48 protein-coding genes and 3 pseudogenes (1 of these 51 only partly in view) are annotated in these 56,103 nt (G+C 65.0%); 29 read left to right on the top strand and 22 right to left on the bottom strand.

Features of this window, described 5'->3' with window-relative positions; all coding sequences use genetic code 11:
- The 9 genes and pseudogenes from RTI28_RS17905 to RTI28_RS17865 form a co-directional block, all read left to right on the top strand.
- Window positions 1-26: the final stretch of a MetQ/NlpA family ABC transporter substrate-binding protein gene (locus RTI28_RS17905; protein WP_316921704.1), read on the top strand. Its footprint begins 760 nt before the window's first position; the window shows 26 of its 786 coding nt (coding positions 761-786); its start codon lies beyond the left edge, outside the window; its stop codon occupies window positions 24-26.
- 94 nt (window positions 27-120) lie between these two features.
- The gene (locus RTI28_RS17900) at window positions 121-1,197 is read left to right on the top strand and encodes an RHS repeat-associated core domain-containing protein (RefSeq protein ID WP_316921703.1); all 1,077 of its coding nucleotides are present in this window, start codon (window positions 121-123) and stop codon (window positions 1,195-1,197) included.
- 147 nt (window positions 1,198-1,344) lie between these two features.
- The gene (locus tag RTI28_RS17895) at window positions 1,345-2,010 is read left to right on the top strand and encodes an amino acid ABC transporter permease (RefSeq protein WP_316921702.1); all 666 of its coding nucleotides are present in this window, start codon (window positions 1,345-1,347) and stop codon (window positions 2,008-2,010) included.
- Window positions 1,991-2,650: an amino acid ABC transporter permease gene (locus RTI28_RS17890; RefSeq protein WP_316921701.1), complete on the top strand. Its 660-nt coding sequence runs from the start codon at window positions 1,991-1,993 to the stop codon at window positions 2,648-2,650. The genes RTI28_RS17895 and RTI28_RS17890 overlap by 20 nt, the downstream gene beginning before the upstream one ends.
- Window positions 2,647-3,420, top strand: coding sequence for an amino acid ABC transporter ATP-binding protein (locus RTI28_RS17885; RefSeq protein ID WP_316921700.1), 774 nt, complete (start codon window positions 2,647-2,649; stop codon window positions 3,418-3,420). Before RTI28_RS17890 ends, RTI28_RS17885 begins: the two co-directional genes overlap by 4 nt.
- Window positions 3,417-4,298 (top strand): transporter substrate-binding domain-containing protein, encoded by an 882-nt coding sequence (locus RTI28_RS17880; RefSeq protein ID WP_316921699.1) that lies wholly within the window; start codon window positions 3,417-3,419, stop codon window positions 4,296-4,298. Before RTI28_RS17885 ends, RTI28_RS17880 begins: the two co-directional genes overlap by 4 nt.
- A gap of 87 nt (window positions 4,299-4,385) precedes the next feature.
- Window positions 4,386-5,384 (top strand): RHS repeat-associated core domain-containing protein, encoded by a 999-nt coding sequence (locus tag RTI28_RS17875; RefSeq protein WP_316921698.1) that lies wholly within the window; start codon window positions 4,386-4,388, stop codon window positions 5,382-5,384.
- 260 nt (window positions 5,385-5,644) lie between these two features.
- Window positions 5,645-5,977, top strand: a pseudogene (locus tag RTI28_RS17870) (RHS repeat-associated core domain-containing protein); the annotation flags it as partial.
- A 528-nt stretch (window positions 5,978-6,505) separates the two neighbouring features.
- Window positions 6,506-6,802, top strand: a pseudogene (locus tag RTI28_RS17865) (RHS repeat-associated core domain-containing protein); the annotation flags it as partial.
- Window positions 6,803-7,297: 495 nt separating this feature from the next.
- Here RTI28_RS17865 and RTI28_RS17860 read toward each other — a convergent pair.
- On the bottom strand, window positions 7,298-8,461 hold the full coding sequence (locus RTI28_RS17860; protein ID WP_316921697.1) for an AAA family ATPase: 1,164 nt from the start codon (window positions 8,459-8,461) through the stop codon (window positions 7,298-7,300).
- Between the two features lie 128 nt (window positions 8,462-8,589).
- On the opposite strand from RTI28_RS17860, the gene RTI28_RS17855 reads away from it, so the two are divergent.
- The 5 genes from RTI28_RS17855 (at window position 8,590) to RTI28_RS17835 (ending at window position 15,512) form a co-directional block, all read left to right on the top strand.
- Entirely contained in the window at window positions 8,590-9,435 is an 846-nt protein-coding gene (locus RTI28_RS17855) for an RHS repeat-associated core domain-containing protein (RefSeq protein ID WP_316921696.1), read from the top strand.
- A 185-nt stretch (window positions 9,436-9,620) separates the two neighbouring features.
- Entirely contained in the window at window positions 9,621-10,706 is a 1,086-nt protein-coding gene (locus tag RTI28_RS17850; RefSeq protein WP_316921695.1) for an efflux RND transporter periplasmic adaptor subunit, read from the top strand.
- A complete protein-coding gene (locus RTI28_RS17845; RefSeq protein ID WP_316921694.1) occupies window positions 10,703-11,770 on the top strand; it encodes an efflux RND transporter periplasmic adaptor subunit in 1,068 nt (355 codons plus the stop codon). Before RTI28_RS17850 ends, RTI28_RS17845 begins: the two co-directional genes overlap by 4 nt.
- Window positions 11,767-14,820, top strand: a complete 3,054-nt coding sequence (locus RTI28_RS17840; RefSeq protein WP_316921693.1) for an efflux RND transporter permease subunit — start codon at window positions 11,767-11,769, stop codon at window positions 14,818-14,820. The genes RTI28_RS17845 and RTI28_RS17840 overlap by 4 nt, the downstream gene beginning before the upstream one ends.
- A 236-nt stretch (window positions 14,821-15,056) precedes the next feature.
- Window positions 15,057-15,512: an REP-associated tyrosine transposase gene (locus tag RTI28_RS17835; protein ID WP_316921692.1), complete on the top strand. Its 456-nt coding sequence runs from the start codon at window positions 15,057-15,059 to the stop codon at window positions 15,510-15,512.
- A gap of 79 nt (window positions 15,513-15,591) precedes the next feature.
- Here the strand turns inward: RTI28_RS17835 and RTI28_RS17830 are convergent, their stop codons facing one another.
- The 6 genes from RTI28_RS17830 to RTI28_RS17805 are packed head-to-tail and all read right to left on the bottom strand — an operon-like array spanning window position 15,592 to window position 22,017.
- Window positions 15,592-16,236, bottom strand: coding sequence for a methionine ABC transporter permease (locus tag RTI28_RS17830; protein ID WP_316921691.1), 645 nt, complete (start codon window positions 16,234-16,236; stop codon window positions 15,592-15,594).
- Window positions 16,226-17,353: a methionine ABC transporter ATP-binding protein gene (locus tag RTI28_RS17825; protein ID WP_316921690.1), complete on the bottom strand. Its 1,128-nt coding sequence runs from the start codon at window positions 17,351-17,353 to the stop codon at window positions 16,226-16,228. The genes RTI28_RS17830 and RTI28_RS17825 overlap by 11 nt, the downstream gene beginning before the upstream one ends.
- A 1-nt stretch (window position 17,354) precedes the next feature.
- The gene (locus tag RTI28_RS17820) at window positions 17,355-18,158 is read right to left on the bottom strand and encodes a MetQ/NlpA family ABC transporter substrate-binding protein (protein WP_316921689.1); all 804 of its coding nucleotides are present in this window, start codon (window positions 18,156-18,158) and stop codon (window positions 17,355-17,357) included.
- Window positions 18,151-19,548 (bottom strand): LLM class flavin-dependent oxidoreductase, encoded by a 1,398-nt coding sequence (locus RTI28_RS17815; protein WP_316921688.1) that lies wholly within the window; start codon window positions 19,546-19,548, stop codon window positions 18,151-18,153. Before RTI28_RS17815 ends, RTI28_RS17820 begins: the two co-directional genes overlap by 8 nt.
- On the bottom strand, window positions 19,548-20,753 hold the full coding sequence (locus tag RTI28_RS17810; protein WP_316921687.1) for an SfnB family sulfur acquisition oxidoreductase: 1,206 nt from the start codon (window positions 20,751-20,753) through the stop codon (window positions 19,548-19,550). The genes RTI28_RS17815 and RTI28_RS17810 overlap by 1 nt, the downstream gene beginning before the upstream one ends.
- A gap of 22 nt (window positions 20,754-20,775) precedes the next feature.
- Window positions 20,776-22,017: an SfnB family sulfur acquisition oxidoreductase gene (locus RTI28_RS17805; protein WP_316921686.1), complete on the bottom strand. Its 1,242-nt coding sequence runs from the start codon at window positions 22,015-22,017 to the stop codon at window positions 20,776-20,778.
- Window positions 22,018-22,429: 412 nt separating this feature from the next.
- Here RTI28_RS17805 and tauA point away from each other — a divergent pair, with 412 nt between their 5' ends.
- Genes tauA through tauD form a run of 4 tightly spaced genes read left to right on the top strand, consistent with a single transcriptional unit; the run spans window position 22,430 to window position 25,902 of the window.
- Complete coding sequence (tauA, locus tag RTI28_RS17800) at window positions 22,430-23,407, top strand: taurine ABC transporter substrate-binding protein (RefSeq protein WP_316921685.1); 978 nt, start codon at window positions 22,430-22,432, stop codon at window positions 23,405-23,407.
- 14 nt (window positions 23,408-23,421) lie between these two features.
- Window positions 23,422-24,216, top strand: coding sequence for a taurine ABC transporter ATP-binding subunit (gene tauB / locus RTI28_RS17795; protein WP_316921684.1), 795 nt, complete (start codon window positions 23,422-23,424; stop codon window positions 24,214-24,216).
- Window positions 24,213-25,043, top strand: a complete 831-nt coding sequence (gene tauC / locus RTI28_RS17790) for a taurine ABC transporter permease TauC (protein WP_316921683.1) — start codon at window positions 24,213-24,215, stop codon at window positions 25,041-25,043. Before tauB ends, tauC begins: the two co-directional genes overlap by 4 nt.
- Before the next feature lie 25 nt (window positions 25,044-25,068).
- The gene (tauD, locus tag RTI28_RS17785; protein WP_316921682.1) at window positions 25,069-25,902 is read left to right on the top strand and encodes a taurine dioxygenase; all 834 of its coding nucleotides are present in this window, start codon (window positions 25,069-25,071) and stop codon (window positions 25,900-25,902) included.
- 138 nt (window positions 25,903-26,040) lie between these two features.
- On the opposite strand, the gene RTI28_RS17780 is transcribed toward tauD, so the two are convergent.
- The 3 genes from RTI28_RS17780 to RTI28_RS17770 form a co-directional block, all read right to left on the bottom strand.
- Window positions 26,041-28,377: an FdhF/YdeP family oxidoreductase gene (locus tag RTI28_RS17780; protein WP_316921681.1), complete on the bottom strand. Its 2,337-nt coding sequence runs from the start codon at window positions 28,375-28,377 to the stop codon at window positions 26,041-26,043.
- Window positions 28,374-29,210, bottom strand: a complete 837-nt coding sequence (fdhD, locus tag RTI28_RS17775) for a formate dehydrogenase accessory sulfurtransferase FdhD (protein ID WP_316921680.1) — start codon at window positions 29,208-29,210, stop codon at window positions 28,374-28,376. The genes RTI28_RS17780 and fdhD overlap by 4 nt, the downstream gene beginning before the upstream one ends.
- Before the next feature lie 95 nt (window positions 29,211-29,305).
- Window positions 29,306-30,193 carry a LysR family transcriptional regulator gene (locus tag RTI28_RS17770; protein WP_316921679.1) on the bottom strand — a complete coding sequence of 296 codons (888 nt, stop codon included), beginning with the start codon at window positions 30,191-30,193 and terminating at the stop codon, window positions 29,306-29,308.
- Between the two features lie 82 nt (window positions 30,194-30,275).
- On the opposite strand from RTI28_RS17770, the gene lysM reads away from it, so the two are divergent.
- On the top strand, window positions 30,276-30,713 hold the full coding sequence (gene lysM, locus RTI28_RS17765) for a peptidoglycan-binding protein LysM (protein WP_316921678.1): 438 nt from the start codon (window positions 30,276-30,278) through the stop codon (window positions 30,711-30,713).
- Window positions 30,714-30,807: 94 nt separating this feature from the next.
- On the opposite strand, the gene yrfG is transcribed toward lysM, so the two are convergent.
- The gene (gene yrfG / locus RTI28_RS17760; RefSeq protein ID WP_316921677.1) at window positions 30,808-31,485 is read right to left on the bottom strand and encodes a GMP/IMP nucleotidase; all 678 of its coding nucleotides are present in this window, start codon (window positions 31,483-31,485) and stop codon (window positions 30,808-30,810) included.
- Window positions 31,486-31,558: 73 nt separating this feature from the next.
- Between yrfG and nudE the strand changes: the two genes are divergently transcribed.
- Together nudE and cysQ are read left to right on the top strand one after the other, a co-directional pair.
- A complete protein-coding gene (gene nudE, locus RTI28_RS17755; protein WP_316921676.1) occupies window positions 31,559-32,125 on the top strand; it encodes an ADP compounds hydrolase NudE in 567 nt (188 codons plus the stop codon).
- On the top strand, window positions 32,122-32,949 hold the full coding sequence (gene cysQ, locus RTI28_RS17750; protein ID WP_316921675.1) for a 3'(2'),5'-bisphosphate nucleotidase CysQ: 828 nt from the start codon (window positions 32,122-32,124) through the stop codon (window positions 32,947-32,949). Before nudE ends, cysQ begins: the two co-directional genes overlap by 4 nt.
- Here cysQ and RTI28_RS17745 read toward each other — a convergent pair.
- From RTI28_RS17745 to rfbB, 7 genes are read right to left on the bottom strand one after another with little or no spacing between them, the layout of a single operon-like run.
- Window positions 32,938-33,393: a YiiD C-terminal domain-containing protein gene (locus tag RTI28_RS17745; protein ID WP_316921674.1), complete on the bottom strand. Its 456-nt coding sequence runs from the start codon at window positions 33,391-33,393 to the stop codon at window positions 32,938-32,940. The genes cysQ and RTI28_RS17745 overlap by 12 nt on opposite strands.
- Complete coding sequence (locus RTI28_RS17740) at window positions 33,393-34,805, bottom strand: sigma-54 dependent transcriptional regulator (RefSeq protein ID WP_316921673.1); 1,413 nt, start codon at window positions 34,803-34,805, stop codon at window positions 33,393-33,395. The genes RTI28_RS17745 and RTI28_RS17740 overlap by 1 nt, the downstream gene beginning before the upstream one ends.
- Window positions 34,802-36,616 (bottom strand): ATP-binding protein, encoded by a 1,815-nt coding sequence (locus RTI28_RS17735; RefSeq protein ID WP_042120673.1) that lies wholly within the window; start codon window positions 36,614-36,616, stop codon window positions 34,802-34,804. The genes RTI28_RS17740 and RTI28_RS17735 overlap by 4 nt, the downstream gene beginning before the upstream one ends.
- A 39-nt stretch (window positions 36,617-36,655) precedes the next feature.
- Window positions 36,656-37,516, bottom strand: a complete 861-nt coding sequence (gene rfbD / locus RTI28_RS17730) for a dTDP-4-dehydrorhamnose reductase (RefSeq protein ID WP_316921672.1) — start codon at window positions 37,514-37,516, stop codon at window positions 36,656-36,658.
- Window positions 37,513-38,058 (bottom strand): dTDP-4-dehydrorhamnose 3,5-epimerase, encoded by a 546-nt coding sequence (rfbC, locus tag RTI28_RS17725; protein ID WP_316921671.1) that lies wholly within the window; start codon window positions 38,056-38,058, stop codon window positions 37,513-37,515. The genes rfbD and rfbC overlap by 4 nt, the downstream gene beginning before the upstream one ends.
- The gene (gene rfbA, locus RTI28_RS17720; RefSeq protein ID WP_316921670.1) at window positions 38,055-38,924 is read right to left on the bottom strand and encodes a glucose-1-phosphate thymidylyltransferase RfbA; all 870 of its coding nucleotides are present in this window, start codon (window positions 38,922-38,924) and stop codon (window positions 38,055-38,057) included. The genes rfbC and rfbA overlap by 4 nt, the downstream gene beginning before the upstream one ends.
- A complete protein-coding gene (gene rfbB / locus RTI28_RS17715) occupies window positions 38,921-40,003 on the bottom strand; it encodes a dTDP-glucose 4,6-dehydratase (protein WP_316921669.1) in 1,083 nt (360 codons plus the stop codon). Before rfbB ends, rfbA begins: the two co-directional genes overlap by 4 nt.
- 213 nt (window positions 40,004-40,216) lie before the next feature.
- Here rfbB and RTI28_RS17710 point away from each other — a divergent pair, with 213 nt between their 5' ends.
- From RTI28_RS17710 to RTI28_RS17700, 3 genes are all read left to right on the top strand, one after another.
- On the top strand, window positions 40,217-43,117 hold the full coding sequence (locus RTI28_RS17710) for an aminotransferase (protein ID WP_316921668.1): 2,901 nt from the start codon (window positions 40,217-40,219) through the stop codon (window positions 43,115-43,117).
- 172 nt (window positions 43,118-43,289) lie between these two features.
- Entirely contained in the window at window positions 43,290-44,399 is a 1,110-nt protein-coding gene (gene aguA, locus RTI28_RS17705) for an agmatine deiminase (RefSeq protein WP_316921667.1), read from the top strand.
- A 193-nt stretch (window positions 44,400-44,592) separates the two neighbouring features.
- Complete coding sequence (locus RTI28_RS17700) at window positions 44,593-44,793, top strand: hypothetical protein (RefSeq protein WP_316921666.1); 201 nt, start codon at window positions 44,593-44,595, stop codon at window positions 44,791-44,793.
- A gap of 211 nt (window positions 44,794-45,004) precedes the next feature.
- Here the strand turns inward: RTI28_RS17700 and RTI28_RS17695 are convergent, their stop codons facing one another.
- Window positions 45,005-47,095 carry a TonB-dependent siderophore receptor gene (locus RTI28_RS17695; protein ID WP_316921665.1) on the bottom strand — a complete coding sequence of 697 codons (2,091 nt, stop codon included), beginning with the start codon at window positions 47,093-47,095 and terminating at the stop codon, window positions 45,005-45,007.
- A gap of 492 nt (window positions 47,096-47,587) precedes the next feature.
- On the opposite strand from RTI28_RS17695, the gene RTI28_RS17690 reads away from it, so the two are divergent.
- The 3 genes from RTI28_RS17690 to RTI28_RS17680 all read left to right on the top strand — a co-directional run bounded on the left by RTI28_RS17690 (window position 47,588) and on the right by RTI28_RS17680 (window position 50,479).
- Window positions 47,588-48,868 carry an OprD family porin gene (locus RTI28_RS17690; RefSeq protein WP_316921664.1) on the top strand — a complete coding sequence of 427 codons (1,281 nt, stop codon included), beginning with the start codon at window positions 47,588-47,590 and terminating at the stop codon, window positions 48,866-48,868.
- A gap of 160 nt (window positions 48,869-49,028) precedes the next feature.
- Window positions 49,029-49,280, top strand: coding sequence for a helix-turn-helix transcriptional regulator (locus RTI28_RS17685; RefSeq protein ID WP_316921663.1), 252 nt, complete (start codon window positions 49,029-49,031; stop codon window positions 49,278-49,280).
- 11 nt (window positions 49,281-49,291) lie between these two features.
- A complete protein-coding gene (locus tag RTI28_RS17680) occupies window positions 49,292-50,479 on the top strand; it encodes a type II toxin-antitoxin system HipA family toxin (RefSeq protein WP_316921662.1) in 1,188 nt (395 codons plus the stop codon).
- A gap of 112 nt (window positions 50,480-50,591) precedes the next feature.
- On the opposite strand, the gene RTI28_RS17675 is transcribed toward RTI28_RS17680, so the two are convergent.
- Window positions 50,592-51,719 carry a Fic family protein gene (locus RTI28_RS17675; protein WP_316921661.1) on the bottom strand — a complete coding sequence of 376 codons (1,128 nt, stop codon included), beginning with the start codon at window positions 51,717-51,719 and terminating at the stop codon, window positions 50,592-50,594.
- Between the two features lie 112 nt (window positions 51,720-51,831).
- Window positions 51,832-53,676, bottom strand: coding sequence for a Fic family protein (locus RTI28_RS17670; protein ID WP_316921660.1), 1,845 nt, complete (start codon window positions 53,674-53,676; stop codon window positions 51,832-51,834).
- A gap of 354 nt (window positions 53,677-54,030) precedes the next feature.
- Here RTI28_RS17670 and RTI28_RS17665 point away from each other — a divergent pair, with 354 nt between their 5' ends.
- Complete coding sequence (locus tag RTI28_RS17665; RefSeq protein ID WP_316921659.1) at window positions 54,031-54,345, top strand: DUF3077 domain-containing protein; 315 nt, start codon at window positions 54,031-54,033, stop codon at window positions 54,343-54,345.
- A gap of 43 nt (window positions 54,346-54,388) precedes the next feature.
- Here the strand turns inward: RTI28_RS17665 and RTI28_RS17660 are convergent, their stop codons facing one another.
- The gene (locus tag RTI28_RS17660) at window positions 54,389-55,414 is read right to left on the bottom strand and encodes a DNA topoisomerase IB (RefSeq protein WP_316921658.1); all 1,026 of its coding nucleotides are present in this window, start codon (window positions 55,412-55,414) and stop codon (window positions 54,389-54,391) included.
- Window positions 55,415-55,598: 184 nt separating this feature from the next.
- On the opposite strand from RTI28_RS17660, the pseudogene RTI28_RS17655 reads away from it, so the two are divergent.
- A pseudogene (locus RTI28_RS17655) lies at window positions 55,599-55,751 on the top strand (type II toxin-antitoxin system RelB/DinJ family antitoxin); the annotation flags it as partial.
- Between the last annotated feature and the right edge of the window lie 352 nt (window positions 55,752-56,103).

Here is a 56,103-nt window from a genome sequence, read left to right as displayed (position 1 = left end):
GCGGCGCGGTACTGCCGGCGTTCTGATTCGTCTCTGAATGCGCTGTTTGGGGCTGCTTTGCAGCCCTTCGCGAGCAAGCTCGCTCCTACAGGATTCGTGCAACACACTGTAGGAGCGAGCTTGCTCGCGAAGGGCCGCAAAGCGGCCCCAATTACGTTGGCAGACCTGACATTTCTGCCAGTTATGACGCACAAGGTGCAGCGCTACACTCCGAGCATCCTCTACTCGGTGTGCACCATGGCGATTCCAGAAGCTGGACCCCACGCAGTCCTGTTCGCCTGCGACTCACAGCAAAGCATACTGGCGGCGCGATCCGCCGAAGCACACGACGCTACCGCCTATTCGCCCTACGGCCAACGCCACGCGCGGCCGCATGTCGCGCGACCCGGGTTCAACGGCGAACTGCCCGAGCCCGCCACAGGCCATTACCTCCTGGGCAACGGCTACCGCGCCTACAACCCGGTGCTGATGCGCTTCCACCAGCCGGATAGCTGGAGCCCGTTTGGAGCGGGTGGTCTCAATCCTTATGTCTACTGCATCGGCGACCCGGTCAATCGGCGGGATCCCACCGGTCATATGGCCTGGATGGGGACCCTGGGACTGGAGATATTGGGCATGGCGAGTACGCGGAGACAGGTGGACCAGGGGGCAGGAGAGTCCTCGTTGCTGCCATGGTTTGCCATTGGCATTGGTGTAGCCATGGTAGGGGCGGCAGCTGGCATGTTGGCTCGGTGGAAACAGAGGACGGCGGCCGAGTATCCGCAAACCGCGCCACCGCAAACAGAGCCCTTGGACTTGAGCATGTCGCGGCGGGACTCCGTGATCCAGTTCGCACCTCCACGCCAGTCGCCGTCTCCACCGCAGTCGCCGATTCATACTGTCTCGATAGATCAGGATTTGGCTGCTAGGCAGGTCCACTATCGTAGATATGAACGTCCTACGGCGCTCGATTTAGACCAGCTCAAGGCAGCGATAAAGGCCAGGGACGGCGCAAGCTTTTCCAGGACAGCCAATATCCCTGGCAGGAAAGCAGCGGCTCGGCGCTTGCTGAACACCCATCTACCAGGCAGTGAGCGCAGGAGAGGTAATCCAAAAGAGCAGTTCAGGGGCCTGGATGCGCGCGACTTGATGACAAGGGGAATTGATCCACAACTGCAAAAGTTTCTTGAAGACATTTATCCCACTCTCAGGAGATAGGCGTCCAGGAACTATCAATATTCAATAATGTTATTTAAATATTTATTTTTATACCGCTAGAGTCTTTCCCCAGTGAGGCTTACCCGCCTCGAAACCTGTGGACACCACCCGTCTACCCCCGGGTCGGTTCGGAAAAGACTCCATCCCATGAGCTTCGACTTCACCTTCATCCTCGGCACGCTGCCCGCCTTCCTCAAGGCCGTCGGCGTGACCCTGCAGGTCGGCCTGATCACCATCGCCACCTCGCTGCTGGTGGCGCTGATCAACGCGCCGATCCTGCTTTACCGCACTCCCGTCCTGCATCGCCTGGTCGCCCTGTACGTCGAACTGGCGCGCAACACCCCGCTGCTGATCCAGCTGTTCTTCGTCTATTTCGCCTTGCCGGCGCTGGGGGTGAAGCTCTCCGGCTTCGCCGCGGCAATCATCACCATGACCTTCCTCGGCGGCGCCTACCTCACCGAAGTGCTGCGCGCCGGGGTCGAGGCGGTGCCCGCCGCGCAGCTGGAGTCCGGGCGCTCCATCGGTCTTTCCGAAGGCCAGCTGCTGCGCCATGTGATCCTGCCCCAGGCCGGCCTGCTCAGCCTGCCGGCGTTGTTCGCCAACTTCATCTTCCTGCTCAAGGAAACCACGGTGGTCTCCGCCGTGGCGGTGCCGGAAATCCTCTACACCACCAAGAGCTACATCGCCCTGTACTACAAGACCTACGAAATGCTCGCGGTGATGACGCTGATCTGCGTGCTGCTGTTCCTGCCGCTGTCGCTGCTGCTGAGCCGCCTGGAAAGGAGGCTGCAACATGGCCAGTTCGGGTCTTGAGCTGCTGCTGGTGTCGTTGCCGCAACTGGGCAAGGGCGCCGCGCAAACCCTGGCGATCTCCGGTCTGGGCATTGTTTTCGCGACCCTCGGCGGCGTGCTCTACGGCGTGCTGGCGAGGCTCGGCAAGGGCAGCGTGAATGCCGTGCTGCGCATCTACCTGGAGCTGTTTCGCGCCATCCCGGTGCTGGTCTGGCTGTACCTGCTGTTCTTCGGCCTGCCGATCTTTTTCAAGATCAGCCTGCCGAGCTTCTGGTGCGCCGTGCTGGTTTTGGCCCTGTGGGGCGCCAGCGAGGTCGGCGAGGTGGTGCGCGGGGCGTTGCAGTCGTTGCCGCGCGGCCAGCGTGAAGCCGGCCTGTCCATCGGCCTGTCCGCCTGGCAGCTGTACGGCTACGTGCTGTTGCCCCAGGCGCTGAAGCGCATGACCCCGCCGACCATCAACGTCTACACGCGGATCATCAAGACCAGCTCCCTGGCCGTGCTGATCGGCGTGGTCGATGTGATCAAGGTCGGCCAGCAGATCATCGAGCGCACCTACGAGTCGGTGCTGATCTACGGGGCGCTGTTCCTGTTCTTCTTCTTCATCTGCTACCCGCTCTCGGCCGCCTCCAAGGCCCTGGAGCGGCGCTGGACGCACGCATGAGCGCATTGATCGAATTCAAGGGTTTCAACAAGTACTTCGGCGAGCAGCAGGTGCTCGCCGACCTCGACCTGACCGTGCAGGCCGGCGAGGTGGTGGTGATCCTCGGCCCCAGCGGCTGCGGCAAGAGCACCCTGCTGCGTTGCCTCAACGGCCTGGAGGCCGCCCACAGCGGCAGCCTGCGCCTGGAGGGCCGCGAACTGCTGGACGCGAAGACCGACTGGCGCGAGATCCGCCAGCAGGTCGGCATGGTGTTCCAGAGCTATCACCTGTTCGGCCACATGAGCGTGCTCGACAACCTGCTGCTCGGCCCGCTCAAGGTGCAGAAGCGCGAACGCCACGAGGCCCAGGCCCAGGCCGAGGCGCTGCTGGCCCGGGTCGGCCTGCTGGACAAGCGCGACGCCTACCCGCGCCAGCTCTCCGGCGGCCAGCAGCAACGCATCGCCATCGTCCGTTCGCTGTGCATGAACCCGCGGGTGATGCTGTTCGACGAAGTCACCGCAGCCCTCGACCCGGAAATGGTCAAGGAAGTCCTGCAGGTGATCCAGGGCCTGGCCCGCGACGGCATGACCCTGCTCATCGTTACCCACGAAATGGCCTTCGCCCGCGCGGTGGCCGATCGCATCGTGTTCATGGAGTCCGGCAGGATCCTTGAACAGAGCCCCCCCGAGCGCTTCTTCACGAACCCGCGGACCGCACGCGCGCAGCAGTTCCTGGAGAAATTCTCCTACGTCGAAAACCTGCCGGAGCGACCTCAAAAGGAACTGATATGAAAACTGCCAAGACCTCGAAACTGCTGTTGTCCCTGCTCGGCCTGGCCTTGCTCGCCGGCTGCAACAAGGCCGAAGAACCGCCGAAAAGCTCTGCCGCGACGCCCGCGCCGGCCACCTCCAGCTACCTGGAAACCATCAAGGCCCGCGACAAGCTGATCGTCGGCGTGTTCACCGACAAACCGCCGTTCGGCTTCGTCGACGAGACGGGCCGCTACGTCGGCTTCGATACCGATATCGGTCGCGCCTTCGCCAAGTCGCTGCTGGGCGACGAGAACAAGGTCGAGTTCGTCGCCGTCGAGCCGGCCAGTCGCATTCCGTTCCTGCAGAGCGACAAGGTCGACCTGATCCTGGCCAACATGACCGTCACCCCCGAGCGCAAGGAAGTGGTGGAGTTCACCAACCCCAACCTGCGCGTCGCCGTGCAGGCCCTGGTGGCGGACGGCAGCAGCGTGCAGAAGCTCGACGACCTGGCCGACAAGACCACCATCGTCACCACCGGCACCACCGCGGATATCTGGCTGACCAAGAACCATCCGGACTGGAAGCTGCTCAAGTTCGAGAAGAACAGCGAGTCGCTGCAGGCCCTGGCCAACGGCCGTGGCGATGCCTACGCGCAGGACAACCTGATCCTGTTCAGCTGGTCCAAGCAGAACCCGGGCTACCGCGTGCTGCCGCAACTGCTGGGCGAGGAAGCACCGATCGCGCCGGCGGTGAAGAAGGGCAACATCGAGCTGCGCGACTGGGTCAACGCCGAGCTGGCGCGCCTGGGCGAGCAGAAGTACCTGCTCAAACTGTACGACCAGTACGTGCGCAAGGAACTGAGCGACGACACCAAGCCGGAGAGCGTGATCGTCGAAGGCGGCAAGTGGCAGGGCTGAGCACCTGACAGTTCTGCCAGCTAGGCGCTACGGGCAGGAGGGGTAACCTGTGGTCAATTGCGTTTCAGTTGATCCGGGTACCCGTCCATGTCGAACGATCGCCTCGTCCTGCTGGCCTGTACACCTCATCAGAGCCCGTTACGGGCTGTGGCGGGTGGACAGCCGCAGGACATCGTCCATGGCCCCTACGGCCATCGTCGCGAAACCCCCGGCCTGCCCGGTAGCGGCTTCAACGGCCAGTGGCGCGAGCCGGAGACTGGCTGGTACCTGCTGGGCAATGGGTATCGGGCCTACAACCCGGTGCTGATGCGCTTCCACCAGCCGGACAGCTGGAGCCCGTTCGGTGGTGGTGGCCTCAATCCCTACGTGTATTGCCTTGGCGACCCGATCAATCATCGCGACCCCACGGGACACATGGCCTGGTTCGGAGCGTTGGGGCTGGAGGCATTGGGGGGGATGGCGACAAGAGCGCCGGCGGGGGCGGCAGAGGGCGGTTCGGCGGAGGCTTCGCCGTGGCTATGGATTTCCATCATCCTTGGCGTGGCCGCGGTAGGTGCCATCGCCGGCATCGGGGCCGGGCTGAAGGACAAATTCAAGGGACTCCCCTCCAGGCGTCCGTATTCACCGCCCTTGGACCGGTCTACGCCGAGGCATAGCCCTGCGCCGCGTGAATCCGTGATCAGGTTCGCTCCGAGGCCCCCGTCGCCGAGTGTTTCCTCGATGTCCGCTCAGGCACCTGCTCCCGTGACGCCTGTCGCATTGAACTCCATGCCCTCGACGTCCTCTCGGGGAGCTCCGATGTCGGCGTCTGAGTACATGAAACAGAGGCAGGCACGTCATGCCGAGAAGATGAAAAGTGCGATCCATGACCTGGATGGCTCGCGATTCCTGAAGTTCTATAGAAAAAAGGGCAACAAGGTACAGGGCAGGATATTGCTGCGAGATGAGATGTCGTCTTCCCTGCTACGCCCCGCAAAAAGGGCACGCGGTATGACCGTGCCGGATCTCGAGAAGATAGCGATAAGGGGAACCCCGAGTGAAGCTGCTTTCGCCGAGACCGTCCTGACCGAGTATCAGCGCTGGTAGCGCCTTGCCAAGCGCCGCCGGCGTGAGCCGGCAGGTCGGTCAGATCGTCATCGTCGCAGCGTTTGCCGGTCGTGCCGATCAGTGTCCCGATCCTGCTTTGCCGTGCCTCCGTCCGGCCTCTCCCAGGGGCATCAGGCCCGACCGCGCCATCGTCAAGGGCGGCACCTGACAGTTCTGCCAGCTAGGCGCTACGGGCAGGAGGGGTAACCTGTGATCAATCGCGTTTCAGTTGATCCGGGTACCCGTCCATGTCGAACGACCGCCTCGTCCTGCTGGCCTGCACACCTCATCAGAGCCCGTTGCGGGCTGTGGCGGGTGGACAGCCGCAGGACATCGTCCACGGCCTCTACGGCCATCGTCGCGAAACCCCCGGCCTGCCCGGTAGCGGCTTCAACGGCCAGTGGCGCGAGCCGGAGACTGGCTGGTACCTGCTGGGCAATGGGTATCGGGCCTACAACCCGGTGCTGATGCGCTTCAACAGTCCGGACAGCCTGAGTCCGTTCGGGCGGGGTGGGTTGAATGCGTATGGGTATTGCCTGGGGGATCCGGTCAATCGGACCGACCCCGATGGGCATGTGCCCTTGCTGCGGCTGTTTACGCAACTCAGGAAGTTCCTCGGTCGTTCCGCCCGCCGTATTGCCGGGAGCAAGGGCAGGCCGGCTCGGCAGAAAATGCTCCTGAGTGAGCGAGGCTCCACTTCGTCTAGTCTGGCACTCACACCGTCGGCGCCCCCTGAAGATCTGTTGGTGGATTCCGCGGTGTCCGCAGCCAAGACTTCAAAGCCAGACACCCGCTTGACCCCTGAACCGGTAAAAGCGCCTGTGAGAGCCAATCGCCTGTCGAATCAGGCGAAATCTTCGAAGGGGGCAACGCCCAGGGAAGTGAGGGTCTTTAAACCGTCACAGGTCACCGTGCTGCAGCCGATAACGCCAATGGGAGGGAGTGGACGTGATCCGTATTCTTATCTGCCCGCGAAAGCCAGGGAGCTGATTCGGCAAAGAAACGAAGCCGACGCGCTCGATTCCAACCCGTCCGGCACCCTCTGACCTGCTACCCGGCTGTACAGACCGATGGCGGAACGATCTTCCACTGGAGAGGTGCCCGATATGACCTGGACCCTGCTGCTGGCATGTGATCACCCGCAATCGGTGCTGCGGGCGGGAAGAGATGCTGTCGTCTATACCCCGCATGGGTATCACACCAGCCCCTTTCGCGCCGAACTGCCTGCCTTCAACGGCGAACTACCGGAGTGGCGGACCGGCCATTACCTGCTGGGCAACGGCTATCGCGCCTACAACCCGGTGCTGATGCGCTTCAACAGCCCGGATAGCGAAAGTCCCTTTCGGCGAGGTGGCCTGAACGCCTACGGGTATTGCCTGGGTGATCCGGTCAACCTGACGGATCCGGACGGGCATGCGCCTTTCTTCCGCCTGCTGGCGCGGGTGGGGACGCTCCTGCGCCGGGCCCGGAAACGACCGGCACAGCGCCGGCCCCTCGATGGCAATTACCAAGCGTTGCACGGCTCGTCGTCGAGCCTGGAGTCCCAGGTTTCCGCGCGGTTGAGCCGCAAGCCGAGCGAGCCTCTCCTTACGAGCGACGCACTGCAGGAAAGAACGCGGCCCGCAGGTGCTGGAGCCTCGTCCGGCAGGGACAATACTGCGGTGCCCGAGGTGCCGCCTGCATTGATGGACGCGCCTGTCGGGGCCGGCAAGTGGGTGTCGTTGAAGACCGGATCATCGCGGGCTACCGCAATCGCCTCAAGTCCCGATATGAAGAGGAGCCCAAGTCCTACGCATCAAGAGTTGGGCGCGGAAACCGTCAGCGCGGTAGAAGGATTTCTGTCCGACGAACGCAAGAGGATCCGCAGATAGCCTTGAAACAGAGCTTGCCTGTCTGTTCCGATGACCTCCCTGTCATTCCGGCCAGTTCCACGCCGGCTCGTCGAGCATCCCCTGACCCACCACCCGGGTCTGTCCCAGATGCTTCTCCAGCACGATGGAGTTGCACGTCGCATCGCCCTCCAGCGCCTCCATCAACGCCCGGGAGTGGGACACCACCCACATCTGGCAATGCTGCGACGCCTTGGTGATCAAGCGCGCCAGGGCCGGGATCAGGTCCGGGTGCAGGCTGGTTTCCGGTTCGTTGAGGACCATCATGGTCGGTGGGCGCGGGGTCAGCAGTGCGGCCACCAGCAGCAGGTAACGCAGGGTGCCGTCCGACAGCTCCGCCGCCGACAGCGGACGCAGCAGGCCTTCCTGGTGCAGTTGCACGCTGAACAACCCGCCGGGCACCGCGTCGATGTCCAGGCGCGAGCCGGGGAAGGCATCGGCGATGGTGTCATGCAGCGCCTGTGCATCGCCCACTTCGAGGATGGTCTGCAACGCCGCCGCCAGGTCGCGGCCATCGTGGTGCAGCACCGGCGTGCGCGTGCCCAGGCGCGGGGAGCGCACCGGCGCCTGGGCATCGGTGCGCAGGTGGTCGTAGAAACGCCAGCCACGGATCTGCTCGCGCAGTACCAGCACCTCGGGCGACGAGCGCAGGTTGCCGACCTGGTCGAACAGGCTGTCGGCACAGGACGCATGCTGCGCCAGCACCTCCCATTGGCGCCCTTCGCGGGCCTTGATCAGCGCAGCGCGACGGTCCACCAGCAGGCTGGCGGGGCGACACAGCGGCCCGGCCCAAAGGCTCTCGCGCTTGATCTCCGGGTCGAGGGCGAAGCGCGTCACCGATGAAGGCGTGGGCAGGCCGAGGCCGATGGCATAGCCGAAATCCTCGCCGGCGAAGCCCAGCCACAGGCGTTTCACCTTCTGCCGCGGGCCGCCCTCGATTTCCACCTCGCCCTGGCTCATGCGCCGGGTGATACGCTCCGGCCCGGCCCAGAAGGTCGACTCCAGCCCGCCCTCGGCGGCCAGGGCATTGACCACCCCGCCATGGGCGGTTTCCGCCAGCAGGCGCAGGGCCTTGTACAGGTTGGACTTGCCACTGCCGTTGGGCCCGGTGATCAGGTTCAGGCGCCCCAGCGGCAGTACCAGGCGGTTGATCGAGCGGTAGTTGGCGACGGCCAGGGTGGTAAGCATTACGGACTTCCGCGGGAGGAAAAGGGGCTCAGTATCGCTGATCGGTACTGTCAGTTCTGTCAGTTATCGCCTCGCTCGACGACTTGTATGCTGACAAGCATCCGTCCTGGCATGGACAGGGAGCGAAGATGAACACCACCCGACTGCTGGCCTGCGATCATCCGCAATCGGTGCTGCGGGCCGGGCACCAGGCCATTGCCTACAGCGCCTACGGATATCGCTCGCCGGTCTTGCCAGCGGTAGTACCGGGTTTCAACGGCGAGCTTGCGGATACCCTGACCGGACACTATCTGCTCGGCAACGGCTACCGCGCCTACAACCCGGTGCTGATGCGCTTCAACAGCCCGGACAGCTGGAGCCCGTTCGGGCGGGGCGGGCCGAATGCCTATGGCTACTGCCTGGGTGATCCGGTGAACCGGCGCGATCCGGGCGGGCACGCATCAGCACGCAGAGAGGCGGCGGTGGCGACCCAGGGGGATGACCTGCAGACCTTGCTGGTCGTGCTGGGTGTCGTCGTCGGGTTTCTGGCCATGGGCGCAGGCGTGCTGGGCTGGCTACGAGTCAAGGCCGAGCACCATGGCCATGTGATGCGTGTTTCGCTGACCCGCGGCTCGTCCACTGCGCCGCCTTCGCCCGCGCGGGCCCATCTGCGCGAAGGGTTGGAGCAACTCCAGACGCCAGCGCCGTTTACCAGGGCCGTGCGCGGCGTCAACGACAACATGATCAGCCATGGTCACGGCAATCTGCCGATCAGGCAGGCCGATGCCTATATCGAGCGGGTAAACAGAGTCGAGACAGGACAGATATCCAACACCACGGCGCATCTGCAATCGGCCAGCGGATGGGCGCGGGTCGAGGGGGCGGAAGGCCGCGTGGGTATGCTGATGAATACCGCGGCCGGCTTTCTCTCGGGGGGGAGTACCGATGGGCCGGAAAGACAAACCGGACGGGCAATCCGTCGCGCCTCGAGGTGACGGCCGCGGCGTCGGTTTGCGGAAAAACCGAAGTGAACCAATCACCTGCATCGCGGATCGATTTCTATCGCGGCTCTTGTAAGAGAGTTCTCATAACAGCGTGGGCAGTATCCAAACCCTGATCTACGCTAACACACGCATAAAGCACATTCCCCTGTGAAACCGGCGCATGCAAAGGAGCCCGCATGAAGCTGTCGCGTTCTTGTTCATTCGTGTGCCTGGGCCTGGCGCTGCTGCTTGCGGGCTGTCGCGACGAGCCAGCGCAGGAGCCGCAACGGCCGCGGGTGGCGGTGCAGAAGGTCGAGGCGGTGGACTTCGCCGCGCGGGTGACCCTCACGGGCGATGTGCAGGCCCGGGTACACAGCGACCTGTCGTTCCGCGTCGGCGGCAAGATCGTGTCGCGCAGCGTGGACGTGGGCGATCACGTCAAGGCCAACCAGGTGCTGGCGCGCCTCGATCCCAAGGACCTGCAGACCAACGTCGACTCGGCCAACGCCGAGGTGCTGGCGGCGCGCGCGCGGGTGACGCAGAGCGCGGCGGCCTTCGTTCGCCAGCAGAAACTGCTGCCCAAGGGCTACACCAGCCAGAGCGAATACGACTCGGCCCAGGCCGCGCTGCGCAGCAGCCAGAGCGCGCTGAAGGCGGCCGAGGCGCAGTTGGCCAATGCCCGCGAACAACTCAGTTACACCGAGCTGGTGGCCGATGCCGCCGGGGTCATCACCGAGCGCCAGGCCGAGGTCGGCCAGGTGGTCCAGGCCACGGTGCCGATCTTCGGCCTGGCCCGCGATGGCGATCGCGATGCGGTGTTCAACGTCTATGAAGCGCTGTTGCTGGCGCCGGACAGCGCCAGGGCGATCACCGTCAGCCTGCTCGACGATCCGACGGTCCAGGCGGTCGGTCATGTCCGGGAAATCACCCCGACGGTGTCGGCGCAGAGCGGCACGGTGCAGATCAAGATCGCCCTCGACAAGGTCCCGGATGGCATGCAGCTGGGCTCGGCGGTCAGCGCCAGCGGCGCGCCGCAGGGCAAGCCGGGGGTCGAGCTGCCCTGGTCGGCGCTGACCAAGGCGCTGCGCGAGCCGGCGGTGTGGGTGGTGGGCGAGGGCAACGAAGTCAACCTGCAGCCGGTCACGGTCACGCGCTACCTGACCGGCAAGGTGGTGGTCAGCGAAGGGCTGCACAGCGGCCAGGCGGTGGTGGTGCTCGGCGGCCAGCTGTTGCACCCCGGCATGCAGGTGGAAATCGTCGATAACGCGGGAGCGAAGCCATGAAGGGGGCCGGGGTGTTGGCGGGGTGCCTGTTGCTGGTCGCCTGCGGCGGGGAAAAACCGGCGCCGGAGGTGATCCGCCCGGTGCTCTCGATGCAGGTGCAGACCCGTGACGCTCTCGATCTCGGGCGCTTCGCCGGGACCATCCAGGCCCGCTACGAAAGCACCCTGGGCTTTCGCGTCGGTGGACGTATCGCCCGGCGCTGGGTGGATGTGGGCGCGACGGTGAAGCCGGGGGATACCCTCGCCAGCCTCGATCCCACCGACCAGCGCAACCAGTTGCGCGCCGCCGAGGGCGACCTGGCGCGGGTCGAGGCGCAGTGGATCAACGCCCAGGCCAATGCCCGCCGCCAGCAACAGCTGTACGACCGCGGCGTCGGCGCCCAGGCGCAGCTGGATATCGCCCAGACCGACCTGAAGACCACCGGCGCCACCCTCGAACAGGCCAAGGCCGCGGTGCAGCAGGCCCGTGACCAGCTCGGCTATGCCGAACTGCGCACCGACCATGGTGCGGTGGTCACCGACTGGAAGGCCGAGGCCGGGCAAACCGTGACGGCCGGCCAGGCGGTGGTGACCCTGGCGCGGCCGGACGTCAAGGAAGCGGTGATCGACCTGCCGACCTACCTCGCCGATGCCCTGACCCAGGGCGTGGAATTCACCGTGATGGCGCAACTGGACAACAGCATCAGGACCCGCGCCGTGGTCCGCGAGGTCGAGCCCCAGGCCGATGCCAGCACGCGCACCCGGCGCACCCGCCTGACCCTGATGGACACCCCGGCGGGCTTTCGCCTCGGCACCTCGATCAGCGTCGCCCTGAGCTCCGCGGTGACGCCGCGCAGCGAGATTCCTCCCAGCGCCTTGCAGGAGGTGGAGGGCAAGACCCGGGTGTGGATCGTCGATACCCAGCAGAAAGTGGTCAACCCGAGGGATGTGCAGGTGCTGCAACGAGGGCCGGATGTGGTGGTGCTGGCGTCGGGGGTGCAACCCGGTGAACGGGTGGTCACCGCTGGCGTGAACAGCCTCAAGCCGGGGCAGAAGGTCATGGTCGATGAGGGCGAAACTCGATGAAAGGAAGCTTCAACCTCTCCGAATGGGCCCTGCGCCACCAGTCGTTCGTCTGGTACCTGATGTTCGTCGCCCTGCTCATGGGGGTGTTTTCCTACCTCAACCTCGGGCGTGAGGAAGACCCGTCCTTCACCATCAAGACCATGGTGATCCAGACCCGCTGGCCGGGCGCGACCCAGGAAGAAACCCTGCTGCAGGTCACCGACCGCATCGAGAAGAAACTGGAGGAGCTGGACTCCCTCGACTACGTGAAGAGCTACACCCGGCCTGGCGAGTCCACGGTCTATGTCAACCTGCGCGACACCACCAAGGCCGCGTACATCCCGCAGATCTGGTACCAGGTGCGCAAGAAGATCGAGGACATTCGCGGCGAGTTTCCCAAGGGCATCCAGGGGCCCGGTTTCAACGACGAGTTCGGCGATGTGTTCGGCTCGATCTACGCCTTCACCGCCGACGGCCTGAGCATGCGCGAGCTGCGCGACTACGTGGAGCAGGTGCGCGCGGAAATCCGCGAGGTGCCGAACCTGGGCAAGGTCGAGATCATCGGCACCCAGGACGAGGTGCTGTACCTGAACTTCTCCACGCGCAAGCTGGCCTCGCTGGGCATCGACCAGCGCCAGGTGGTGCAGGCCCTGCAGGCGCAGAACGCGGTGACCCCGGCGGGGGTGATCGAGGCCGGGCCGGAGCGGATTTCGGTGCGTACCAGCGGCCAGTTCGCCTCGGAAAAGGACCTGGCCGAAGTCAACCTGCGCCTGGAGGATCGCTTCTATCGCCTGGCCGATATCGCCGAGATCCGCCGCGGCTATGCCGACCCGCCCACGGTGCAGTTCCGCTACAACGGCCAGAACGCCATCGGCCTGGCGATCGGCATGAAGTCCGGCGGCAACATGCAGGTGTTCGGGCAACTGCTGCGCGAGCGGATGGACCAGATCATCAGCGAACTGCCGGTGGGTATCGGCGTGTACACGGTGTCCGACCAGGCGGTGGTGGTGAAGCAGGCCGTTGGCGGCTTCACCAGTGCGCTGTTCGAGGCGGTGGTGATCGTGCTGGTGGTGAGCTTCGTCAGCCTCGGCCTGCGCGCCGGGCTGGTGGTGGCCTGCTCGATCCCGCTGGTGCTGGCGATGGTCTTCGTGTTCATGGAGTACAGCGGCATCACCATGCAGCGGATTTCCCTCGGCGCGCTGATCATCGCCCTGGGCCTGCTGGTGGACGACGCGATGATCACCGTGGAGGTGATGGTCACCCGTCTGGAGATGGGCGAGACCAAGGAGCAGGCGGCGACCTTCGCCTACACCTCGACGGCCTTCCCGATGCTCACCGGGACCCTGGTGACCGTGGCCGGCTTCGTACCCATCGGCCTCAATGCCAGCTCGGCGGGGGAGTACACCTTCACCCTGTTCGCGGTGATCGCCGTGGCCTTGCTGGTGTCGTGGATCGTCGCGGTGCTGTTCGCCCCGGTGCTGGGCGTGCACCTGCTCAGCAGCCAGATCAAGAAGCACGAGGCCGAACCCGGGCGGATCGGCAAGGCGTTTCATGGCGGCCTGCTGTGGTGCATGCGCCGTCGCTGGCTGACCATCGTCGGCACCGTGCTGCTGTTTGCCCTGGCGATCTTCTGCATGCGTTTCGTGCAGAACCAGTTCTTCCCGGCATCTGACCGCCCCGAGCTGCTGGTGGACCTCAACCTGCCGCAGAACGCCTCGATCGAAGAGACGCGCAAGGTGGTCGATCGTTTCGAGGCGACCTTCAAGGACGACCCGGACATCGTCCACTGGAGCACCTACATCGGCCAGGGCGCGGTGCGTTTCTACCTGCCGCTGGACCAGCAGTTGCAGAACCCCTACTACGCCCAGCTGGTGGTGGTGAGCAAGGACTTCGAATCGCGGGAAGTGCTCAAGGCGCGGCTGGAGAAACGTCTGCGGGATGACTTCGTCGGCATCGGCAGCAACGTGCAGTCGCTGGAGATGGGCCCGCCGGTCGGGCGGCCGATCCAGTACCGGGTCAGTGGCAAGGACATCGACCTGGTGCGCAAGCACGCCATCGACCTGGCCACCCTGCTCGACAGCAACCCGCATATCGGCGAGATGATTTACGACTGGAACGAGCCGGGCAAGGTCCTGCGGATCGAGATCGCCCAGGACAAGGCGCGCCAGCTCGGGTTGTCGTCGGAGGACGTGGCCAACGTGATGCAGGCCATCGTCAGCGGCGCGCCGGTGACCGAGGTGCACGACAACATCTACCTGATCGACGTGGTGGCGCGGGCCGAGGACAGCGAGCGCGGATCGCCGCAGACCTTGCAGAACCTGCAGATCGTCACCCCTGGCGGGACCTCGATCCCGCTGCTGGCCTTCGCCACGGTGCGTTATGAGCTGGAGCAGCCGCTGGTGTGGCGGCGCGACCGCAAGCCGACCATCACCATCAAGGCCTCGGTGCGTGACGAGATCCAGCCCACCAACCTGGTCAAGCAGCTGCAGCCGCAGATCGACGAGTTCGCCAGCAAGCTGCCGATCGGCTACGAAGTGGCGACTGGCGGCACGGTGGAGGAGAGCGCCAAGGCCCAGGGGCCGATCGCCAAGGTGATTCCGTTGATGCTGTTCCTCATGGCGACCTTCCTGATGATCCAGCTGCACAGCGTGCAGAAGCTGTTCCTGGTGGCCAGCGTGGCGCCGCTGGGGTTGATCGGCGTGGTCATTGCGCTGGTGCCGACGGGCACGCCGATGGGCTTCGTGGCGATCCTCGGGATTCTCGCGCTGATCGGCATCATCATCCGCAACTCGGTGATCCTGGTGACCCAGATCGACGAGTACGAAGCGCAGGGTTATGCGCCGTGGGATGCGGTGGTGGAGGCGACCAACCACCGGCGCCGGCCGATCCTGCTGACGGCGGCGGCGGCGAGCCTGGGCATGATCCCGATTGCCCGCGAGGTGTTCTGGGGGCCGATGGCCTACGCGATGATCGGCGGGATCGTGGTCGCGACCTTGCTGACGTTGCTGTTCCTGCCGGCGTTGTATGTGGCGTGGTATCGGATCAAGGAGCCGGAAACATCCCAAGACTGACTTGGTCCGTGTGGGAGCGGATTCGCCGGACCGTCGCGATCGGGCGCGCAGCGCACGTAAAACCAGAATGCATATGGTGTCAGGCGGGGCTTGGACTCAGGTTTTACGACGGCTGCGCCGCCGATCGCGGATGAATCCGCTCCCACGCCATACGTGGACATACCTGGAACTAGGTGGGGGCGTCGTGCACACGTTCACCGAACTACCTTGAGAATTCACTTTTCAAGGATGTCCCCATGCCCTATCCAGCCTCCGAACGCCTGCGCATAGGCCGCTATTCCGAACGTGGGCGCTTGTATCTTCTGACTTGTGTGGTCAGGGACCGCGAACCGCTTTTCGGTGATTTAAAACTGGCCCGTCTGGTTGTCCAACAGCTCCGCGCGGCACAAACCGAAGGTGCAGTTGAATCGCTCGCCTGGGTAGTGATGCCCGACCATGTTCACTGGCTGGTGCAATTGAACGAGATCACACTCGATGTCCTGATGCGGCGTTTCAAGGCTCGCAGCGCCTTGCACATCAATAGAGCCCGCCATTCTCGCGGGCGTTTATGGCAATCCGGATTTCACGACCGTGCGCTACGCCGGGAAGAGGATCTGCGCGCTGTGGCACGCTACATCATTGCCAACCCCTTGAGAGCCGGACTGGTCAGTAAGGTCGGTGACTACCCCCACTGGGATGCGATCTGGCTGTAAACGCGGTCGGCGTGGGAGCGGATTCATCCGCGATTGGCCGCAACGCGGCCATAAAACCTGAATCCGGAATCTCGCTGACTCAGCGCTTGTTCAACCGCCGAGCCAACCGGTCCCCGCTCACCTGGATCAACGCCACCAGCACCACCAGCATGACGATCACCGTCAGCATGATCTGGCTGTCGAAGCGCTGATACCCATACCGATAGGCAATATCCCCCAGCCCACCCGCACCAATCGCCCCGGCCATGGCCGACGAGTTGATCATGGTCACCAATGTAATGGTGAACCCGCCGACGATCCCCGGCAGCGCCTCGGGCAGCAACACGTGCCAGACGATATGCCAACGCCGGCAGCCCATCGCCTGCGCCGCCTCGATCAAGCCATGATCCACCTCGCGCAGGCTCACCTCGGCAATCCGTGCGAAGAACGGCGTCGCCGCGATGGTCAGTGGCACCACCGCCGCCCACACACCATAGGTAGTACCGACGATCAGGCGGGTGAACGGAATCAACGCCACCATCAGGATCAGGAACGGAATCGAACGGAACAGATTGACGAACGCCCCCAGCACCCGGTTCACGCCAGGCGCCTCGAAGATCCCGCCCTTGCCGCTGGTGACCAGGATCACCGCCAGCGGAATCCCCACCAGCAAGGCGATCAGCGACGACACGCCGACCATCAGCAGGGTGTCGATCACCCCCTGCAACAAACGATCAAACCACATAGCCAAGCACCTCCACCTGCGCCGCCCAGTGCCGGGCGCGCTGGACGATTTCGTCATGCCCATGGGGCGAGCCGGCCACGGAAATCACCAGTTGCCCCAGCGCCCGGTCCTGGATCGGCTCGATGCCGCCCTGCAACAGGCTGACCCGCCCACCCAGCGCGGCGAACAGCGCCGCCAGGTCCGGCGCCTCGCGATCCTCCCCGCTGATACGCAAACGCAGCACCAATGCCGCCCCTGTTTCCGGCGCGCTCGGCAGCAGGCGCGCCAGCAGCGAAGCCGGCAATGCCGGCTGCAATGGCGCCAGCAGGGTCTTGCTCACCTCATGCCGAGGATTGCCGAACACCTGCCAGACCTCGCCCTGCTCGACGATGCGCCCACGCTCCAGCACCACCACGCGGTGGCAGATATCGCGGATCACCGCCATTTCGTGAGTGATCAGGATGATGGTCAGCCCCAGGCGCCGGTTGATGTCGCGCAGCAGCTCGAGAATCGACTCGGTGGTTTCCGGGTCGAGCGCCGAGGTGGCTTCGTCGCAGAGCAGGATCGCCGGGTCATGCACCAGCGCGCGGGCGATGCCGACACGCTGCTTCTGCCCGCCGGACAACTGCGCCGGATAGACGTGGTGCTTCTCCTGCAGCCCGACCAGTTCCAGCAGTTCCTCGACCTTGCGTCGCCGCTCGGCCTTCGCCACTCCGGCCACCTTGAGCGGCAGCTCGACGTTCTGCCACACGGTCTTGGCCGACATCAGGTTGAAGTGCTGGAAGATCATGCCGATGCGCCGGCGCAGGCCGACCAGCTTGTCTTCGTCGTACTCGGCGATATCCACCTGGTCGATCAGCACCCGTCCACCGCTGGGTTGTTCCAGGCGGTTGATGGTGCGGATCAGCGACGACTTGCCGGCACCGCTGCGGCCGATGATGCCGAAGATCTCGCCGTGCTGGATGTTCAGGTCGATATCGGCCAGGGCCGGGGCGTCCTGCCCCGGGTAGGTCTTGTGCAGGCCGACGAAGCGCACGTGGGCGCTGTTCAGCTCGGGATGCAAGGCCCGCTGCCGGGCCGGTCGGACCTCGGCAACAGGTGGCGCATCCAGCGCCACGCGGGCGTTGGCGGTACTCATCTCAGCTCTCCCAGCCCGGCTGGTAGAGCGTGCCGTAGGTCTTGTCGAGGGCCGCGCGGACTACCGGCGAGTGCTGGTAGATATCGATGAATTTCGCCAGGCGCGGATCGTCCTTGCTCTTCGGCTTGATGACGAACTGGATCACGTATTCCTTGTGGTCGATGCCGTCGAACAGCAGCGCCGACTCGGCCTCGAAGGTCTTGGCCAGGCGGATGTAGTGTGGATAACCCTGCACCAGGTCGGCGTCATCGTAGGCACGCACCAGTTGCACGGCCTCGACCTGGAGGATCTTGATCCCCTTCGGATTGGCGACGATATCTTCCTCGGTGGCCTTGTAGCCGACCCCCGGCTTGAGCGTGATCAGCCCGGCCTTGGCCAGCAGCTGCAGGCCGCGACCACTGTTGATCGGGTCGTTGGCGATGGCCACGGTGGCGCCTTTGGGCAGTTCGTCGAGGGATTTGTACTTCTTCGAATACAGCCCGACGTTGTTGATGATCCCCGGGGCATAGGGCACCAGGTCGAAGCCGCCGGCGGCCTTGGCGTTTTCCAGGAAGGGGATGTGCTGGAAGAAGTTCACGTCGATGTCGCCGGCATTCAGGCTGACGTTGGGCGCGATCCAGTCGGTGAACTCGATCAGTTCGACCTGCAGGCCCTGTTTCTTCGCTTCGGAAACGGCGGCTTCCAGTGGCGCGGCGAAGGCGGCGGTAGTGCCGACCTTCAGGGCATCGGCGGCCTGGCTGGCGCCCGCCAGGCCGAGGGTCAGGGCAAGGGCCGCCACGGGGCGGGCAAAGAGGGTCTTAAGCATGCTGGAGCGCTCCGGTCGGTTGGGTGTCTTGGGTTGCGTGGCGATAGCTGGCGCCGGGATGGTCGGCGGGCAGGTGGTCGGTGCCGGCGCTGAACAGCTTCTGGCGCAGGCTGCCGTGGTCGTAGGCGGTCTTGTACGAGCCGCGTTTCTGCAGCTCGGGGATGACCAGGTCGATGAAGTCTTCGTAGCTTTCCGGGGTCACGGTGCGGGCCAGGTTGAAGCCGTCCAGGCCGGTCTCGGCGATCCAGCTTTCCAGCTCGTCGGCGATCTGCTGCGGCGCACCGATCAGGGTGATGTAGCGCCCGCCCAGGGCGTGCTGCTCGAGCAGGCGGCGGCGGGTCCAGTCGTTGTTCTGCAAATGCTTGGTTGCCGACTGGATGGCATTGCTCTTCACGTACTGGATCGGCTCGTCCAGCGCGTAGGCGGAAAAATCGATGCCGGTGGAACTGGAGAAGTGCGCCACCCCGGCTTCGGCGCTGGCGTGGCGCAGGTATTCGGCATGCCGGGCGCGGGCTTCCTCCTCGCTGGCGGCGACGATCACCGTGATGCCCATGAACACCTTGATCGCCTCTGGATCACGGCCGGCCGCCACGGCGGCGGCGCGCACCTTGTCGACCTGGGCGCGGGTCGCGGCCTTGGTCTGGCCGCTGATGAACACGCATTCGGCATGCTGCCCGGCGAAGCCCAGGCCGCGTTCCGAAGCGCCGGCCTGGAACAGCACCGGCGTGCGCTGCGGCGACGGCTCGCAGAGGTGGTAGCCCTCGACCTTGTAGAACTCGCCGTGGTGACGAACCTTGTGCACCTTGTCCGGCCGCGCGTAGATGCGCTGCTGGCGGTCCTCGATCACCGCGTCGTTTTCCCAGCTGCCTTCCCACAGCTTGTAGAGCACTTCCAGGTATTCGTCGGCCTGGTCGTAGCGGCGGTCGTGCTCGGGTTGTTCATCGAGGCCCATGGCCTTGGCGGCGCTGTCCAGGTAGCCGGTGACGATGTTCCAGCCGACCCGGCCACGGCTCAGGTGGTCGAGGGTGGAAAGGCGCCGGGCGAACAGGTACGGCGGCTCGTAGGTGAGGTTGGCGGTAAGGCCGAAGCCCAGGTGTTGCGTTACCGCGGCCATCGCCGAGACGAGCAGCAGCGGGTCGTTCACCGGCAGCTGGATCGACTCCTTCAGCGGCACGTCCACCGACTGCTGGTAGACGTCGTAGACGCCGACGATATCGGCCAGGAACAACCCGTCGAACAGCCCACGCTCCAGCAGTTTCGCCAGGTCGGTCCAGTACTCCAGGGTCTTGTACTGGCTCGAGGTATCCCGCGGGTGGGTCCACAGGCCATGGTTGATATGGCCGACGCAATTCATGTTGAAGGCGTTGAGGAGGATCTTCTTCTTCGCCATCAGATGGTCCCCCGCAACGGCGGGTTCTGCTCGTTCAGGTAGTAGTTGCCGATGGCGTGGTACTTCCAGCGCACCGGGTCGTGCAGGGTGTGGGTGCGGGCGTTGCGCCAGTGGCGGTCGAGGCCGTGCTCGGCCAGGGTGGCCTGGCTGCCGGCCAGTTCGAACAGGGTGCTGCCGGCGGCCAGGGAAATCTCGGTGCTGATGGCGCGGGCCTCGGCCACGGCGATGGAGGCGGCGGCCACGCTGTCGGCGTTGGCGTCGGCCTGGGCACGGTCGAGGAACTCGCCGGCTCGCTCCAGCAAGGCTTCGCTGGCGTGCAGGCGGATCGCCAGGTGGCCGAAGGACTTCAGGGTCAGCGGGTCTTCGCTGGCCTTGTCGTTGCCGGCGTCGATCCAGGGTCGGGTGCGGGTGCGCACGAAGTGCAGGGCATCCTCGTAGGCGGCGCGGGCGATGCCGGTGTCGATGGCGGCGTGGAGGATCTGGGCCAGCGGACCGACCGGGGTCGGGCGCTCGAAGGCGCTCTGGAACGGCACCACGTCGTCGCTCGCGACCCGCACGTTGTCGAACAGCACCGAGCCGCTGCCGGTGGTGCGCTGGCCGAAGCCGCTCCAGTCGTCGATGACCTTCAGGCCGCTGCTGTCGGCGGGCACGAAGGCCAGTTGCTGCACGCCGTGCTCATCCACCACCGAGGTAGGGATGCGCTGGGCGTAGAGGGCGCCGGTGGCGTAGAACTTGCGGCCGTTGATGCGCAAATCGTCGCCGTCGCGGGTCAGGGCGGTGGTGCGTTCGTTGGCGGTCTTGGTGCCCAGTTCGGCAAGGGCATTGCCGAAGCGCACACCGGCCAGGACCTCGGCATACAGGCGCTGTTTCTGCGCCTCGGTGCCGTTCACCCGCAGCACTTCGAGGGCGTAGAAATGGTTCTGCGGGATCTGCCCCAGCGAGCTGTCGGCCTGGGCGATGCGGGCGATCACCCTGGCCAGGGTGACCGTGGACACGCCAGCGCCGCCATAGGCCTTGGGCACGCTGATGCCCCACAGCCCGGAGCGCGAGAACAGCTCCAGTTCGGCATGCGGCAGGCGCCGTTCGCGGTCGCGCAGGATGCTGTCCTGCTGCAGTTGTCCGGCGATCCGTTCGGCGACGGCCAGGGCCTGGGCGTCGTCGGCGATCACCGGCACGTTGTAGTGCGGAAGGGAAACATGGCTCATGAGACGGGCTCCAGTGGTCTGGTCAAATCCAGGAATGCCGGGCGGGCAGGGTGCCGTTGAGGTGGTACGCGCCCACCGCGTGGTACTTCCAGCGCACCGGGTCGTGCAGGGTGTGCACCCGGGCGTTGCGCCAGTGGCGGTCGAGGTTGAATTCGGCGAGGGTCGCGCGGCTGCCGGACAGCTCCAGCAGCTTCTCGCTGGCCAGCAGGGAAATTTCCGTAGTCAGCACCTTGGCTTCGGCCACGGCGATCGAGGCGCGGGCGGCGGAAGCGGCATCCACCGGCGCGGCGTTGACTTCGTCGAGCACCTTGCCGGCCTTGACCAGCAGGGCCTGGGCGGCGTGCAGTTCGAGTTGCAGGCGGCCGATATCGGCGATCACGTAGGGATCGTCACCGGCTTTTTCGACGCCGGCATCGACCCAGGGGCGGGCGCGTTCGCGGATGAAGGCGATGGCGTCGGCGATGGCGTTCTCGGCGATCCCGGCATCGATGGCGGCCTGGATCAGTTGCGACACCGAGCCCTGGATATTCGGGGTTTCGCCGAGGCGCCAGTTCTCCACCACCAGTTCGGCGTCCACCGGTACTTCATTGAGCAGCACGGTGCCGCTGGCGGTGGTGCGCTGGCCGAAGCCGGACCAGTCGTCGACGATGCGCAGCCCCGGGCTGGCGCGGCGGATGAAGGCGATGACCTGACGGCCTTCCTCGTTCAGCGCCTTGGCTGCGACCCAATGGGCGAACAGGGCGCCGGTGGAATAGAACTTCTGGCCGCTGATCACGTGGGTGTCGCCCTCGCGGACGATGCGTGCCTTGAGTTCCAGGGTGTTCTTGGTGCCGCGCTCGGGCCCGGCATTGCCGATGCGCCAGCCGTCCAGTACCGACTTGAACAGCACCTGTTTCTGCCGTTCGCTGGCGGCGCCGCGGAGCATCTGCAGGAGGCCGAACTGGTTCTGGGGAATCTGGCCCAGCGCCGGGTCGGCGGCGCTGACGATGCGAAAGACCTCGGCGAGGGTGACGAAGGACACCTCGGGACCGCCGTATTCGCGGGGAATGCTGATGCTGCCCAGGCCGCTGCGGGTGAACTGCTCGACTTCGGCCCACGGCAGTTTGCGTTGCTGGTCGCGCTTGCCGGCCTGCAGGCGGGCGCTGGCGGCCAGTTCATGGGCGGCGGTGATGGCTTCGGCATCGCTGCGCAGGACCTTGGCGGGAAGCAGCAGTGGTGCCGTGTCCAGATCGCTGTGGACGGTGGTGGTGGCGAGATTGGACATACCTGACCTCATTGTGGGATGGCGGTGGTGCAATGGGGTCCGGTGGTCCGGTTCATATACCGTAATCGTGTATAAAAATTATTTGAACTAACGATTGGGAATATGAATAGAAATCGGGTTGTTGGTTGGGCAACACAGGATCAACAGTGGGTTCGGGAGCCCGAGAACTCGTAGGAGCGTGGCTTGCCCGCGAAGGACCGCGTAGCGGTCCCAGATATCAGTGAGGTCCGGGACCGCTGCGCGGTCCTTCGCGGGCAAGCCACGCTCCTACAGCGGTTGACGCGGCATCGCTAAAGCGGCCCCAAAATTTGTGGACCTAACCTAATTCGAAAAAGTTATTTATTTCTATTTTCTTAGATCAATTAATCTTTCAACCACTCACCACACGAACCCGCCCGCCAGGAGTCCACCCATGACCTTCTTCGCCCCGTTGCGCCTGTTTTCCGCCCTGGCCCTGGCCGGTGCCGCCATGTTCGTGCAGGCCGCTGACCTCACCGTGGCCTACCAGACCACCGTCGACCCGGCCAAGGTGGCCCAGGTCGATGGCCGCTACGAGCAGGCCAGCAAGGCCAGCATCGACTGGCGCAAATTCGACAACGGCGCCGACGTGATCACCGCCGTCGCCTCCGGCGACGTGCAGATCGGCTACCTCGGTTCCAGCCCGCTGGCCGCCGCCGCGAGCCGCAAGCTGCCGGTGGAAACCTTCCTCATCGCCACCCAGATCGGCGCCGCCGAAGCCCTGGTCGCCCGTGACGGCGCCGGCATCGCCTCGCCGCAGGACCTGGTCGGCAAGAAAGTCGCCGTGCCCTTCGTCTCCACCGGCCACTACAGCCTGCTGGCCGCGCTGAAGCAGTGGAACATCGACCCGGCCAAGGTACAGATCCTCAACCTCGCGCCACCGGCGATCACCGCCGCCTGGAAGCGCGGCGACATCGACGCCACCTACGTCTGGGACCCGGCCCTGGGCGTGGCCAAGGAAAACGGCAAGGTGCTGATCACCTCCGGCGAGCTGGCGCAGAAAGGCGCGCCGACCTTCGACGCCTGGATCGTGCGCAAGGACTTCGCCGCCAAGCACCCGGAGGTGGTCAAGGCCTTCGCCAAGGTGACCCTCGACGCCTACGCCGACTATCGCAAGGACCCGCAAGCCTGGCTGGCGGACAAGGCCAACGTCGACAAGCTGGCCAAGCTGTCCGGCGCCAAGACCAGCGACATCCCCGGCCTGCTGCAGGGCAACGTGTTCCCGCTGGCCGCCGACCAGGTCGCCGCCCTCGGCGCGCCGACCACCCAGGCGATCACCGAGACCGCGAAGTTCCTCAAGGAGCAGGGCAAGGTCGAGGCGGTGCTGCCGGACTACTCGCCGTACGTCAGCGCGAAATTCATCACCAACTGAGTCCCGGAGTCGTCATGGCCCTGCTACAGCTGGAGCGCATCAGCGCACAGTACCCCGGCGCCGCCACCCCGGTGCTCGCCGACATCTCCCTGAGCCTGGGCCCGCAGCAATTGCTGGTGGCCCTCGGCCCTTCCGGCAGCGGCAAGACGTCGCTGCTCAACCTGATCGCCGGCTTCGTCAGCCCCAGCGCCGGGCGTATCACCCTCGACGGGGTGCCGGTGCAAGGGCCGGGCGCCGAGCGCGGCGTGGTGTTCCAGGACGATGCCCTGCTGCCCTGGCAGGACGTGCTGGCCAACGTCGCCTTCGGCCTCGAACTGGCCGGCGTGCCGCGGGCCCAGCGCGAGCGCAAGGCGCGGGAAATGCTGGTCCTGGTGGACCTCGCCGATTTCGCCGAACGGCGTATCTGGCAACTCTCCGGCGGACAGAAACAGCGCGTCGGCCTGGCCCGGGCGCTGGCCGCCGATCCGCGGGTGCTGCTGATGGACGAGCCGTTCGGCGCCCTCGATGCCTTCACCCGCGAGCAGATGCAGGAGTTGCTGTTGCAGGTCTGGCAGCGCACCGCCAAACCGGTGTTCCTGATCACCCACGACATCGAGGAAGCAGTCTTTCTCGCTACCGACCTGGTCCTTCTCGCGCCCAATCCGGGGCGGGTGGTGGAGCGCCTGCAGCTGGACTTCGGCCAGCGCTACGCGGCCGGCGAGTCGGCGCGTTCGATCAAGTCCGATCCCCGTTTCATCGAAACCCGCGAGCACGTGCTGGCGCGGGTCTTTTCGCAACGCAGCGCCGCCGGGCGGCAGGAGTTCGCATGAGCAGCCTCGACCTGCCGGTAACGGCAAAACCCGGCGTCGGCGTACCGCGTGTGCGCCGTAGCCTGAGCACCCGCTGGATCAGCGGCCTGACCCTCGGCGGCCTGCTCGCCCTGTGGTGGCTGGTGACCGCGGCGGAGTGGATCGAGCCGCTGTTCCTGCCCTCGCCGGAAGCGGTGCTGGGCAAGGCCTGGGTGCTGCTGACCCAGGGCTACATGGAATCGACCCTGTGGCAGCACCTCGGTGCCAGCCTCGGCCGCATCGGCCTGGCCCTGGGCGCGGCGATCCTCACCGCGATCCCGATCGGCATCGCCATCGGCCACAACCGCATCGCCCGCGGCATCCTCGACCCGCTGATCGAGTTCTACCGGCCGATCCCGCCGCTGGCCTACCTGCCGCTGATCGTGATCTGGTGCGGCATCGGCGAGCTGTCCAAGGTGCTGCTGATCTACCTGGCGATCTTCGCCCCGATCGCCATCGCCACCGCCACCGGCGTGCGCACCGTCGACCCGGCCAAGCTGCGCGCCGCGCAGTCGCTGGGGGCGAGCAGGGTGCAGCTGATCCGCCATGTGATCCTGCCCAGTGCCTTGCCGGACATCCTCACCGGTGTGCGCATCGGCCTTGGCGTGGGCTGGTCGACCCTGGTCGCCGCCGAGCTGATCGCCGCCACCAGCGGCCTCGGCTTCATGGTCCAGTCGGCGGCGCAGTTCCTGGTCACCGATGTGGTGGTGCTGGGCATCCTGGTCATCGCCCTGATCGCCTTCGCCCTGGAAATGGGCCTGCGTGCCCTGCAGCGCAAGCTGGTGCCGTGGCACGGCCAGAGCCACTGAAACGCATTCATTTAGTGAGACAGACATGAGCCTGATCATTACCCCGCTGAGCCCCGCGCTCGGTGCCCAAATCAGTGGCGTGGACCTGAGCCGCGCGCTCGACGCCGACACCCGCGATGCCATCGAGCAGGCCCTGCTCGCGCACCAGGTGCTGTTCTTTCGTGAGCAGGCGATCACCCCGCGGCAGCAGGCCGATTTCGCCGCGCGCTTCGGCGACCTGCATATCCATCCGATCTATCCCAACGTGCCGGAAACCCCGCAGGTGCTGGTGCTGGATACCGCCGTCACCGACGTGCGCGACAACGCCATCTGGCACACCGATGTGACCTTCCTGCCGACCCCGGCGCTGGGTGCGGTGCTGGCGGCCAAGCAGCTTCCCGCGTATGGCGGCGACACCCTGTGGGCCAGCGGCATCGCGGCCTACGAGGCGTTGTCGGCGCCGTTGCAGCAGTTGCTGGAGGGGCTCACCGCGACCCACGACTTCACCAAGTCCTTCCCCTTGGCGCGCTTCGGCAGTACCCCGGAAGACCTGGCGCGCTGGGAAGCGGCGCGCAAGGCCAACCCGCCGATTTCCCATCCGGTGATTCGCACGCACCCGGTGAGCGGGCGCAAGTCGTTGTTCGTCAGTGATGGTTTCACCACCCGGATCAACGAGCTGAGCGAGCAGGAGAGCGAGGCGATCCTGAAGCTGCTGTTCGCCCATGCGACCCGGCCGGAATTCACCATTCGCTGGCGCTGGCAGGAGAATGATGTGGCGTTCTGGGACAACCGGGTGACGCAGCATTACGCGGTGGATGATTACCGGCCGCAGCGGCGGGTGATGCACCGGGCGACGATCCTGGGGGATGTGCCCTTCTAATGGTGCACCTTCGATCGGCGGCGCAGCCGTCGTAGAACCTGAGTCCCGAGTTTGTCTGACACAATCGGGACTCAGGTTTTATGGCCGCTTCGCAGCCAATCGCGGATGAATCCGCTCCCACACCGCTCTCTGTGACCTTTAGATGATTCGGGCTTCAGCGGTAGCCGGCTTCAACTGGATCGCCACGAACTTCGACGTCGGCGTATGGCTGCCATCGCCGACACTCTCCAGAGGCACCAGCGGGTTCACCTCCGGATAGTAGGCCGCCGCCTGCCCCGCCGGGATATCGAAGGCCAGCAGGGTGAAACCCTTCACCCGGCGCTCCAGGCCATCCCCCCACAGCGAGACGATGTCGGCCTTGTCCCCCGGGTTGAAGCCCAGGCGGATGATGTCCGCCTCGTTGGCGAACAGCACGTTGCGCTGCCCCTTCACCCCGCGGTAACGGTCATCCAGCCCGTAGATGGTGGTGTTGTACTGATCGTGCGAGCGCATCGACTGCATGATCAGGTCCGGCAACTGGCCGCTGGCGCGCACGCCTTCGTGGAGCAGGTCGTCGGGCAGGCGGTTGGCCTTGAAGTTGGCCTTGCCGCTGGCGGTCTTCCAGATGCGCTGGCCGGCGCTGTTGCCCAGGTAGAAGCCCCCCGGATGCTGCAGCCGTTCATTGAACTGCTCGAAGCCCGGGATGGTGTGCATGATCAGGTCGCGGATACGCCCGTAGTCGGCGATCAGCCAGTTCCAGTCCACCGGATGCTTGCCCAGGGTCGCCGCGGCGATCCCGGCGATCACCGCCGGCTCCGAACGCATGTGCCGCGACAGCGGTTTCAGCTGGCCGTTGGAGGCGTGGACCATGCTGAACGAGTCTTCCACGGTCACTGCCTGCGGGCCTTCGCCCTGCTGGTCGATATCGGTACGGCCCAGGCACGGCAGGATCAGCGCCTGCTTGCCATGGACCAGGTGGCTGCGGTTGAGCTTGGTGCTGATGTGCACGGTCAGCTCGCAGTTGCGCAGGGCCTGCGCGGTACGCTCGGTGTCCGGGGTGGCCTGGGCGAAGTTGCCGCCCAGACCGATGAACACCTTGGCCCGGCCTTCGAGCATGGCGTGGATCGCCTCGACGGTGTTGTGGCCGTTGTGGCGCGGCACCGGGAAGCCGAAATGCCGCTCCAGCGAGTCGAGCAGCGCCACCGGCGGACGCTCGTTGATGCCCATGGTGCGGTCGCCCTGCACGTTGCTGTGGCCTCGCACCGGGCACAGGCCGGCGCCCGGCTGGCCGAGGTTGCCGCGCAGCAGCATGAGGTTGGCGATTTCCTGGATGGTCGGCACCGAATGGCGGTGCTGGGTGATGCCCATGGCCCAGCACATGATGACTTTCTTCGCTTTCACGTACATCTGCGCGGCCAGTTCGATCTCGCCGCGGGGCAGGCCGGATTGCGCTTCGATCTGCGCCCACGGGGTGGCATCGACCACCGCCAGGTACTCGTCGACGGTGGCGGTGTGCTCGGCGATGAAGGCGTGGTCGAACACCGGCTCGCTACCGTTGGCCTGGGCTTCGCGCTCCCACTGCAGGAGGAACTTGGCCATGCCGCGCATCATCGCCATGTCGCCACCGAGGGCCGGGCGGAAGAACGCGGTGTTGGTCGGGCGGTCGCCGTTGGTCAGCATCTCGATCGGGTGCTGCGGGTGCTGGAAGCGTTCCAGGCCACGTTCCTTCAGCGGGTTGATGCACACCACCTGGGCGCCGCGCTTCACCGCTTCGCGCAGCGGTTCGAGCATGCGCGGGTGGTTGGTGCCGGGGTTCTGGCCCCAGACGAACAGGGCGTCGGCGTGCTCGAAGTCATCGAAGGTCACCGTGCCCTTGCCGACCCCGACGCTCTGCCCGAGGGCCACGCCGCTGGCCTCGTGGCACATGTTCGAGCAGTCCGGGAAGTTGTTGGTGCCGTAGGCGCGGACGAACAGCTGGTACAGGTAGGCCGCCTCGTTGCTGGCCCGGCCCGAGGTGTAGAACTCGGCCTGATCAGGGCTGGAGAGGCCCTTGAGGTGCCCGGCGATGACGGCGAAGGCCTCGTCCCAGCTGATCGGCTTGTAGCGGTCGCTGGCCGGGTCGTAGACCATCGGTTCGGTCAGGCGGCCCTGGTATTCGAGCCAGTAGTCGCTCTGGCCAAGCAGCGAGGTGACGCTGTGCCGGGCGAAGAAGGCCGGGTCGACGCGGCGCTTGGTCGCTTCCCAGTTCACCGCCTTGGCGCCGTTCTCGCAGAACTTGACCATGCCGTGTTCCGGCGAGTCGCCCCAGGCGCAGCCGGGGCAGTCGAAGCCGCCGTTCTGGTTGGTCTTGAGCAGGGCGCGGATGTTCTTCAGGGCGTTGTCGCTGCCGATCCACGCCTGCGCCACGCTGCGCAGTGCGCCCCAGCCGCCGGCGGCGCCGTGGTAGGGCTGGTAGCGCGGAACGGGTTTCTGGTCGGCTTGATGATGCAGGCTCACGATCGCTTCTCCCGCGCCGGGCTGTAGACCCGTGGCGCACTGTGTTGCGGCAGGTGGATGAGGTTCAGGTTGTGCCGGCGGGCCCACTGCAGGGCCAGGCCGGTGGGCGACGACAGGCTGACCAGGGTCTGGATGCCGGCGCGCAGGACTTTCTGGATCAGTTCCAGGCTGCAGCGGCTGGTGACGATGGCCAGGCCGCCACGGGTGTCGATGCGCTGGCGGACCAGGGCGCCGATCAGCTTGTCGAGGGCGTTGTGCCGGCCGATGTCTTCACGGCCGAGCAGCAGTTCGCCGGTCGCGTCCATGAACAGCGCCGCGTGCACCGCGCCGCAGTGCTGGCCGAGGGGCTGGAAGGCGCTGATGCGCTGGCGCAGGCCGGCCAGCCATGCGGCGGGCGGCAAGGGCGCGCCGGGCAGTACCTTGAGCTCGGGCAGGGCCTGCTCCACGGCTTCGACGCCGCACAGCCCGCAACCGCTGGTGCCGGCCAGCTGGCGACGCTGGGTCTTGAGGTTCCAGAACGCCCGGCTGGCGATTTCCACCTGGGCGTGCAGGGCCGAACCGCTGCCGGCCAGCTTGATGTCGTAGAGGTCGTCGGCGCTGTCGACGATGCCGCTGCCAATGCTGAAGCCGACCACGAAGTCGTCGAGGTCGGTGGGACTGACCAGCATCACCGCCTGGCTGATGCCGTTGTAGGCGATGGCCAGGGCCACTTCCTCGGCGAGGTCGGCGCTGGCGGGGGCGCAATCTTCTAGCTGGCTGTACTCGTATCGCACGCTGGCGGCAGGGGCTTCCAGGGTCGTGGAAGCCGCGCAAACCGGTGGTTTGCTGCTCATTTAGGGGTACCCGAGGGGCTGATCAGTCCTTAGCCTAGGCCTGTGCTCGGGTATCGTCTAATCGCTTGTACCGATGTCTTGATAGACCCCGTCGATCATGCTTCGTCGAGCAGTTTCCGGTACTCGGCCAGGCAGGCTTCGGCCAGTGCCGAACGCGGCGCGGTACGGCGCATGATCAGACCCAGCGGGGCCAGGGTGCTGGCCTGTTCGATGGGGTGCAGGCGCAGCCCGCCGGTGACCGCCTCGAGGCCGCTGCCCAGCGGCATCACCGCGCAGCACAGGCCGCCATGCACCGCCTGGACCAACTGATGGACGGCATCGGTCTGCAGCAGCAGGCGCGGGACGAGGCCGCGGCTGTGGAAGTTGTGGTCCACCGACTGGCGAAAGTGCATGCCGGCGGTGAGCAGGCCCAGCGGCAGTTCGGCCAGGGCTTGCCAGTGCAGCGGGGCGTCGGCGAAATGAAAGTGCGCCGGGTCGTACAGCAGGCCCATGCGCGATTCGCCCAGGGGCAGGGCTTCGAAGCGCTCCTGATCGAGGCGTTCGAGGTAGGACAGGCCGAGGTCGAGGCGGTTGCTGGTGAGCTGTTCGAGGATCTGCTCGGAGCTGAGTGCGCTGAGCTCGAAGGCCAGGTCCGGGTGCTGGCGGTGCAGGCGTTGCAGCAGCGGCAGCGGATCGAAGCTGGACAGCGGCACCATGCCCAGGCGCAGGGTCCCGGCCAGGTGCCCGCGACAGGCGGCGGCCTCGGCCTGCAGGCCGTCGTAGGCGGCGAGGACCGCGCGGGCCCAGGCCAGCACCCGCTCGCCCTGGGCGGTGAAGCCTTCGAAGCGCTGGCCGCGGTTGACCAGCTCCAGCCCCAGCTCGCGCTCCAGGTTGCGCAGGCGCATCGACAGGGTCGGCTGGGTCACGTGGCACAGCGCGGCGGCCTGGCCGAAGTGGCGGGTTTCGTCCAGGGCGATGAGGAATTTCAGCTGTTTGATGTCCATCGTCGTCTCGGGGCTGGCGGGCGGGGCATTCTAACCTGTCCTAGACTTTGGGCTCCGAGATTCCTTTGAAAGGGAGAGCGACATGAGTCTGTTCAGTTTCGTGAAAGAAGCAGGAGAAAAACTCATCGATCTGCTGACGCCGGGCAATGCCAATGCCGGCGAACAGCTCAAGGATCACGTGGCGAAGGTGGGCTTGGGCAACCCCAATATCCAGACCACGGTCAATGGCGACACGGTCACGGTGACGGGCGAGGTGGGCAGTCAGGAAGAGAAGGAGAAGATTCTCCTGGCCCTGGGCAATATCGCCGGCGTGGCCTCGGTGGACGACCAGATCGTCGTGACCGGGCCGATCGCCGCCGCGGCGCAGTTCGTGGTGGTGAAGCAGGGCGATACCCTCAGCGCCATCTCGTTGGCGGTCTATGGCAACGCCAACCTGTACAACAAGATCTTCGAAGCGAACAAACCGATGCTGAGCCATCCGGACAAGATCTATCCGGGGCAGTCGCTGCGGATTCCGTAGGAGCGTGGCTTGCCCGCGAAGGACCGCAACGCGGTCCCGGACCTCACCGTGATCAGGGACCGCTAGCGCGGTCCTTCGCGGGCAAGCCACGCTCCTACGGGAGTTTTGCGTTCAGTCCTTCAAGAAGCACCCGGTAGTCTTCCTGCGCCGCGAATTCCTCGGTATCGCGCGCAGGCTTGCGGCTGTCCGGCTGGCGCACCGCCAGCAGGTGGGCGACGCCGAAGGTGCGGGCACTGCGCAGGATCGCCAGGGTATCGTCGATGAACAGGCTGCGCGCCGGGTCGAAGCCGGTATCGGCCTGCAACGCGCTCCAGAACTGCGGGTTCTCCTTGGGAAAGCCGTAGTCGTGGGAACTGATCATCCGCTCGAAATACGGCGCCAGGGCCACCCGCTCCAGCTTCAGCGACAGCGAATCACGGTGTGCGTTGGTGATCAGGATCACCCGCTTGCCGGCGGCGCGCACGGCGGCGAGAAAGGTGTCGGCGTCCGGGCGCAGGGCGATCAGGTTGGCGGTTTCCAGCTTCAGTTCGCGCACCGGCAGCTGCAGCTCGGCGCTCCAGAAGTCCAGGCAGTACCAGTTCAGCGAGCCGGCGTTGCGTTCGAACAGCGGCTGCAGTTCCAGCTCGGCCATGGCCCGGCTGATGCCGTGGTGTTCGGCGTAGCGCTGCGGCAGGTGTTCGAGCCAGAAGTGGTTGTCGTAGTGCAGGTCGAGCAGGGTGCCGTCCATGTCCAGCAGGACGGTATCGATGTCGCGCCAGGCAAGGGCAGGCATGTGCAAGATTCTCGTTCGGTCAGGCTGTCGTGGGCGGTATAGTACCCCGTTACCGCCAAGGAGCCGCCCCCTCATGCGCCAGAAACCCACCGTCCTTTCCAGCGAAATCGTCGCCAGCAGCCGCCTGTTCCGTGTCGAAGCCGTGCAGCTGCGCTTTTCCAACGGCGTCGAGCGCACCTACGAACGCCTGGTCGGGCGCGGCAACGGTTACGGCGCGGTGATGATCGTGGCGATGCTCGACAGCGAGCATGCCGTGCTGGTCGAGGAATACTGCGGTGGCACCGACGAGTACGAGCTGTCCCTGCCCAAGGGCCTGATCGAGCCGGGCGAAGACGTGCTGGCGGCGGCCAACCGCGAGTTGAAGGAGGAGGCCGGCTTCGGCGCCAACCAGCTGGAGCACATCACCGAGCTGTCGCTGTCGCCGGGCTACATGAGCCAGAAGATCCAGGTGGTGCTGGCCACCGACCTGTATGAAGAACACCTGCCAGGCGACGAGCCGGAGCCGATGCGCGTCGATCGCGTCAGCCTGCGCGAGCTGTCGGCCCTGGCCCAGCACCCGCAGTTCTCCGAAGGGCGGGCGCTGGCGGCGCTGTACCTGGTGCGCGACCTGCTGACCCAGCGTGGAGTGTTCCCGGTATGAACGACGTCGACCTGATCCCTCACGTGGTGGCGTTGGCCCGTCACGCCGGCGCGGCGATCCTGCCGTTCTGGCGCGCCGACGTCGAGGTGCTGGCCAAGGCCGATGCCTCGCCGGTCACCGCCGCCGACCTCGCCGCGCACAGGGTCATCGCCGACGGCCTGAAGGCCCTGGCGCCCGAGATCCCGGTGCTGTCCGAGGAAGACTGCGAGATCCCCCTGCAGCAGCGCCAGGCCTGGCAGCGCTGGTGGCTGGTGGACCCGCTGGACGGGACCAAGGAATTCATCGCCGGTACCGACGAGTTCACCGTGAACATCGCCCTGGTCGAGCAGGGCCGGGTGGTCTTCGGCGTGGTGGCGATGCCGGTCAACGGTCGCTGCTACTACGGCGGGCAGGGTATCGGCGCCTGGCGTGCCGAGGCCGACGGCAGCGTCGAGCCGATCCGTGTGCGCCTGGCGCCGCCGGCTGGGGAGTCGTTCACCGTGGTCGCCAGCCGCCGGCATTCCAGCCCGCAGCAGGAGCGCCTGCTGGCGGGGCTCGGGGAGGCGCTGGGTGAGCTGCAACTGGCCAATATCGGCAGTTCGCTGAAGTTCTGCCTGCTCGCCGAGGGCGCCGCCGATTGCTATCCGCGCCTGGCGCCGACCTCGCAGTGGGATACCGCGGCGGCCCAGGGCGTGCTGGAAGGGGCGGGCGGCGAAGTCCTCGGGCTGGATGGCGAGGTGTTCGCCTATCCGCCGCGTGAGTCCCTGCTCAATCCGTTCTTCCTCGGCCTGCCTGCCGCCGCCCCGTGGCGCGGCAAGCTGCTGGCCCTTGCCTCAGCGATGTAGGACGTACTGCCCGTCGAACTCGACGGCGGGCGCCTCGGCGTCTTCGTTGAAGATCCGCGTATGCAGGCTCAGGCGTGCGCGGCCATGGCGCTGGTAGGTGCTGACGAAACGCTTCCAGACTTTCTCCTCCGGCGCCTCGCACACGGCGATGGCCGCGCCGGTGACCGGCAGCGGATAACTGATCGCGCCTTCCTGGATGACGATATGCCCGTCGTCGATGCCGGCCTCGCGCAGGCGCAGGTGCAGCCAGCCCCAGCCGGCCAGGACCGCGCCGCAGTACAGGCTGCCGCCGAACATGGTGCTCTTGTGGTTGACGTTGGGTGCCAGCGGCAGGCGCAGGCGCAGGCGTTGCGCCTGCCAGTCGAGCACCTGCATGCCCATCTCGTGCGTCAGCGGGATGTCCCGATGCAGAACGCTTTCCAGGTAGTGGCTGGCACTGCTCATCAACGGCTTTCCTCCAGGTCATCGGTGGCGCTGGCGTTGCTGTCGGCGAAGCTCAGGCCGTGCTTGCGCAGCTTGTCGTGCAGGGTCTTGCGCGGAATGCCGAGGGCTTCGGCGAGGCTGCGCATGGAGCCGTGCGGGCGGGCCAGTTCGGCGGCGATCAGCGAACGCTCGAAATGTTCGACCTGCTCGCTGAGGTTGCCGTGGGCCGGCGGCAGCTCCTGCGCCGCGCTGGGGCTGTCCACCTGGCCATCCAGGGCCAGCTCCAGGCCGAGGGCGAAGCGTTCGGCGGCGTTCTGCAGTTCGCGCACGTTGCCCGGCCAGGCGTGGCGCAGCAGCATGGCGCGCTGCGCCGGCTGCAATGCGTGCGCGGGCAGGCCGTGGCGCTCGCTGGCGGCATCGGCGAAGTGCTGGAACAGCACGAGAATGTCGTCGCCCCGTTCGCGCAGCGGCGGGATGCGCAGCGGCGCGACATTCAGGCGGTAATACAGGTCGGCGCGGAAGCGGCCCTGGTCGGCGGCCTGGCGCAGGTCTTCCTTGGTCGCGGCGATCACGCGGATATCCAAGGGGATCTGCTGGTTGCCGCCGAGGCGCTCCAGTACCCGCTCCTGGAGCATGCGCAGCAGCTTGACCTGGACGTCCAGGCTCATGCTCTCGATCTCGTCGAGGAACAGCGTGCCGCCGTTGGCGAATTCGAACTTGCCGATACGGCGCTTCTGCGCGCCGGTGAAGGCGCCGGGTTCGTGGCCGAACAGCTCGCTTTCCACCACCGACTCGGCCAGGGCGCCGGCGTTGATCGCCACGAACGGGCCGTCGCGGCGCCCCGACAGGTCGTGCAGGGCGCGCGCCACCACTTCCTTGCCGGCGCCGGTCTCGCCGAGGATCAGGACGTCGGCGCGGGTCGCGGCGAGGGCGCCGATCTGTTCGCGCAGACGCTGGATCGCCGGCGATTGGCCGACCAGGCGCCCGCTCAATTCCTGGCGATCGCTCAGCGCCAGGCGCAGGCTGCGGTTATCCAGCACCAGGCGGCGCAGGGCCAGGGCGCGGCGCACGCTGTCGAGCAGGGCATCGCTGGCGAAGGGTTTTTCCAGGAAGTCATAGGCTCCGGCGCGCATCGCCTGCACTGCCAGCGGCACGTCGCCGTGACCGGTGATCAGCAGCACCGGCAGTTCCGCGTCCTGGCCGTGCAGTTGTTCCAGCAGTTGCAGGCCGTCGATGCCGGGCATGCGGATATCGCTGACCACCACCCCGGGCCAGTCGGCCTCGATGCGCCGGGCCAGGCCCTGGGCGTCGCTCAGCGGCAGCACGCGCAGGCCGGCGAGGTCGAGGGTCTGGCTGAGGGCCTGGCGCAGGTGCGGGTCGTCGTCGACCAGGATCACCTGGGTGCGGCTGTCGATCAGGGGCTCTGCACTCATGCCGAGAGGTCCTCCGAAGTCTGAAGATTGGCGCCGGGCTTGGCCACGCGCAGTTGCAGGGTCAGCAGTGCGCCGCCTTCCGGGTGGTTGGCCAGCAGCAGCTCGCCGCCCAGGGCGCGCATCAGCGTGTCACAGATCGCCAGGCCCAGGCCAAGGCCCTGGGTGCGGGTCTTGGTGGTGAAGAAGGGTTCGCGGGCGCGGGCCAGGGCCTGGCTGGTGAAGCCGGGGCCGTTGTCGCGGATCGTCAGGTAGACGCAATCCTCGCGGCGCTCGGCACTTATCCACAGTTTGCGCGGGTTGGCCTTTTCGGTCAGGGCGTCGAGGGCGTTGGCCAGCAGGTTGCCGAGCACCTGGCGCAGACGGGTTTCCCCGGCCTGGACCCACAGCGTGGCTTCCGGCAGGTCGCGCACCAGCTCCACGGCCATGGCCCGGCGCCGCTTGGCCAGCAGGGCCAGGGCGTCATCCAGCGCCGGCTGCAGGGCCACGCTCTCCGGGGCGTGGCGGTCGCGGCGGGCGAAGGCGCGCAAGTGGGCGATGATCGAGGCCATGCGCCCGGTCAGTTCGTTGATCAGCTTGAGGTTGCCGCGGACGTCGTCGATGCGCTGGTGATCGAGCAGTACCTCGGCGTTTTCTGCGTAGCTGCGGATCGCCGCCAGCGGCTGGTTGAGTTCGTGGCTGATGCTCGCCGACATGGTGCCGAGCACCGACAGCTTGCCGGCCTGGACCAGTTCGTCCTGGGCGCGGGCGGCTTCCTGCTGGGCCTGTTCGCGTTCCAGCACTTCGGTTTTCAGGCGGCTGTTGAGGCCTTCGAGGTCGGCGGTGCGCTCGGCCACGCGCTTTTCCGAGTCGTGGCGGGCGCGGGCCTCGAAGTCGATGCGGTCCATGTAGTGACGCCGCCGCTGCATCACCAGGCCGACCAGCAGCATCACCACCAGCAGGGTGGCGCCGCCCACTGCCATCACCGTGCTGACCGAGCGATCCACCAGCACCCGCGGGGCGAGGATATTCACTTCCCAGCCGGTCTCCGGAATCGAGCGGGTCTGCACCAGCCAGGCCTGGCGGTTGAGGTTGAGCGGCCGCGGTTCCTGGGTCGGGTAGGGCTGGATCGCGGTGATCGCCTGGCGTTCTTCCGCGCTCAGCGGGCGGGTGGCGCGGAAACGCCAGTCCTGGCGCGAGGTCAGCACCACCACGCCGTTGCTGTCGGTCAGCAGCAGTTGTTCCGGGCTCTTGCCCCAGAGGGTTTCGGTGTGGTCGAGATCGACCTTGACCACCAGCACGCCGATCACCGTGCCGTTGTCCCACACCGGCGCGCCGAAGAAGTAGCCGCGCTTGGCCGAGGTGGTGCCCTGGCCGAAGAAGCGGCCCAGGCGCCCGGCGATGGCGTCGCTGAAGTACGGGCGGAAGGAGAAGTTGCGACCGATGAAGCTGTCTTTCTTGTCCCAGTTGGAGGCGGCCAGGGTATTGCCCTTGGCGTCCATCAGGTAGATGACTTCGGCGCCGGTCTGCGCGCTGATGTCCTTGAGGCGCCGGTTGGCGTTGGTCTGGTGTTCCAGGCGCAGCGGGTCGGCGAGCACGGCGCGCAGGGTCGGCAGGTCGCCGAGGATCTGCGGCAGGGCTTCGTAGCGGTGCAGGGTGCCGAGCAGGTTGGCGACGTAGAGGTCGAGGGTCTGGCGGTTCTGGTTGGCCAGTTCTTCCTGGTAGTAGTGTTCGGCGAGGTGCTTGAGCGGCCACAGCAGCGGCGCCAGGCACAGGGCCAACAGGGCGAGGCTGCGCCAGCGGGGGCGGCGGGGAAGGCTGGGGGTCATGGTCATCGCGAAAAAATGCGCCAGAAGGGTCTGGCGCATTATGCGCTACTTCAGGCAGTCGATCAGTGCCTGATGCCAGTCCGGCTGGCTGACCTGCCATTCGCGCTGCAGGCGGCTGCAGTCGAGGCGCGAGTTCAACGGTCGGCGCGCCGGGGTCGGGTATTCGCTGGACGGGATCGGCAGCAGTCGGGCGCAGGGCTTGCCACGCGCCTTGAGCTGTTCGCCGATGGCCTGGGCGAAGCCGAACCAGGAGGTTTCGCCTTGCGCGGTCAGGTGGTAGGTGCCCCAGGCGCCGGCCTGGCCGGACTGCCAGCGCTCGATCAGGCGGCGGGTGCTGGCGGCGATGGTGCCGGCCCAGGTCGGCGCGCCGATCTGGTCGGCGACCACGCGCAGTTCCGGCTTTTCCTGCAGCAGGCGCTGCATGGTCAGGAGGAAGTTGCGGCCGTGCTGCGAGTACACCCAGCTGGTGCGCAGGATCAGGTGCTGGCCGCCCACCGCGGTGATCGCCTGTTCGCCGGCCAGCTTGCTCTGGCCGTAGACGCCCAGTGGATTGGTCGCATCGTCTTCGCGGTAGGGCGTGGCCTTTGCACCGTCGAAGACGTAGTCGGTGGAGTAATGGATCAGCGGAACGCCCAGGCGCGCGGCTTCTTCGGCGAAGACTCCGGGCGCCCGGGCATTGATGGCGAAGGCCAGCTCCGGCTCGCTTTCGGCCTGGTCCACCGCGGTGTGCGCGGCGGCGTTGATGATCAGGTCGGGGGCGAGGGCGCGGACCTGATCGGCGATGCGTTCGGGGTGGGCCAGGTCGAGCTGGTCGCGGCCCAGCAGGTGCAGTTCGCCGAGGTCGCCCAGGGCCTGCTGCAGGGCCTGGGCGACCTGGCCGTTGCGGCCGCTCACGAGGATCTTCATGGGAACAGGTCCGCCTCGCTCAGCCGTTTGCCGTTCTGGTCCTTGGCCGAGAGCAGCGGCTGGCCGTCGAGCTGCCAGTCGATGGCCAGGTCCGGGTCGTCCCAGCGCACGCAGCGCTCGGCGGCCGGGTTGTAGTAGTCGGTGGTCTTGTAGAGGAATTCCGCGTAGTCGCTGAGGACCACGAAGCCGTGGCCGAAGCCCGGCGGAACCCACAGCTGGCGGTTGTTCTCGGCGGACAGGCGCACGCTGGTCCAGCGTCCGAAGTTCGGCGAGCTCCGGCGCAGGTCAACGGCGACATCCAGGACTTCGCCGGCCACGACCCGGACCAGCTTGCCCTGGGCATTTTCGATCTGGTAGTGCAGACCGCGCAGCACGCCTTTCTGCGAGCGCGAGTGGTTGTCCTGGACGAACTGTGCATTCACCCCGGTCTGCTCGGCGAAGACGCGGGCGTTGAAGCTTTCGTAGAAAAAGCCGCGGGCATCCCCGAACACCCGGGGTTCCAGGATCAGGACCTCGGGCAGTGTGCTGGCAATTACCTTCATTTGCTCATCAATCCAAGCAGGTACTGACCGTAGCCGGTCTTGCTCAGGGCCGCGGCCCGGGCGGTGAGTTGCGCTTCGTCGATCCAGCCCTGCTGGAAGGCGATCTCTTCCAGGCAGGCGACCTTCAGGCCCTGGCGATGCTCGATGGTCTGCACGTACTGCGACGCTTCCAGCAGGCTGTCGTGGGTACCGGTGTCGAGCCAGGCGAAGCCGCGGCCGAAGCGTTCGACCCGCAGGTCGCCACGCTTGAGGTAGGCATTGTTGACGTCGGTGATTTCCAGCTCGCCACGGGCCGAGGGTTTCACCGAACGGGCGATCTCGATCACATCGTTGTCGTAGAAATACAGCCCGGTGACCGCGTAGTTGGATTTCGGTACCGCCGGCTTTTCCTCGATCGACAGCACGCGGCCGTCACTGTCGTACTCGACCACGCCGAAGCGCTCGGGGCCCTTGACCCAGTAGCCGAACACCGTGGCGCCGTGGCTGTGCGAGGCGGCCCGCAGCAACTGCGCGGTGAAGCCCTGGCCGTGGAAGATGTTGTCGCCCAGGACCAGGCATACCGAGTCGTCGCCGATGAATTCCTCGCCGATCAGGAAGGCCTGGGCCAGGCCGTCGGGCGTCGGCTGCTCGGCATAGCTGATGCTGATGCCGAACTGGCTGCCGTCACCGAGCAGCTGGCGATACTGCGGCAGGTCCTGCGGGGTGGAGATCAGCAGGATTTCGCGAATGCCGGCGAGCATCAGCACCGAGATCGGGTAATAGATCATCGGTTTGTCGTAGATCGGCAGCAGCTGCTTGGAGACGCCGAGGGTGATGGGGTGCAGGCGGGTGCCGGAGCCGCCCGCGAGGACGATACCTTTGGTCATGCAATCAGATCCTTGAAGTCGGAAGTTCCCAGGCGTTGTCCCTGGTAGCTGCCGTCCTGGACGTGGCGGCACCATTCGAGATTGTCCAGGTACCACTGCACCGTCTTGCGCAGGCCGCTGGCGAAGGTTTCCACCGGCACCCAGCCCAGCTCGCGCTCGATCTTGCCGGCGTCGATGGCGTAGCGCTGGTCATGGCCGGGACGGTCCTGGACGTAGGTGATCAGGTCGGCATAGTGGGTCACGCCCGCCGGATGCTGGGGAGCCAGTTCCTCGAGCAGGGCGCAGATGCCGCGCACCACGTCGATGTTCTTCTGCTCGTTGTGGCCACCGATGTTGTAGGTCTCGCCGACCACACCGTCGCTCACCACCTTGAGCAGGGCGCGGGCATGGTCTTCGACGAACAGCCAGTCGCGCACCTGCAGGCCGTTGCCGTAGACCGGCAGCGGCTTGCCTGCCAGGGCGTTGAGGATCACCAGCGGAATGAGTTTTTCCGGGAAGTGGAACGGCCCGTAGTTGTTCGAGCAGTTGGTCAGCAGCACCGGCAGGCCGTAGGTACGGTGCCAGGCACGGACCAGGTGGTCGGACGCGGCCTTGCTCGCCGAATACGGCGAACTTGGCGCGTAGGGGGTGGTCTCGGTGAAGAGGTCGTCGACGCCGTGCAGGTCGCCATACACCTCGTCGGTGGAGATGTGGTGGAAGCGGAAGGCTTCGCGCTCGCCGGCCGGCAGTTTCGACCAGTAGCCGCGGGCGGCCTCCAGCAGGCTGTAGGTCCCGACGATGTTGGTCTGGATGAAGTCCGACGGGCCATCGATGGAACGGTCGACATGGGACTCCGCCGCGAGGTGCATGATCGCGTGGGGCTGGAAGCGCTCGAGTACCGCGCTGACCGTGGCCTGGTCGACGATGTCGGCCTGGACGAATTCGTAGCGGGTGTTGGTCGCGATGCTGTGCAACGACTCCAGGTTGCCCGCATAGGTCAACTTGTCGAGGTTGAGGACGTCGTGGTCGGTGTGGTCGATCAGGTGGCGCACCAGCGCGGAGCCGATGAAGCCGGCTCCGCCTGTGATGAGGATTCGCATGTCGGGTTGCCTATCTCGCATAACTGACATTGAGCAAAGGGACCATAGCTTGTGTGCAGGCGCGCAGTGGTGCAAGCAGATTGCGCCGGATAGCCCGGCATGTCCTGTTTTACTCAACGAAACCTGGAAAAATTGTGCGGAATTTTAACCACTGCCCTTGCGTAATGGCAGAGCAAATGGCGATATAACCGCAAAAAAACCGAGGTCCCGATGATGCCCCTCAGCACCCTGATCCACCGCGCCAGCCAACCGTGCCCGACCCTCAGCGAACGACAGGCGCGGGCCCTGCTCAACCAGCATTACGGCCTGGACGGGGGCTTGCAGGCGCTGGGCAGCCAGCAGGACCTGAATTTCCGCGTCGACAGCGATCAGGGCCGCTATGTGCTGAAGGTCTGCCATGGTGCCTATTCGGCCGTGGAGCTGGAGGCGCAGCACGCGGCCCTCGGTTATCTGCGCGAGCGCGGGGTGGCGGTGCCGGCGGTGCGCACGGCCCTCGGCGGCGAGCAGTTGCTGGCCCTGGACATCGACGGCCAGGCCGTGCGCGCGCGGGTGCTGGACTACATCGACGGCCAGACCCTGACCCGCCTCAAGCATATGGACGCGCGCCTGATCGCCGAACTGGGCGCGCTGTGCGCCCGGGTCGACCAGGCGCTGGTCGACTTCGCGCATCCGGGGCTGACCCGCACCCTGCAATGGGACCCGCAGCACGCCCAGGCGCTGATCGCCCACCTGTTGCCGGTGCTCGCCGACGGCCCGCGCAAGGTGCGCGTGGAGGCCGCCGCGGCCCAGGCGCAACAGGCCCTGGCGGGGCTCCGGGAGCACCTGCCGATGCAGGCGGTGCACCTCGATATCACCGATGACAACGCGGTCTGGCAGCGCGACGCCGAGCGCCAGTGGCAGTTGCAGGGCGTGATCGACTTCGGCGACCTGCTGCACACCTGGCGCATCGCCGACCTGTCGGTGACCTGCGCCGCGCTGCTGCACCATGCCGAAGGCGATCCGCTGCGCATCCTCCCGGCGGTGTCCGCCTACCACGCCATCAACCCGCTTAGCGAAGCCGAACTCAAGGCCCTGTGGCCGCTGATCGTGGCCCGGGCCGCGGTGCTGGTGCTGAGCAGCGAGCAGCAACTGAGCATCGACCCGGACAACGCCTATGTCAGTGAAAACCTGGCTCATGAGTGGGAGCTTTTCGAGGTCGCCGACAACGTGCCGTTCGCCCTGATGGAAGCGGCGATCCTCCAGTCCGCCGGCCTGACTCCGGCGCCGCTGGATCTGACCGGTTGCGCTCCGCTGCTGCCGGCCCTGGGTGGCCAGGCGGTGACCCGGGTCGACCTCGGCGTGCTCAGCGAGCATTTCAGCGCCGGCAACTGGGAGGCGCCTGGCATCGACCAGCAACTGCTGCTGCAGCATGCCGCGCCGGCATCGTCGCTGTACGGCCAGTACCGCCTGTCGCGCACGCATATCGACAACCCGCGGGAGCCGGAAACCTTCGCCCTGCAGGTCGAACTGCACCTGGCGCCGGGCAGCGAACTGCGCGCGCCGTTCGCCGGGACCTGGCAGGTGGACGGACCGAACAGCGGCTGCCTGCAGGGCGAGCAGATCGGCCTGTGGCTCTGGGGCCATGGCGGCGACCTGGCCGACGGCCAGGCGATCGAGGCAGGGCAGTTGCTCGGGCATGGCGGCAGCAATGTCACCGTGCAGTTGTGCCGGGTTGCCGGCCTGCGCCCGCCCGCCTTTGTCGTGCCTTCCCGCGCCGCCGCCTGGCAGGTGGTGTCGCCATCGCCGGCGGCGCTGCTCGGCTTCGACTGCGACGCTGCGCCGCCGAGCGATGCCCGGGCCCTGCTGGAGCGTCGCGATGCCAGCTTCGCCCGCTCGCAGAAGCACTACTACCAGCAGCCGCCGCAGATCGAACGCGGCTGGCGCAACTACCTGATCGACCTGCAGGGCCGCTCCTACCTGGACATGCTCAACAACGTCGCGGTGCTTGGTCACGGTCATCCGCGCATGGTCAGCGAGGCGGCCAGGCAGTGGTCGCTGCTCAATACCAACTCGCGTTTCCACTACGCGGCCATCGCCGAATTCTCCGAGCGCCTGCTGGCCCTGGCGCCCAAGGGCATGGACCGGGTCTTCCTGGTCAACAGCGGCACCGAGGCCAACGACCTGGCGATCCGCCTGGCCTGGGCCGCCAGCGGCGGTCGCGAGATGCTCAGCGTGCTGGAGGCGTATCACGGCTGGTCGGTGGCCACCGATGCGATCTCCACCTCCATCGCCGACAACCCGCAGGCCCTGACCACCCGTCCGCAATGGGTGCATCCGGTGACCGCGCCGAACACCTACCGCGGCAAATACCGCGGCAGCGCCAGCACCGCCGACTACGTGAAGGACGTCGACGCCACCCTGGCCGAGGTGGACGCCAGTGGCCGTCAGCTGGCCGGCTTCATCTGCGAGCCGGTGTACGGCAATGCCGGGGGTATCCCGTTGCCGCCCGGCTATCTGGAGCAGGTCTACAGCCGTGTGCGCGAACGCGGCGGCGTGTGCATCGCCGACGAGGTGCAGGTCGGCTACGGGCGCATGGGCGAGCACTTCTGGGGCTTCGAGGAGCAGGGCGTGGTGCCGGACATCATCACCATGGCCAAGGGCATGGGCAACGGCCATCCCCTGGGCGCGGTGATCACCCGTCGCGAGATCGCCGAGGCGCTGGAAGCCGAGGGCTATTTCTTCTCCTCCGCCGGCGGCAGTCCGGTGAGCTGCCGGATCGGCATGGCGGTGCTCGACGTGATGGCCGAGGAGGGCCTGTGGGAGAACGCCCGCGAGGTCGGCGGCTACTTCAAGGCGCGCCTGCAGCAACTGGTCGATGAATATCCGCTGGCGGGGGCGGTGCATGGCTCGGGCTTCTACCTGGGCCTGGAGCTGGTCCGCGATCCGCAGAGCCTGGAGCCGGCCACCGAGGAAACCATGATCCTGTGCAACCGCCTGCGTGACCTGGGCATCTTCATGCAACCCACCGGCGACTACCTGAACATCCTCAAGATCAAGCCACCGATGTGCACCACCCGGGCCAGCGTCGATTTCTTCGTCGACAGCATCGCCCAGGTGTTGTCGGAAGACCTGTAGGCCGAGAGTCGCAGCCGGTTAGATCGATTCTTATCGGTTTAACCGGCTTTTTTGTTGCTGGATAAAGTGAAGTGTCGCTTTTAAAGCAGATATTTATCGGCTATAAAGTCCGCCATAGCGATCACATTCTGTACAACCACCGCCCCGTGCCGGGCACAACCAAGGTTCGACCATGAAGACTTTGACCACTACTCCCCGTGCCGATGGCTTCCACATGCCCGCCGAATGGGCGCCGCAGACCCAGATCTGGATGATCTGGCCGGAGCGTCCGGACAACTGGCGCCTGGGCGGCAAGCCGGCGCAGGCTGCGCACAGCGCCGTGGCCCGGGCCATCGCCCGTTTCCAGCCGGTGACCGTCGGGGTGTCCGCCGCCCAGTACGAGAACGCCGTATCGCGCCTGGCCGACGAGCCGAACATCCGCGTGGTCGAGCTTGGCAACGACGATGCCTGGGTGCGTGATACCGGCCCGACCTTCGTCATCGACGACAAGGGCGAAGTGCGCGGCGTCGACTGGGGCTTCAACGCCTGGGGCGGTTTCAACGGCGGCCTGTACGCGCCGTGGAACCGCGACGAGCAGGTGGCCGGCAAGATCATGGGCCTGGAGCGCACCGCGCGCTACGTCACCGAGGGCTTCGTCCTCGAAGGCGGTTCGATCCACGTCGATGGCGAAGGCACCCTGATCACCACCGAGGAATGCCTGCTCAATGCCAACCGCAACCCGCACCTGAACCGCGAGCAGATCGAAGAGATCCTGCGCGAGAACCTGGCCGTCGACACCATCGTCTGGCTGCCGGATGGCCTGTACAACGACGAAACCGATGGCCACGTCGACAACTTCTGCTGTTACGTCAGCCCGGGCGAAGTGTTACTGGCCTGGACCGATGATTCCAAGGACCCCAACTACAGCCGCTGCCGTGCTGCCCTGGCGGTGCTGGAAAGCCAGCGCGACGCCAAGGGACGTTCGTTCGTGGTGCACAAGATGCCGATTCCGGGTCCGTTGTACGCCACCCAGGAGGAGTGCGACGGCGTCGATCTGGTCGCCGGCAGCCAGGAGCGCAACCCGTCGGTGCGCCTGGCCGGCTCCTATGTGAACTTCCTCATCGTCAACGGCGGCATCATCGCGCCGAGCTTCGACGACCCCGCTGATGCCGAAGCCAGAGCGATCCTCGCGCGGCTGTTCCCGGACCATCAGGTCGTCATGGTGCCGGGTCGCGAGCTGCTGCTCGGTGGCGGCAACATCCACTGCCTGACCCAGCAACAGCCGGCAGCGGTAAAACGTTGATCGGCCAGTGAAAAAACAGCCCGTCCCGCGACGGGCTTTTTTTTGCCCGGACGACAGTCGGCTCCCCCGCGTGGCACAGCTTTTGTATTAACTCGTTGGTTAGCGAAAGGATGGGTAGACCGTGTTGCCCACGGTTCTGTCACAAATCCTGAGTAATTTGGTCAGCTCACGCTTCTGGGGGAGTACGTGTGAAATGAATGCTGCACGTGAGTTGGCTTCGCACCCGACAGTCATGAGCCATGAAGCGTTGCGCGTGCTGGCGCAGTGGTTGAAGAACAATGGACCAATCCGGGTCAGGAAGACCGATCCACGGCGTCTGCTGGCGGAGCGTTATCCGGCAGGGCTGATCACCGAAGCGGAGCTCGAGGCTCTGGCGGGGATCTGGCAGGGCTGAAAGGACCGCGGTTGAAATGAAAGAAGGGCGCCACCGAGTACGGTGGCGCCCTTTTTCGTTGGGTTTGCACATGACCCCCGTAGGAGCGCGGCTTGCCCGCGAAAGGACCGCGTCAGCGGTCCCACCCAGGCGATAGGAAAATGGGACCGCTGACGCGGTCCTTTCGCGGGCAAGCCGCGCTCCTACAGGTACAGCGCAGGCGAGTATGCCGTCAGAAGCTGTAGGTCCCGGTCACCACCAGGCTGCGCGGATCGCCGAACTGGATCTGTGCGGCACTGGTGCCCGAGGCGTAGTAGGTCTTGTCGGTGATGTTGCTCAGCGCCGCACGCAGGTCCCAGTCCTTGGTCCGGTAGCCGGCCAGGGCATCCCAGGTGCCGTAGCCGGGCAGGACGATGCTGTTCTTCGTGTCGGCGTAGCGCTGGCCGACGAAGGTCAGGCCGGTCTCGGCGTACCAGCCCAGCTCCGGTTTCCAGGTCAGGAACACGCTGCCGTTGCGCTTGGCCACGTCGGCCACGCGGTTGCCGGCATTGCCTTCGGTATCGTCGACGATGGTCGCGTCCTGCAGGCCGATACCACCGCGTACGTACCAGTTGCCACCCAGTTTGCCGGTCGCGGTCAGCTCGACGCCGCGCGAACGTTGCAGGCCGGTGAGGATCACCCGGTTGCGGTCCAGCGGATCGAGGTTGCGGCGGTTGTACAGTTCCAGCTCGTAGATCGCCAGGGTGGTGCTCAGGCGCTCATCCAGCCAGTCGCTCTTGACCCCGATTTCCTTCTGCCGGGTGGTTTCCGGATCGGTCTCGTTGGTGTTGCCGGTCGCGCCCGGGGTGATGCCGATCAGGCCGCCGCCGGGTGGCGAGAAGGTCTTGCTCCACGAGGCATAGAACGAGTGCTCCTTCCACGGCGAATAGACCACGCCGAGACGCGGGCTGGTGCCGGTGCTGTCCTGTTTCTCGGTCTTGCCGCTGACGCGGCTGCTGGTTTCCACCTCGAAACGGTCGAAACGCACGCCGGCCAGGATCTGCCACTGATCGTTCAGGCGAATCTGGTCCTGCAGGTACAGGCCGCTGCTGCTGACATCGGTGTGGTTGTTGCTGGACACGGTCATGCGGCCGGTGTGCTGCAGACGATGATTGGGGTTGTAGACGTTCACCGACGGCACGCTGGTGCCACCGCTGTGCAGCAGCGAGTTGCGCCGTTGTTCGCCCAGTTCCAGGCCGACCAGCAGGGTGTGTTCGAGGCCGTAGGTGTCGAGGCGGCCTTCGGCTTCGAGGTTGTTGAACAGGTTGCGGGTTTCCAGGTCCTGCTGCCAGCGCTGGCGGGTCACCAGGCCGGTGGCCGGGACATAGCCGGTCAGGTAGGTGTTGTCGAAGGTGCTGTCCAGGGTGATCAGGCCGAGGGTGTGGCGCAGCTGCCAGTTCTCGTTCAACTGGTAGTTCAGGCGCGAGCGCAGCGACTCGGTCTTGTCGTCGATGTAGTCGCGGTGGGTGTCGCCGTAGGTGGTGCTGCGGCTGACGTCCACCGGGCGGCCGGTCAGCGGGTTGCCGGGAATGCCGCGGTCGGGGGTGCGGTTGAAGCGGCTGTACTCGTACTGCACCAGCCAGTTCAGGTCCGGGGTCAGCTGCCAGCTCATCGACGGGGCGAACAGCTGGCGGCTGCCATCGATGCCGTCGCGGAAGCTGTTGTTGTCACGGTTGCCCATATTCAGGCGCAGGCTGATGGTGTCGCTGGGGTCGGCGCTGAGGTCGGCGTACAGGCTGCGCAGGTCTTCGCTGCCGCCCTGGGCTTCGATGCTGGAGCGGCGGCCGGCCTCCGGGGCCTTGCTCACCCGGTTGATGATCCCGCCCTGGCTGCCACGGCCGTAGAGCACCGCCGCCGGGCCCTTGAGGACCTCGACCCGCTCGATATTGTGCAGGTCGCGCACGTACTGGCTGTCGTCGCGGATGCCGTCCAGATAGAAGTCGTTGCTGGCATCGAAGCCGCGGATGCGCACGCTGTCGAAACGGGTGTCGGCCCCGCTGCTGACGTTGGGCAGGCCGCTCAGGGCCTTGCCCAGCTCGTTGGTGCCGTAGTCCAGCACGTTTTCGGTCTTGATCGAGTCGACGGCCTGCGGCACGTAGCGCACCGGGGTCGAGGTACGGGTGGCGGTGGTGACCTCCTTGACCCGCGGATCATCGCGCTCGCTGTCGCTTTCGGCGGTGACCGACAGCTCCGGCAGGGTGGTGCTGGCGGCCATCGCCAGGCTGGAACCGAACAACAGGGAAAGGCCCAGGGACAACGGGAAAAGGCGGCAGTGGGAAGGCATTGGAATGAATATCCGGAGATGGTTTTGAGTGTTATGCAAGGCGCGCGAATGATAATGCTTGGCATTTACAAACGTTAACCTTTTAGTTGCACGTCTCTCGGATATTTGTATCTAAATGTATCGAGAATGATTCTTGAGTTTTTGCCGGGAAAACCCGAACAACTCGCAGGCATTTGCGCTGTATGAGGGAGTTTTGGCGTTTGGCACACTCAGCCGAATCGGTCGAATTCGTAGGAATTCATGAGGCAAATCACGAAAAAGATGAAACTTGCCATCATCTGTTCACGATTTTTTGACATGCCGTTCCGCCCACGGCTAGGATTCGACCCAACGCCTGTAGGCCCATTGGCCGTGACTCGAAGAATAAAAGGCCCGCTGCGATCGCTCGCACGCGGGCTTTTCATTTGCAGTCCGTGAGCGTCAACCCACGCAGGGGGCGTGGTCTGGCGTTTGGCCACAGCGCGTATCAAATCACGTAATAAGGAAAACAAGATGTTGAAAACCCGGATCAGTCTGCTCGCACTGGGGCTCATGGCCGCTACTCAAGCGATGGCCAACGACCAGGCCGCCTCCAAGGGCTTCGTCGAAGACAGCAGCGCTACCCTGCTGCTGCGCAATGCCTACATGAACCGTGACAAGAAGCACGGCAACCCTGACCAGATGCAATGGGGCCAGGGTTTCATCGGCAAGTTCAGCTCCGGCTTCACCCAGGGCACCGTCGGTGTCGGCGTCGACGCTTTCGGCCTGTACGGCGTGCGTCTGGATGGCGGCAGCGGCCACAACAGCGGTGGCGGCATCGACTTCTTCAAGCGTGGCGACAGCGGCAATGCCCAGCACGACATCTCCCGTGGTGGCGCAGCGGTCAAGTTCCGCGTCTCCAACACCGTGCTGAAGTACGGCGACCAGATGCCTGCGCTGCCAGTACTGCAATACGACGACGCCCGTCTGCTACCAGAGAGCTACACCGGTACTTCGATCAACTCCAAGGAAATCGAAGGCCTGGAGCTGAACGCCGGTCGTTACACCCGTGAAGCGCGCAAGTCCACCGAGCAGCGTGACAGCGGCCTGAAGTCGATCAACGTCTTCGGTGGTAGCTACAAGTTCCTGCCGAACCTGACCGCCTCGCTGTACACCTCCGATGTCGAAGACGTGCTGAAGAAGCACTACCTGGGCCTGAACTACGTCCACGCCATCGCCAAGGACCAGTCCCTGACCCTGGACTTCAACGGCTACAAGTCGGACATCGACAAGAAGTACGTACAGAAGGCTGGCCTGACCGGCGACGACAACACCATCTGGAGCCTGGCGGCGACCTACGCCTTCGGTCCTCACTCGGTGACCCTGGCGCACCAGCGCAGCACCGGCAGCACCGGCTACCAGTACGGCTGGTACCAGAACCAGGGCGGCGTGGGTGACGGTGGTTCGACCATCTACCTGGCCAACTCCTACTGGTCCGACTTCAACGCTGAAGACGAGCGTTCCTGGCAGATCGCCTACGGTCTGGACTTCGGCGCCTTCGGCGTACCGGGCCTGACCTACAACATCGCCTACGTGCGTGGTGACAACATCAACACCCACGGTCTGGGTGAAGGCACCGAGCGCGAAATCTTCAACCAGGTCAAATACGTCGTTCAGGAAGGCCCTGCCAAGGACCTGAGCCTGAAACTGCGTGGCTCCTGGCTGCGTACTTCGGACAACGTCCGCGTCAACGGCTACAACGACGACGGCAACGAAGTCCGTATCTTCGTCGAGTACCCGATCAGCATCTTCTGATTCTGATGTCGTAGAGAAAGGGGCCGCTTATGCGGCCCCTTTTTTTTCCGGTCTTTGGTGGGTTTGGGCTATTGCCGGTTACCGTTCGGCCGTAACCTGTGGCGAATTTGAAAGGTTGCGTATACGTTACTTTTAACTCTTATTGTTACGAATGCATAACATGGACCCAAGCCTTATCCTGACGCGCCTCGCCTCGCAAATCCGCGTGCGTCGCCTGAACCGAGGATTGACCCAGGCCGAGCTTGCCTCTTTGGCAGGATTGACCCGGCAGAAAGTCATCGCCGTTGAAAAAGGCAGCCCCTCGGTAGGCATGTTTGCCTATGCCAATGTCCTTGCAGCGCTGGATGGCGAGCTTGAGGTCATACCCGCAGCCATGCCAACGCTGGATGAAATCCACGGGTTGTTCGATTGAAACGCGCATCGATGAAGGTCACCACGCCCCAGGGAGAGAGCGGGAGCATTCTGAGTGGCGTGGACAATTGCCTGTTTCGTTACCAGGAAGCCGCGGATCAGCGCGCCGCCATCAGTCTGTTGATGCCCGTACGGGCTGACGAATACCGAAGCCGCGACCTGCACCCTATCTTCCAGATGAACCTGCCGGAAGGTTATGTCCTTGAGCAGTTGCGCAATCGCTTGGCGAAGCTGGTCAATGTCGACCCGATGCTACTGCTGGCCCTGTCTGGCAGCAGTGCACCGATAGGCCGGGTCACGGTGAGTTCGCAGGCTGTCGATGCCCTGCTGGAGCGTCAGCAATTTCGAGGTGAGAAGCTGGAAGAAATTCTGGCCTGGGACGGCGCCGAAGACATCTTCGCCGATCTGGTGGATCGCTACATTCTGCGCGCGGGTATTTCCGGTGTTCAGCCAAAGGTGCTGGTGCCCGAGCAGGCAACCGACAATTCCCAGCGTTTTACCTCGAAAACGTCCGACTTGATCATCAAGAGCGGCCGCGGTGATTTTCCTGGCCTGGCCATCAACGAATTCCTCTGCATGTCGATGGCCAGGGAGTCCGGCCTGACGGTGCCGGAATTCCATCTTTCGGACAACGCCAGGCTGTTTGTGATGCGGCGCTTTGATCGTGATGCGCAGCTTTATCCCATCGGGTTCGAGGATATGGCCGTACTGATGGGCCTTTCCACCGAGCAGAAGTACAGCAAAAGCTACGCGGCGATTGCCAAGGCGATACGTTTGTTCTGTGCTCCTGAGCATCAACAACGCTCATTGTCGGAGCTTTTCGCCAGCGTTGCCCTCAGTTGCATCGTCGGCAATGGCGATGCCCATTTGAAGAACTTCGGCCTGCTGTATTCCGACCCAACCCGGCGTGATGCGCAGTTGGCGCCGGCGTACGACATCGTCAACACCACCGCCTATATACCCGAAGATGTGCTGGCACTGGATCTTGCCGGCAATAAATCGTTGTTCGCCTCACGCCAGGGGCTGCTGGATTTCGCCACGCATTGCAATGTGGAGCGGCCTGCCGATGTCCTGCGCAATCACCTGGAGTCCCTCGAGCGGGTGCTGGCCCGGTTCCCCGAACTGTGCGAACAGGCGCCGCAGGTCGTTGCGGCAATCAGAAAGAGCGCAGAGCCGTTCGCTCGTACATTCGGAGGTTGAACAACGGGGGAAGGTGTATGGGCAGGTGTTGTAGGTGTTCGGGTGTTGATCCCCTGCCACAAGTGAGCACCTTTGCCACTCACCTGAACGACCTCGATCATGCCGACGGCACTCACTGCTGCCCTGCGATCCGATAGCGCGTACTGCGCCCACCTGCGGATAGTTTTTCCAGCACACCTTTCTTCAGCAGATCCGCCAGATGCCGTGTTGCCGTCGCCTTGCTCACCTTGGCGACGGCCTGGTACTGCGCGGCGCTGATGCCGTCTTCGAAGCCTTTGGTGCCGCCGTCGAGCAAGCGGTTCACCACCTTCAACTGTTCTGCCGACAACGGCGTCTGCCGATGCGTCTGCCAGAAACGCGCCTTGTCCAGTACACGGTCGATGGTGGCCAGCGATTGTTCCATCGCCGCCAGCAGGGTCTGCAGGAACCACACCAGCCACTGCGTCACATCCAGCGTGCCTTTCTGGGTCTGCTCGAGGATTCGGTAGTAACTCTGGCGGTTGTCGAGAATGCTCGCCGACATGGCATAGAAACGAATCGCCTGGCGCTCGCCCTGGGCCAGCGCCAGATCGGTGAGGGCGCGGGTCAGGCGGCCGTTGCCGTCGTCGAAGGGGTGCAGGGTGACGAACCAGAGGTGGACGAGACCGGCGCGCAACAGCGGCTCAAGGGGTCGTGAGTCGCCATTGAACCAGTCGATGAAGGTGTCCAGCTGTTGCTCCAGGCCCTTGCGCGGCGGCGCCTCGAAATGCACGACCGGGCGGTCCAGGCGTCCTGAAACCACCTGCATCGGTTCATCGCCGCGCAGGCTGCCGACATGCAGGGGGCGATGGGCCAGGCTCGTCTCCTGGTTCGGGAACAGCAACTCGTGCCAGTGCAGCAGACGCTCCAGTGTCAGGGAGTGGTCGGGTTGGGCAATGGCGTCGAGCATCAACTCGGCAAGGCCTTCGCTGCGTGCGGTGGTCTGGTTCGCGTCGGGTTCATCCACACCCAGCCGGCGGGCCAGAGAGGAGCGCACCGAGCTGGCATTGAGTGTTTCGCCTTCGATGGCGGAGGATGTGACGATGTTCTGCAGCAGGGCATCGAGCATGCTCTGGCGGCATTGTGCGTCGCCGACCGAGCCCATCTTGCCGAGCAGATGACCTTGTTGATGAACACACTGACGCAGCAGGTCAGCAAGTTGATCCACGTGCCAGTGAAAGGCTGGCCAGTGCGGCTGTTGCCAGATCCAGAACGGTACCATCGCTACCTCCGAGCCGAATAAACTCATTATTCGGCTCATGATGCGAGCCGAATAATGAGTTTATTCGGCTCACGAGCGTTGGCAAGGGATGCTCGGCCCATTCGTCTTCCGATCAGCCATTCTGGCTGAGTGCTTCCTGGAGCGAACGGCCTTGGGCAGTGAGGCGATAGCGTTGCAAGCGACTGCGGGGTCTGTCGGGTATTGTCATTTCGATCAAGCCATTGGTCAGGGCAGGTTTCAAGTACGCACTTCGAAAGTAGTCCTCATGTTTGAGACCAAGGGCATCCTGCATATCCGAGCGTTTCATCTCTCCGCGTAACGTCCTGACAAGCCTCGCGACTTCCCCGGTGACTTCCCCGGTGACTTCCCCGGTGACTTCCCCGGTGACTTCCCCGGTGACTTCCCCGGTGGGAAGGGGAGGGTGGCTTGAACGCTCGGCATTCACCAGCAGGTCTGCGGGTGTTTCGCCAGGCCAACGATAGCGGGTGCCTTTGCCATGGCCTTGCTTTACCAGCCATCCCGCATTTGCCAACTGGCTCAGATGCTCACCGATGACGCGAGGGTGTTCCGAGCGTTGGGGCTGGAGGTCGAGATTGCGTACTTCGCCGAAGCTGTGCGCGATGATCAGGATGGTTCGGCTCAAATCATCCAGTGCGGGGTACGCATCGCCGACCAATGCCCGCAGTTCGCGTTCGACGTCTTCTGGAATCATGCTTGCCAGTGGCAGGTTGATTTCCGTCATTTCCAGGCCAATCAGCTCGGAGACCAGCGGAACCAACCAATTCTGCTCGCGCCACGCCCTTACGATGCGCTGGAATCCTGACCCCGCACGTTCACCAAGCCCCAGCAACTGGAACATTTTCAGCAGATCGGGGTTGCGTGGGTCGCTCACACCTCCTTGGTAGAGCTGATCACGGGGAACTCGTAACAAGCCGGGATTACTGAAAACGAACGAGTCTGATCGGCGAATGACGGTAATGGGTCGGCTGGATTGGTGATCGGCGTGGACCAGGCTATTGACCAACGCTTCGCGCAACGCCTCATGAACGTGGGTTTCGCCTTGGCGAGTGCCGAGACGATCAGTCTTGAAGGGGACGTCCAACTCTTTGCTGAGGCGCGGGAATACGCCGTAGTAGAAGTTGAAGAGGTTGGGTACCCATTTGCCGTCAGGTGTCAGTCGATAGGTCCAGCGTACGTCAGGGTCGCTGGTCAGTTGTTCTTGATAATCCAGTTGATAATGCGGCAGCGCATCGAGCAGGCTGCGTTCCTTGCCGAACATCAGTAACCCGGCAAGTGTCACCCCCTCTTGTCCGCTCTGCCGATCACGGCGCCAGGCACCCAGGCTTTCGAGAAAGGTCTTTTCATCTTGAGCCAAGAAAGGGTGGTCTGGGTCGCGAGCGGAAAAGCGATTGCGAAACGCGGCCAAGGTGGCATCGTCCAGGTCTTGGCGCTGAAAACCAGGCAGCAGCCTGGCGTCCTGAGCTTCGTCCGAGGCGTCACGCAACATCTGTTTGACCTCGGCTTCAGAGCACCGATAGTCACCTTCATGGTTGCGCTTGTAACTGCCAACCAGCGGATTGCCATTGAGGTACACAGGACGCTGCTGCCGCTTGGCGCGTGGGACCTGGATGATGAGCACTTCGCCATCCCCGGTGGGCAAGACAGTCAGATCGCTGTCCCGACACAATGGGGCGCTGAGCTTTTGCGGGTTGTTATGCAAGTCCCAGAATGCCTTGCGCAAAGCACTGGTATCCCGCAGCGGTTCCAGGACGCAGGCGCCTCGGCGCTCTACGACGCCCAGGACAATGCAACCCCCTTCGCTATTGGCCATGGCCGAAAACGTTTCCCATAACGACTTGGGCAAGCCGCCGCTAGCGGACTTGAACTCGACTTCCTGATCTTCGCCAAGCTGCAGCAGGTTCAGCAGCGCATCCAGAGTCATGGAGGCTTGCGGCATTAGGTTCTCCTCGGGCGGCTGCTTTTTTCGCAGGTTGATTGGTAACGATACCTCAACGATGCCGATGGCAGTGTTTCCTTGCCTCCTCCGGGGTTGGACGGTAGGCTTTCGCGGTCGCTGCACATCAGCGATCGGGTTTGGTCGCCCGGAATCACACAGTAGTCGCGCAGATGCCTGACTTTTTCTTGTTGGCGTTTTTCAAACGCCGGCAATACCGTGTCATGGCAGCTGTGCGTGGGAGGGCCTCGGCCCTGCCGGGTTCCTACTGTGCCCGGTCGACCAACCTGCGTACAGCTGCCACCCTTTGTTTGGTCGCAAGCGGGTGAAGGCTCAACTCACAGTAGGGGATTCACCATGAACAAGATCGTTCCAGATCCACCCTCTGCCATCTTCGGCAAAACGGCCATGGTCGCCTTCGGCCACTGCAAGGCCGGACACAATCCCATGTTCACCGTCCGCGCGGGAATCGAGGCGGAAGACGCGCTCGTCCAGGCATCCCTGCTGATCAAAGGGATCCACGACACCCTCCAGCAACTCACTGAATTCGCCGAAGAGGTGCCCAGGAACGGGATGCTCTTCTCGTCGATGTATTCGGCGGAAATGGCGAAGGGGTTGGTGGATGCGGTGCTCGACGGCATCGAGATGGGGCGTATGGGTGTGAGCAACTAGCGCTTCGTTGCGGGGAGGCTCACCGCGAGGTGGGCCTTTTGATTCAGGCCTGGGCCAGTTTTTCGAGAAAGCGCATCAGCAGACTCTCTTCTTCCCGCAGCCCCTTGCGCGCCGCGGCCATGCGCAGGCCGGCCAGCTCTCCGGCGTGGAAGGCCTCGATCAATGCCGGGTGGATATAGCACTTGCGGCACACGGCCGGCGTATTGCGCAGCTCGCGGGCGACTTCCTTGATGATTGCCACCACATGCTTTTTCGCCGTGGTCTCCGGTTGCCATTCCAGTTCACGCAGCAGAGTCAGGGCCAGCGCGCTGCCGGCCCAGGTGCGGTAGTGCTTGGCGGTGAATTCGGCGCCGGTCAGTTCCTGCAGATAGCGATTGATATCGCTGGACGTGACGCTGTGGCGTTCGCCGTTCTCGTCCAGGTACTGGAACAGCTGTTGGCCGGGCAATTCCAGGCAGCGCTTGATGATGCGCGCCAGACGCCGGTCGTTGACGCTGACCTCATGCTCGATGCCGCTCTTGCCGCGGAAGTGGAAGCGAATGGTGCTGCCGCTGACATCGACATGACGGTTGCGCAGGGTGGTCAGGCCGTAGGAGCGGTTCTGCTCGGCGTAGCGGGTGTTGCCGACGCGGATCAGGGTTTCGTCGAGCAGGTGGATGACGGTGGCGAGGACCTTTTCGCGACTGTGCTCGGTCAGGGCCAGGTGTTGCTGCAGGGTTTCGCGCAGGCTGGGCAGGGTCTTGCCGAAGGCCAGCAGGCTGGCGTACTTGTCTTCGTCGCGAATCTCGCGCCAGCGCGGGTGGTAGCGATACTGCTTGCGGCCCCGGGAATCGCGGCCGGTGGCCTGGAGGTGACCGTTGGGGTCGGGGCAGATCCACACGTCGGTGTAGGCGGGTGGAATGGCCAGGGCGTTGATGCGCTGGATCTCTTCGGGGGCGCGGATGCGTTGGCCCTGGGCGTCGAAGTAGGCGAATTTGCCGCGGAGCTTGCGGCGGGAGAGGCCCGGGGTGGTGTCGTCGACGTAGTGGAGGCCGGCGGGGAGGGTTTGGAGTTCGCTCACGGTAGGCATCGCTCGGGGGCTGGGCGCTGGGGTTGTCGAGGCAAACCTTGGTGCCGCTATCGATACTACTTAGCCCGTGAGGTGGATGATTTAGTTCAAGGTAGTTTCCAGGTGACCGTTATTCCGTTGGATGGCGTGACGTAGCCTGGTTTCTTCATGTGGAAGCCAATGTCATTACAGTGAGTCAGCCATCATGGCCACTATCAATGTGGGTATCGACGACGATCTCAAAAACCGGGCCTATCGCGAGCTTGAGAAGCTGGGTGTCACGCTTTCCGAGTTCATGCGTCAAGCGCTGCAGTATGTTGCTGCGCGCGGGGAGCTCCCCTTTAAACCTGTGCTACTGGTGGGTAAAACGTCATAAACGAAAAACCCGCCAAAGGGCGGGTTTTAGGGGCTTCCAAGGCATTCGGTGGAGCGCGATGGAGCTGGATATGGTGCGGCACTAGGAATCGAAAAATATAGTAAGCTTCTGATCTATAAGGTTTTTAAATCAATTCACATGAGCCAGTATCTCTAAAACTACCCTAAGGCTCTGTCTGATAGTCCAAGACACATAACTAGCTCTAGGGATTCTCCGATCAAGTCAGCACAGACCATCTGAGCTGTGCTGAAATAGCCCTCCGCCCAACTGCCCCCCGAGCAAGCCTCCACCCCATGAGTCAGATGAGTTTTTCCGATTTCGAGTACGCCGGTAA

Origin of the sequence: Pseudomonas sp. zfem002 (assembly GCF_032621685.1) — a bacterium.
GTDB classification, from domain to species: domain Bacteria; phylum Pseudomonadota; class Gammaproteobacteria; order Pseudomonadales; family Pseudomonadaceae; genus Aquipseudomonas; species Aquipseudomonas japonica.
The sequence above is the reverse complement of the archived record's forward strand: the minus strand, read 5'-3'. Positions and strand labels throughout refer to the sequence as shown.

Coding starts and splice junctions, on each gene's coding strand:
- RTI28_RS17885 (WP_316921700.1), top strand. CDS start 2,647: ATGAGCGCATTGATCGAATTCAAGGGTTTCAACAAGTACTTCGGCGAG.
- RTI28_RS17770 (WP_316921679.1), bottom strand. CDS start 30,193: ATGGACATCAAACAGCTGAAATTCCTCATCGCCCTGGACGAAACCCGC.
- lysM (WP_316921678.1), top strand. CDS start 30,276: ATGAGTCTGTTCAGTTTCGTGAAAGAAGCAGGAGAAAAACTCATCGAT.
- RTI28_RS17710 (WP_316921668.1), top strand. CDS start 40,217: ATGCCCCTCAGCACCCTGATCCACCGCGCCAGCCAACCGTGCCCGACC.
- RTI28_RS17735 (WP_042120673.1), bottom strand. CDS start 36,616: ATGACCATGACCCCCAGCCTTCCCCGCCGCCCCCGCTGGCGCAGCCTC.
- RTI28_RS17665 (WP_316921659.1), top strand. CDS start 54,031: ATGAACAAGATCGTTCCAGATCCACCCTCTGCCATCTTCGGCAAAACG.
- rfbB (WP_316921669.1), bottom strand. CDS start 40,003: ATGCGAATCCTCATCACAGGCGGAGCCGGCTTCATCGGCTCCGCGCTG.
- rfbD (WP_316921672.1), bottom strand. CDS start 37,516: ATGAAGATCCTCGTGAGCGGCCGCAACGGCCAGGTCGCCCAGGCCCTG.
- RTI28_RS17805 (WP_316921686.1), bottom strand. CDS start 22,017: ATGTCCAATCTCGCCACCACCACCGTCCACAGCGATCTGGACACGGCA.
- yrfG (WP_316921677.1), bottom strand. CDS start 31,485: ATGCCTGCCCTTGCCTGGCGCGACATCGATACCGTCCTGCTGGACATG.
- RTI28_RS17675 (WP_316921661.1), bottom strand. CDS start 51,719: ATGGTACCGTTCTGGATCTGGCAACAGCCGCACTGGCCAGCCTTTCAC.
- RTI28_RS17835 (WP_316921692.1), top strand. CDS start 15,057: ATGCCCTATCCAGCCTCCGAACGCCTGCGCATAGGCCGCTATTCCGAA.
- RTI28_RS17700 (WP_316921666.1), top strand. CDS start 44,593: ATGAATGCTGCACGTGAGTTGGCTTCGCACCCGACAGTCATGAGCCAT.
- RTI28_RS17875 (WP_316921698.1), top strand. CDS start 4,386: ATGTCGAACGATCGCCTCGTCCTGCTGGCCTGTACACCTCATCAGAGC.
- RTI28_RS17815 (WP_316921688.1), bottom strand. CDS start 19,548: ATGGCGAAGAAGAAGATCCTCCTCAACGCCTTCAACATGAATTGCGTC.
- RTI28_RS17745 (WP_316921674.1), bottom strand. CDS start 33,393: ATGAGCAGTGCCAGCCACTACCTGGAAAGCGTTCTGCATCGGGACATC.
- tauA (WP_316921685.1), top strand. CDS start 22,430: ATGACCTTCTTCGCCCCGTTGCGCCTGTTTTCCGCCCTGGCCCTGGCC.
- RTI28_RS17680 (WP_316921662.1), top strand. CDS start 49,292: ATGAAGGTCACCACGCCCCAGGGAGAGAGCGGGAGCATTCTGAGTGGC.
- RTI28_RS17855 (WP_316921696.1), top strand. CDS start 8,590: ATGAACACCACCCGACTGCTGGCCTGCGATCATCCGCAATCGGTGCTG.
- RTI28_RS17825 (WP_316921690.1), bottom strand. CDS start 17,353: ATGAGTACCGCCAACGCCCGCGTGGCGCTGGATGCGCCACCTGTTGCC.
- RTI28_RS17820 (WP_316921689.1), bottom strand. CDS start 18,158: ATGCTTAAGACCCTCTTTGCCCGCCCCGTGGCGGCCCTTGCCCTGACC.
- RTI28_RS17840 (WP_316921693.1), top strand. CDS start 11,767: ATGAAAGGAAGCTTCAACCTCTCCGAATGGGCCCTGCGCCACCAGTCG.
- RTI28_RS17895 (WP_316921702.1), top strand. CDS start 1,345: ATGAGCTTCGACTTCACCTTCATCCTCGGCACGCTGCCCGCCTTCCTC.
- RTI28_RS17845 (WP_316921694.1), top strand. CDS start 10,703: ATGAAGGGGGCCGGGGTGTTGGCGGGGTGCCTGTTGCTGGTCGCCTGC.
- RTI28_RS17740 (WP_316921673.1), bottom strand. CDS start 34,805: ATGAGTGCAGAGCCCCTGATCGACAGCCGCACCCAGGTGATCCTGGTC.
- RTI28_RS17695 (WP_316921665.1), bottom strand. CDS start 47,095: ATGCCTTCCCACTGCCGCCTTTTCCCGTTGTCCCTGGGCCTTTCCCTG.
- tauB (WP_316921684.1), top strand. CDS start 23,422: ATGGCCCTGCTACAGCTGGAGCGCATCAGCGCACAGTACCCCGGCGCC.
- RTI28_RS17850 (WP_316921695.1), top strand. CDS start 9,621: ATGAAGCTGTCGCGTTCTTGTTCATTCGTGTGCCTGGGCCTGGCGCTG.
- RTI28_RS17670 (WP_316921660.1), bottom strand. CDS start 53,676: ATGCCGCAAGCCTCCATGACTCTGGATGCGCTGCTGAACCTGCTGCAG.
- tauC (WP_316921683.1), top strand. CDS start 24,213: ATGAGCAGCCTCGACCTGCCGGTAACGGCAAAACCCGGCGTCGGCGTA.
- rfbC (WP_316921671.1), bottom strand. CDS start 38,058: ATGAAGGTAATTGCCAGCACACTGCCCGAGGTCCTGATCCTGGAACCC.
- RTI28_RS17860 (WP_316921697.1), bottom strand. CDS start 8,461: ATGCTTACCACCCTGGCCGTCGCCAACTACCGCTCGATCAACCGCCTG.
- tauD (WP_316921682.1), top strand. CDS start 25,069: ATGAGCCTGATCATTACCCCGCTGAGCCCCGCGCTCGGTGCCCAAATC.
- RTI28_RS17810 (WP_316921687.1), bottom strand. CDS start 20,753: ATGAGCCATGTTTCCCTTCCGCACTACAACGTGCCGGTGATCGCCGAC.
- rfbA (WP_316921670.1), bottom strand. CDS start 38,924: ATGACCAAAGGTATCGTCCTCGCGGGCGGCTCCGGCACCCGCCTGCAC.
- RTI28_RS17660 (WP_316921658.1), bottom strand. CDS start 55,414: ATGCCTACCGTGAGCGAACTCCAAACCCTCCCCGCCGGCCTCCACTAC.
- aguA (WP_316921667.1), top strand. CDS start 43,290: ATGAAGACTTTGACCACTACTCCCCGTGCCGATGGCTTCCACATGCCC.
- RTI28_RS17880 (WP_316921699.1), top strand. CDS start 3,417: ATGAAAACTGCCAAGACCTCGAAACTGCTGTTGTCCCTGCTCGGCCTG.
- cysQ (WP_316921675.1), top strand. CDS start 32,122: ATGAACGACGTCGACCTGATCCCTCACGTGGTGGCGTTGGCCCGTCAC.
- RTI28_RS17830 (WP_316921691.1), bottom strand. CDS start 16,236: ATGTGGTTTGATCGTTTGTTGCAGGGGGTGATCGACACCCTGCTGATG.
- RTI28_RS17890 (WP_316921701.1), top strand. CDS start 1,991: ATGGCCAGTTCGGGTCTTGAGCTGCTGCTGGTGTCGTTGCCGCAACTG.
- RTI28_RS17685 (WP_316921663.1), top strand. CDS start 49,029: ATGGACCCAAGCCTTATCCTGACGCGCCTCGCCTCGCAAATCCGCGTG.
- fdhD (WP_316921680.1), bottom strand. CDS start 29,210: ATGAGCAGCAAACCACCGGTTTGCGCGGCTTCCACGACCCTGGAAGCC.
- RTI28_RS17690 (WP_316921664.1), top strand. CDS start 47,588: ATGTTGAAAACCCGGATCAGTCTGCTCGCACTGGGGCTCATGGCCGCT.
- nudE (WP_316921676.1), top strand. CDS start 31,559: ATGCGCCAGAAACCCACCGTCCTTTCCAGCGAAATCGTCGCCAGCAGC.